This is a genomic window from Pseudomonas sp. GW822-FHT06D10, from assembly GCF_058799535.1.
Genome location: NZ_JBXALN010000008.1, coordinates 1 through 55,915, shown reverse-complemented (window position 1 = coordinate 55,915; position 55,915 = coordinate 1). Strand labels below are relative to the sequence as shown.

Genomic DNA, 55,915 nt, shown 5'->3' with positions numbered 1-55,915 from the left:
AGCACCCCTCGGGGTGCTTTTTTTGTCGCTGGTGCTTAGCGCTTCAGCGAAGCCGGCAGGTGCGGCTGGATGGCGGTCAGGACTGCCTTGAAGCATTTGGTGTTGCCGGCCACGACGTGGCCTTTTTCCAGGAAGTCGTGACCGCCGGTGAAGTCGCTCACCAGGCCGCCGGCTTCCTGGATCAGCAGGGCGCCTGCTGCCATGTCCCATTCGGACAGGCCCGATTCCCAGAAGGCGTCAAAGCGACCGGCGGCGACGTAGGCCAGGTCCAGGCTTGCTGCGCCAGCGCGACGGATGCCGGCAGTCTGGCCAACCAGGGCGCGGAACATGCCCAGGTAGTTGTCCAGGTTGTCCATCTGGTCGTCACGGAAGGGGAAGCCGGTGCCCAGCAGGGCGCCGTCCAGGCTGGTGCGGCCGCTGACCCGCAGGCGACGACCGTTCAGCTGGGCACCGCGGCCACGGCTGGCGGTGAATTCTTCCTGGCGAACCGGGTCCAGAACCACGGCGTGTTCCAGGCGGCCACGGTATTTGCAGGCGATGCTCACGGCAAAGTGCGGGATGCCGCGCAGGAAGTTGGTGGTGCCGTCCAGTGGGTCGATGATCCACAGGTAGTCTTCGCCTTCGCCGCTGCCGGCGTGCAGGCCGGTTTCTTCGCCGAGGATGGCGTGGGTCGGGTAGGCTTTGCGCAGCGCGTCGATGATCTTCTGCTCGGCAGCGCGATCAACTTCGGATACGTAGTCTTTGGCGTCTTTTTCGTCGACCTTGATGGTATCCAGGCGCTCGATGGAGCGGAAAATCAATTCACTGGCGCTGCGGGCGGCGCGCAGCGCGATATTCAGCATTGGCTGCATGGATAGGTCACCTAAGGTTGTTAAAGAAAGCCGAGCATTCTAGCAGAAAACTTTTGCAGATGAAGGTCGGCGTTCGCTTTGATTGCATTGATCCGCTGTGTGGCGCATTTCCTCAGCGGGTATTGGCCGCTCCTGTCACGGGCTCTCAATAAGGCAGCGGAATTGGCAGATGGTTATTTTTGAGGCGGTGGTGCAGCCTGTTCTGTAATATTTGCTCCCCCTTCCCGTGTCCGAGAGCGCCTCCCTTGCTGCAGAACATTCGTGTCGTCCTGGTCAATACCAGTCATCCGGGCAATATCGGCGGGGCTGCGCGTGCCATGAAGAACATGGGCTTGTCGCGGCTGGTGCTGGTGGAGCCGCGGGTATTTCCGTCCCATGAGGCGGATGCGCGGGCTTCTGGTGCCACCGATATTCTTGAAAATGCCCAGGTGGTGGCGACGCTGGAGGATGCTCTGGCGGGTTGCACCCTGGTGTTCGGCACCAGCGCTCGTGATCGGCGCATTCCCTGGCCGCTGCTGGATCCCCGCGAGTCGGGCCTCAAGGTCGTGGAGGAGGCCGGGCAGGGGGCGCAGATCGCTCTGGTGTTCGGTCGTGAAGACTCCGGCCTGACCAATGACGAACTGCAGCGATGTCATTTCCATGTGCATATCCCGTCGGATCCGGAGTTCAGCTCGTTGAACCTGGCCACGGCAGTGCAAGTGCTGACCTATGAAGTGCGCATGTCCTGGTTGGCGGCCCAGGGCCAGCCGAGCAAGGTGGAGAAGGATGAGGTGGCGTCGCCGCGCAGTGATGAGCTGGCAACCATGGATGAGCTGGAGCGGTTCTACGAGCACCTGCAGCAAACCCTGGTGGCCATCGACTTCCTCGATCCGGAGAAACCTCGACACTTGATGGCGCGCTTGCGTCGGTTGTACGGTCGCAGCTCGGTCAGCCGGGCGGAAATGAATATATTGCGAGGCATCCTCACGGAAACCCAGAAAGCGGCTCGTGGGGAGCTACAGAAGCGGAAGGATCAGTGATGTTCGAACGTCTGCGTGAAGATATCCAAAGTGTTTTCCATCGTGACCCGGCAGCGCGCAACGCCTTTGAGGTGCTGACCTGCTACCCGGGGATGCATGCGATCTGGATCCATCGCCTGTCCGGCGCCTTGTGGGGGATGGGCTGGAAGTGGCTGGCGCGGCTGGTCTCGAACTTCGGGCGCTGGCTGACCGGGATCGAGATTCATCCGGGGGCCAAGGTCGGTCGTCGCTTCTTTATTGACCATGGAATGGGCATCGTCATTGGCGAAACCGCCGAGATCGGTGATGACGTCACGCTTTACCAGGGGGTGACCCTGGGTGGCACCAGTTGGAATAAAGGCAAGCGCCACCCGACCCTGGAAGATGGTGTGGTGGTGGGGGCTGGCGCCAAGGTGCTGGGGCCGTTCACGGTCGGGGCCGGGGCCAAGGTCGGTTCCAATGCCGTGGTGACCAAGGCGGTGCCGGCCGGTGCGACCGTAGTGGGGATTCCGGGGCGGATCATCATGAAATCCAATGATGAGCAGGAAGCCAAGCGCAAGGCCATGGCGGAAAAGCTCGGCTTCGATGCCTATGGCGTCAGCGAAGACATGCCTGACCCCGTGGCGCGGGCCATTGGTCAGTTGCTTGATCACCTGCAAGCGGTCGATGGTCGTCTGGAGGGGATGTGTGGCGCGCTGAAGGATCTGGGCAGTGACTACTGCGCCAAGGACTTGCCTGCCCTGCGTGAAGAAGACTTTGCTGAAGTCAAGGGCAAGGGCGACAGCCAGGTCGGCTGATGCCCCGCAAACCGGCTTCTCCTGCAGGAGCCGGTTTGCCGGCGAAAAAGCCCCCGAGAGGCCATAAGCGACCCGCAGGTCAGTTGTTGCCATCGCGCTGTGCCATTACGTCGCAGACTTTGCTATGATTCGCGCGCTCTTTTGCGGGTAAATCCGACTAAAGTAGTTGGTCTTATAGTTGACCTGATTACTCGGGTATTGCATACTCGCCTCCATTCCGAAACTCCGTGGTACTTGTCCATGCGACTGACTACTAAAGGCCGATACGCCGTGACCGCCATGCTCGATCTGGCGTTGCACGCGCAACATGGCCCGGTCTCCCTGGCCGATATCTCCGAGCGCCAAGGCATTTCCCTGTCCTATCTCGAACAGCTTTTCGCCAAGTTGCGCCGTAGCAATCTGGTGTCCAGCGTCCGGGGTCCTGGTGGCGGCTATCAGTTGTCCCGCGACATGCAGGGGATCCAGGTGGCCCAGGTGATCGATGCGGTGAACGAATCGGTCGATGCAACCAAATGCCAGGGGCTGGGTGATTGCCATGCCGGCGACACCTGCCTGACGCACCACCTGTGGTGCGATCTGAGCCTGCAGATCCACGAATTTCTAAGCGGTATCAGCTTGGCTGACCTTGTCACTCGCCGTGAGGTGCAAGAAGTAGCCCAGCGTCAGGACCAGCGCCGTTGTAATGGCAAGGCGCCGCGCCTGGACAAGATTGAAGCGTCCGCCGTCGAATGACAGCCAAAGAGCTAGCGGCACGCCAGCCAGCCTGATTTAGGAGAGAGTCCATGAAATTGCCGATTTACCTTGATTACTCAGCGACCACCCCGGTTGATCCGCGCGTCGCGCAGAAAATGAGTGAATGCCTGCTGGTCGACGGGAACTTCGGTAACCCGGCGTCCCGCTCCCACGTGTTTGGCTGGAAAGCCGAAGAATCGGTGGAAAACGCCCGTCGCCAAGTGGCCGACCTGGTTAACGCCGACCCGCGTGAAATCGTCTGGACTTCCGGTGCTACCGAATCCGACAACCTGGCAATCAAGGGTGTCGCGCATTTCTACCACACCAAGGGCAAGCACCTGATCACCTCGAAGATCGAGCACAAGGCTGTCCTGGACACCATGCGCCAACTCGAGCGTGAAGGCTTCGAAGTGACCTACATCGAGCCGGGCGAAGACGGCCTCATCACTCCGGCCATGGTCGAAGCAGCCCTGCGTGACGACACCATCCTGGTTTCGATCATGCATGTGAACAACGAGATCGGCACCATCAACGACATCGCTGCCATCGGCGAACTGACCCGCTCCAAGGGCGTGTTGTTCCACGTCGACGGCGCCCAGTCCACCGGCAAGGTCGACATCGACCTGCAGGCCCTGAAGGTCGACCTGATGTCCTTCTCCGCCCACAAGACCTACGGCCCGAAAGGGATCGGCGCGCTGTACGTCAGCCGCAAGCCGCGGGTGCGCCTGGAAGCCACCATGCACGGCGGTGGTCACGAACGCGGCATGCGTTCCGGCACCCTGGCTACTCACCAGATCGTCGGCATGGGCGAAGCCTTCCGCGTGGCCAAGGAAGACATGGCTGCCGAGAACCTGCGCATCAAAGCCCTGAGCGACCGCTTCTACAAGCAGGTCGAGCACCTGGAAGAGCTGTACATCAACGGCAGCATGACTGCCCGCGTACCGCACAACCTGAACCTGAGCTTCAACTACGTTGAAGGCGAGTCGCTGATCATGGCCCTCAAGGACCTGGCAGTGTCTTCCGGTTCGGCCTGTACTTCGGCCTCCCTGGAGCCTTCCTACGTGCTGCGTGCCCTGGGTCGCAACGACGAGCTGGCTCACAGCTCGATCCGCTTCACCTTTGGCCGCTTCACCACCGAAGAAGAAATCGATTACGCGGCGCAGAAAGTCTGCGAAGCCGTTACCAAGCTGCGCGCTCTGTCGCCGCTGTGGGACATGTACAAAGATGGCGTCGATATCTCGAAGATCGAGTGGGCGGCGCACTGAATATAAGTCGCCGCACAGGGTTCTGTAGAGCGTACCGATAACGGCGATTTGCAGAACCCAAGAGCGACTCTCTGATGAGTGAGGATTAAGAATCATGGCTTATAGCGAAAAGGTCATCGACCACTACGAGAACCCGCGCAACGTCGGCAAGATGAACGCGGAAGATCCGGATGTCGGCACCGGCATGGTCGGCGCTCCTGCCTGCGGCGACGTGATGCGCCTGCAGATCAAGGTCAATGAGCAGGGCATCATCGAAGACGCCAAGTTCAAGACCTATGGCTGCGGTTCCGCCATTGCTTCCAGCTCCCTGGCCACTGAGTGGATGAAGGGCAAGACCCTGGATGAAGCCGAAACCATCAAGAACACCCAGCTGGCTGAAGAGCTGGCCCTGCCTCCCGTGAAGATTCACTGCTCGGTACTCGCCGAAGACGCCATCAAGGCCGCCGTACGCGACTACAAGCAGAAGAAAGGCCTGATCTGACCGATCGGCTTTCACAGATTTGGCGACAAGTAAGGAGTCACGATGGCTATCAGCATGACAGAAGCGGCTGCTCAACACGTGCGACGCTCCCTCAACGGGCGCGGCAAGGGTGATGGGATTCGTCTGGGTGTTCGCACCACGGGCTGTTCCGGCCTTGCCTACGTGCTGGAGTTCGTCGACGAGATTGGCGAGGACGATCAGGTATTCGAGAGTCATGGCGAGAAAGTGATCATCGATCCGAAAAGCCTGACCTATCTGGACGGCACCGAACTTGATTTCGTCAAGGAAGGGTTGAACGAAGGCTTCAAGTTCAACAACCCCAACGTGCGCGGTGAGTGTGGCTGCGGCGAAAGCTTCAACATCTGAGGCTTGTCGTGGGTACTCCTTGTCATTTCGCTTTATTTGAGCTGCAACCGAGCTTCCGTCTGGATCTCGAGCAGTTGGCCGCGCGCTACCGCGAGTTGGCGCGTGGGGTTCATCCAGACCGTTTTGCCGATGCTTCCGAGCGCGAGCAGCGCCTGGCCCTGGAGCAGTCGGCAAGCCTCAACGAGGCTTACCAGACCCTCAAGAGCCCGCCCAAGCGCGCCCGTTACCTGCTGGCTTTGAATGGCGGCGAGTTGCCGCTGGAAGTCACGGTGCATGATCCGGAGTTTCTTCTGCAGCAGATGCAATGGCGCGAAGAGCTCGAGGATTTGCAGGACAGCGCCGACCTGGCCGGAGTGGCGGCATTCAAGCGTCGGCTCAAGACAGCCCAGGATGAACTGAATGAAAGCTTCGCAGCCTGTTGGGATGATGCAGCGCAACGCGAGCAGGCCGAGCGCCTGATGCGGCGCATGCAGTTCCTCGACAAGCTCACCTACGAAGTGCGCCAGTTAGAAGAGCGCCTCGACGATTAACCCAGTGCCGCTCCGGTCGCACGCCTGATATACAGATAAGTCCAGATAAGCATGGCCCTACTGCAGATCGCCGAACCCGGCCAAAGTCCTCAACCGCACCAGCGTCGTCTGGCTGTGGGGATCGACTTGGGCACTACCAATTCGCTGGTCGCTGCCTTGCGCAGTGGTCTTTCCGAGCCGCTGGCCGACGCGCAGGGGCAGGTGATTCTGCCGTCCGCGGTGCGTTATCACGCCGACCGCGTCGAGGTGGGCGAGTCTGCCCGCCTGGCTGCACCTACCGACCCTTTGAATACCGTGCTTTCGGTCAAGCGCCTGATGGGGCGCGGCCTGTCTGACGTCAAGCAGCTGGGTGAGCAACTGCCCTATCGCTTCGTCGAGGGCGAGTCGCACATGCCGTTCATCGAGACCATTCAGGGGCCGAAAAGCCCGGTGGAGGTATCGGCTGAAGTGCTCAAGGTATTGCGTCAGCGTGCTGAGGCGGCCCTGGGTGGCGAGCTGGTAGGTGCGGTCATCACCGTTCCTGCCTATTTCGACGACGCCCAGCGTCAAGCCACCAAGGATGCGGCCAAGCTGGCCGGCCTGAATGTGCTGCGCCTGCTCAACGAGCCGACCGCGGCGGCTGTGGCTTATGGTCTGGATCAGCATGCCGAAGGCGTGGTGGCGATCTATGACTTGGGTGGCGGCACCTTCGATATTTCCATTCTGCGCCTGACCGGCGGCGTCTTCGAAGTCTTGGCTACCGGTGGCGATACTGCCCTGGGCGGCGATGACTTCGATCACGCCATTGCCGGCTGGATCATCGAGGGCGCGGGCCTGTCCGCCGACCTCGACCCGGGTACCCAGCGCAGTCTGTTGCAAGCCGCTTGTGCGGCCAAGGAAGCCTTGACCGGCGCCGCGTCCGTGGAAGTGGTGTATGGCGATTGGCGTGCCGCCCTGACTCGCGACGCCTTCGACGCCCTGATCGAGCCGATGGTTGCCCGCAGCCTCAAGGCCTGTCGTCGTGCTGTACGCGACTCCAATGTCGAATTGGATGAGGTGCAGGCGGTGGTCATGGTGGGCGGTTCGACTCGTGTGCCGCGTGTGCGTGAGGCGGTGGCTGAAATGTTCGGTCGCCAGCCGTTGACCGAGATCGATCCGGATCAAGTGGTGGCCATTGGGGCCGCGATCCAGGCCGATACCTTGGCCGGCAACAAGCGCGAAGGCGGCGAATTGCTGCTGCTGGACGTGATTCCGCTGTCCCTGGGGTTGGAAACCATGGGCGGGCTGATGGAGAAGGTGATTCCGCGCAACACCACCATTCCGGTTGCCCGTGCCCAGGACTTCACCACCTACAAGGATGGCCAGACGGCCATGATGGTTCATGTGCTGCAGGGCGAGCGCGAGCTGATCAGCGACTGCCGCTCCCTGGCGCGTTTCGAATTGCGCGGCATCCCACCGATGGTGGCCGGTGCGGCGAAGATCCGCGTGACCTTCCAGGTCGACGCCGATGGCCTGCTCAGCGTTTCTGCGCGAGAGCTGGGTTCGGGCGTCGAAGCCAGCATCCAGGTCAAGCCATCCTACGGTCTGACCGACGGCGAGATCGCCAAGATGCTCAAGGATTCCTTCCTGTACGCCGGCGACGACAAGGTGGCCCGAGTACTGCGCGAGCAGCAGGTTGATGCTCAGCGCCTGATCGAGGCGGTGCAAGGTGCCCTGGACGCCGATGGCGAGCGTCTGCTGGACGCCGAAGAACGCATGGTCATCGAGCTGCAGATGCAGGAATTGAGTGAATTGATGCGTGGCACCGATGGTTACGCCATCGAGCAGCAGACCAAGCGTCTGTCGCAAGTGACCGATGCCTTTGCTGCCCGACGCCTGGATTCGACGGTGAAAGCCGCGCTGGCGGGGCGCAACCTGAATGAAATCGAGGAATAACTGATGCCGCAGATCATTTTTCTGCCACACGCCGTGTTCTGTCCGGACGGCCTGGTTGTAGAGGTCGAGCCTGGCGTCTCGGTGCTCGAGGTGGCGCACGACAACCACATCGAGATCGAAAGTGCCTGTGGCGGCGTCTGTGCCTGCACCACCTGCCATTGCATCATTCGTGAAGGCTTCGACTCGCTGAACGAGGCTGACGAGCTGGAAGAAGACCTGCTGGACAAGGCCTGGGGCCTGGAAGCGCAGTCGCGCCTGTCCTGCCAGGCCATCGTCGGCGATGAAGACCTGACCGTCGAAATTCCAAAATACTCGCTCAACCATGCAGCCGAAGCGCCGCACTGATTTCAAGGAACTGGCATGAGCCTCAAGTGGGTTGATGTACTGGAAATCGCGATCCAACTGGCTGAGTCCAAGCCGGATGTGGACCCGCGTTATGTGAACTTTGTCGATCTGCACCAATGGGTTCTGGCACTGCCGGAGTTCAGCGACGATCCGGCTCGCGGAGGCGAGAAGGTTCTTGAAGCAATTCAGGCCGCCTGGATCGACGAAGCTGACTGAATCCGCGGGCTACGCAGTTAGGCAATCCCTATAAACCCGCGTATAATTCGCGGGTTTAATTTTTCGCTTTAATCACCGTTTCTGGAGTTACACCATGGCTGTTCAACGTACTTTCTCCATCATCAAGCCTGACGCTGTTGCAAAAAACGTTATCGGCAAGATCGTTTCCCGTTTTGAAGAAGCCGGCCTGCGCGTTGTAGCTTCGAAAATGAAGCAACTGTCCAAGGCTGAAGCTGAAGGCTTCTACGCTGAGCACAGCGAGCGTGGCTTCTTCGGCGAACTGGTTGCCTTCATGACTTCCGGCCCGGTTGTTGTTCAGGTTCTGGAAGGCGAAAACGCCATCGTTCGCAACCGTGAGCTGATGGGCGCTACCAACCCTAAAGAAGCTGCTGCCGGCACCATCCGTGCTGACTTCGCCGAGTCCATCGACGCCAACGCCGTTCACGGTTCGGACTCCGAAGCTGCCGCTGCTCGCGAAATCGCTTACTTCTTCGCAGCTACTGAAGTAACCGCTCGCTGAGTAAGGCTTGCGCGTGAGAGGTGAAACCATGACTGCATCGATCGGCAAAACTAACCTGTTGGGGCTTACTCAACCGGAAATGGAGAAATTCTTCGACTCAATCGGGGAGAAGCGTTTCCGTGCCGGTCAGGTAATGAAATGGATTCACCACTTTGGCGTCGATGATTTCGACGCCATGACGAATGTCGGCAAGGCCTTGCGCGAAAAGCTCAAGGCTGTTGCCGAGATTCGCGGTCCGGAAGTGGTCAGCGAGGACATCTCCAGCGACGGCACCCGTAAATGGGTGGTGCGCGTGGCGTCCGGCAGCTGCGTCGAGACCGTCTACATTCCTCAGGGCAAGCGCGGCACTCTGTGCGTTTCGTCCCAGGCGGGCTGTGCCCTGGATTGCAGTTTCTGCTCCACCGGCAAGCAAGGCTTCAATAGCAACCTCACCGCCGCCGAAGTCATCGGCCAGGTGTGGATTGCCAACAAATCCTTTGGCAGCGTCCCGGCGACCGTCGACCGTGCCATCACCAACGTGGTGATGATGGGCATGGGTGAGCCGCTGCTGAACTTCGACAACGTCATCGCTGCCATGCACCTGATGATGGACGACCTGGGCTACGGTATCTCCAAGCGCCGGGTAACCCTGTCGACCTCCGGCGTGGTGCCGATGATCGATGAGCTGGCCAAGCACATCGACGTCTCGCTGGCGTTGTCTCTGCACGCACCCAATGATGCGCTGCGCAACCAGTTGGTACCGATCAACAAGAAGTACCCGCTGAAGATGCTGCTCGAGTCTTGCCAGCGCTACATGTCGGCCCTGGGTGAGAAGCGTGTGCTGACCATCGAGTACACCCTGCTCAAAGACGTCAACGACAAGCTTGAGCACGCGGTGGAGATGATCGAGCTGCTCAAGGATGTACCGTGCAAGATCAACCTGATCCCGTTCAACCCGTTCCCGCATTCCGGGTACGAGCGTCCGAGCAACAATGCCATTCGTCGCTTCCAGGACCAGCTGCATCACGCCGGTTTCAACGTCACCGTGCGCACCACACGTGGTGAAGACATCGATGCCGCCTGCGGTCAGTTGGTCGGGCAGGTGCTGGACCGCACCCGTCGTAGCGAACGCTATATCGCCGTGCGTGAGTTGAGCGCCGACGCCGATATGCCGCAAAGCGCCGCAACCCGTACCTGAGAGAGGATCTCCATGGCCCTGCGCTTTGCGCTGCTCCTGCTTGTTGCCAGCCTGTGTGCTGGCTGTGTTCTGTCGGGTGATTCCAACCCGATGAACACCAGCAAGGGGCGCGACGAGGCGCGCGAGGCCTATGTGCAGTTGGGCCTGGGCTACTTGCAGCAGGGCATGAGCGAGCGGGCCAAGGTGCCACTGAAGAAAGCCCTGGAACTGGCCCCCGCCGATGCCGACGCCAATGCTGCCCTGGCACTGGTGTTCCAGGCCGAGATGGAACCGGCCCTGGCCGACGAGCATTTTCGCCAGGCCCTGGCGGCGCGTCCGGACAGTGCCCGGATCCTCAATAACTACGGCAGCTTTCTGTTCCAGGAAAAACGTTACAAAGAGGCTTATCAGCGCTTTGAGCAAGCCGCTGCTGATACTCTGTACCCCGAACGTTCCCGAGTGTTTGAAAACCTCGGCATGACCGCTTCAAGGCTCGGCCAGCGTGATCTGGCCCAGCTGCAGCTGGAAAAGGCCTTGCGTCTCAATCATCAACAGCCCCGTGCATTGCTGGAAATGGCTGAGTTGTCTTACGAAGACAGGCATTATGTGCCCGCGCGCGACTATTACGATCGTTTTAGCCTGCTCGGCGAGCAAAATGCACGTAGTCTATTGCTCGGCGTTCGGCTGGCAACGGTGTTCGAAGATCGCGACAAGGCCGCCAGTTACGGTCTGCAACTAAAACGACTTTATCCCGGTACGCCGGAATATCAGCAATACCTGTCGGAGCAATGATGAAAGCGGCCCATCCCGAAGTTCAAGCAGTGACTCGCGTAAACCCCGGTGAGACCCTGCGTCAGGCCCGCGAAAGCAATGGTTGGTCGCTGGCCGAAGTGGCCCACAAGCTCAACCTCACCGTGAGCTCCCTGAGCAACCTGGAAGCTGGCGCCTTCGACAAGCTGCCGGGGCACACTTTCGCCCGTGGCTATATTCGTGCCTACGCCAAATTGCTGGGCATGGATCAGGCGGTACTGGTCCAGGAGTTCGATCAATACACCGGTACCGACTCCCAGGGCAGCAGCGTCCATGCCCTGGGGCGCATCGAAGAGCCGGTGCGGGTTTCCCACACTATCTTGCGCATTGTCAGTTTGCTGCTGCTGGTGGCGGTGGTTGGTGGCGGTTTCATCTGGTGGCAGGATCAGTCCTCCCAGCGCAGCAAGGAGCCGGTCTCCCTGAGCCCCGAGCATGTCGAGGTCGAAGGCGCCGACGGCACTACCCAGATTCATCCTATCGACGAGCCCGAAGACCAGGCGGTTGCCGAGGGGCAGAGCGAAGCGCTGGACAATGCCGCTCAAAGCGAAGGCCAGGCAGCGAGCGAAACTCCTGCCGCCCCAGCCGTTTCGACCGCTCCGGCGCCGGCTGCCACTGCGTCCGTCCCTGCAGCTCCCGTGCACAACGCGCCGGCTCCGGCGCCTGTCGCACCGGCTGCCGTGGCACAAGCGCCTGTCACGCCGACCGCGCCTGCTGCTGCGGTTGCACCGGGCAGCGCAGCGGCAACTGCAGTTGCAGGCGCGGGCCAGGTACAGATCCAGTTCAGTGCCGACTGCTGGGCCCAGGTCATCGATGCCAACGGCAAGGTTCTGCTCAGCGCCCTCAAGCGCAAGGGTGAAAATGTCGATGTCAGCGGCAAGCCGCCTTTTGCCGTACGTCTGGGCTATGCCCGTGGCGCACAAATCACTTACAACGGTCAGGCGGTGGATATCGCCCCGTTCACCAGTGGCGAGACTGCTCGCCTGAAGTTAGGTCAATAAGTCATGCACGGCGAATCTCCAATCAAGCGTCGCGAATCCCGCAAGATCTGGGTCGGCTCGGTACCGGTCGGAGGCGATGCCCCGATTGCGGTGCAGAGCATGACCAACAGCGACACCAACGACGTGGCCGCAACCGTCGCCCAGATCAACCGCCTGGAAGCCGCCGGTGTCGATATCGTGCGGGTTTCGGTGCCGGACATGGACGCCGCCGAGGCGTTCGGCCGGATCAAGCAGCAGGTCAAGGTACCGCTGGTGGCCGACATCCACTTCGACTACAAGATCGCGCTGCGCGTGGCCGAACTGGGCGTCGATTGCCTGCGGATCAACCCGGGCAATATCGGTCGTGAAGACCGGGTACGCGCGGTGGTGGATGCTGCCCGTGATCGCGGGATCCCGATCCGTATCGGGGTCAACGCCGGTTCCCTGGAAAAAGACCTGCAGAAAAAATACGGCGAACCGACCCCGGCTGCATTGGTGGAGTCGGCGCTGCGTCACGTAGAACACCTGGAACGCCTGAATTTCAAGGACTTCAAGGTCAGCGTGAAAGCCTCGGACGTGTTCATGGCCGTCGAGGCCTACCGCCTGCTGGCCAAGGAAATCATCCAGCCCCTGCACCTGGGGATCACCGAAGCCGGTGGTTTGCGTTCAGGCACAGTGAAATCCGCCGTCGGCCTCGGTATGCTGCTGGCCGAAGGAATTGGCGATACCATTCGCATTTCGCTGGCGGCCGACCCGGTCGAGGAAGTGAAGGTCGGCTACGACATTCTCAAGTCCCTGCACCTGCGTTCCCGTGGCATCAACTTCATCGCCTGCCCGAGCTGCTCGCGGCAGAACTTCGATGTGGTGAAAACCATGAACGAACTGGAAGGACGGCTTGAAGACCTGCTGGTGCCGTTGGATGTTGCAGTGATCGGTTGCGTGGTCAACGGCCCGGGTGAAGCCAAAGAGGCGCACATTGGCCTGACCGGTGGTACACCGAACCTGATCTACATCGATGGCAAGCCGGCACAGAAACTGACCAATGACAATCTGGTGGACGAGCTTGAAAAGCTGATCCGGCAGAAGGCGGCCGAAAAGGTCGAGGCCGACGCAGCGCTGATCGCTCGCGGCTAACCGAACGTATTTAAGGATTTTTTGTGAGCAAGTCTCTGCAAGCCATTCGTGGCATGAATGACATCCTGCCCGAGCAGACGCCCCTGTGGCGTTATTTCGAGGGTACTGTGGCGCGCCTGCTGGATAACTACGGTTACAAGCAGATCCGCATGCCGATCGTTGAGTTCACCGAGCTGTTCAAACGCTCCATCGGTGAAGTGACCGACATCGTCGAAAAAGAGATGTACACCTTCGAAGATCGCAACGGCGACTCCCTCACCTTGCGTCCGGAAGGCACCGCTGCCTGTGTCCGTGCAGTGCTGGAGCACGGCATTACCGGCGGTGGCCAGGTGCAGAAGCTGTGGTACATCGGCCCGATGTTCCGTCACGAGCGCCCGCAGAAAGGCCGTTATCGCCAGTTCCACCAGATCGGTTGCGAGGTATTCAACCTCGACGGGCCAGACATCGATGCTGAACTGATCGTGCTGACCTGGCGCCTGTGGGGCGAGCTGGGTATCCGTGATGCGGTCAAGCTCGAACTCAACAGCCTGGGTACCGCCGAAGCGCGCGCGCGCTATCGCGACGCGCTGGTGGAGTTCCTGTCGGCGCGCATGGACAAGCTGGACGAAGACAGCCAGCGCCGCCTGAAGACCAACCCGCTGCGGGTGCTGGATACCAAGAACCCGGACACTCAAGCCGTGCTGGTGGATGCGCCCAAGCTGGCCGACTACCTGGACGAAGAGTCCCGCGTGCACTTCGAAGGCCTCAAGGCCCGCCTGGATGCTGCGGGTATCCCCTATGTGATCAACCCCAAGCTGGTGCGTGGGCTGGATTACTACAGCAAGACCGTTTTCGAATGGGTCACCGACAAGCTCGGTGCCCAGGGCACTGTCTGTGCCGGTGGCCGTTACGATGGCCTGGTGGAGCAGATGGGCGGCAAGCCTACGTCGGGCGTTGGCTTTGCCATGGGGATCGAGCGTCTGGTGCTGCTGCTGGAAACCCTGGAGCAGGTCCCGGAAGAGATCTCGCGTCAGGTCGACGTTTACCTCTGCGCCTTCGGTGAGGCCGCCGAACTGGCCGCTCTGGCGCTGAGCGAGCGTGTTCGCGATCAATTGCCGAACCTGCGTCTTCAGATCAATGCCGGTGCTGGCAGCTTCAAAAGCCAATTCAAGAAGGCCGACAAGAGCGGCGCGCTGTATGCGCTGATCCTCGGTGACGACGAATTGGCCCAGCAAGTGGTAGGTTTCAAACCCCTGCGTGGCCAGGGCGAACAACAAAGCATTGCCTGGGATGCACTCGCTGCGCACCTGGCCACCTGCGTCGTGCAGGGTTGAAGCTGTCAAACAGCCGATTTAGCGAATAAGGAGTATTGGGGTGTCGAGTACCGAAGATGAACAGCTGGCGGAATTGAAAGACTGGTGGCAGCGTAACGGCAAACCCCTGGTGACTGGCGGCCTGCTGGCCCTGGTTATCGTGTTCGGCTGGCAAGCCTGGCACAAGTATCAGAACAATCAGTCGCAAGGCGCTTCGGTGCTCTATCAGCAACTGCTGGAAACTACCCTGACGCCGGATGGCAAGCCTGATGCGGCTCGTGTTACGGACCTGGCGGGCAAGCTCAACAGCGAGTTCGGCGGTACTGCCTACGCGCAGTACGGCAACCTGTTCGTGGCCAAAGTGGCAGTAGACACCGGCAAGCTGGACGATGCAGCGGCACAGCTCAAGGCCGTGGCCGACAAGCCCGCCAACCCGACCCTGGGTGAAGTGGCGCGTCAGCGCCTGGCACAGGTACTGGCGGCGCAGAACAAGGCCGACGAGGCTCTGAAGCTGCTCGACGGCGATGCCGACAAGGCATTCCTGGCGACTCGTGAAGAACTCAAGGGCGATCTGCTGGTCCAGCTGGGCCGTGTGGACGAAGCCCATGCGGCATACCAAAAAGCCAAGGCGGCGCTCTCGGATGAAGCGGCAGTCGGTGGCCTACAAATCAAGCTGGACGACCTGGCCAAAGGGGATGCATGACGTGATCCGTTGGAAACATGCAGCATTGCTGGCTCTGGCCTTGTTGGCCGCGGGTTGCAGCAGCAACAGCAAGAAAGAACTGCCACCGGCGGAACTGGTCGACTTCAAAGAAGAAGTGGTCCTGCAGAAGCAGTGGAGCCGTTCGATCGGTGACGGTCAGGGCGAAACCTACAACATGCTGGTGCCAGCCATCGATGGTGACACCATCTATGCCGCTGACGTGACCGGCGTGGTGGTTTCCATGGATCGCATGAACGGCGACGTCAAATGGAAGAAAGATCTCGAACTGCCTGTTTCCGGCGCCGTTGGCGTGGGTTATGGGCTGGTCATGATCGGCACTCTGAAAGGCGAAGTGGTTGCCCTGGATGCCTCCAGCGGTGAAGAGAAATGGCGTGCCCGTGTGACCAGTGAAGTGCTGGCTCCGCCAGCTACCAACGGTGACGTGGTGGTGGTGCAGACTCAGGACGACCGCGTGATTGGCCTTGAAGCCAGCACCGGTCACCAGATCTGGCTCTACGACAGCACTCCAGCGGTGTTGACCCTGCGGGGCACCAGTGCGCCGTTGGCGACCAACCGTCTGGCCCTGGCCGGTCTTTCCACCGGCAAGGTGGTCGCGCTGGATATTCGCAACGGCGTGCCGGTGTGGGAGCAGCGTGTAGCCATTCCACAAGGCCGTTCCGAACTGGATCGGGTCGTGGACATCGACGGTGGCCTGCTGCTGTCCGGTGGCACCCTGTACGTTGCCAGCTACCAGGGGCGTGTGGTTGCCCTGGACCTGGAGAGCGGCCGTCCGCTGTGGCAGCGTGATGCTTCCAGCTACGCCGGTGTGGCCCAAGGATTCGGCAGCGTTTATGTCAGCCTGTCCTCGGGTACCGTGGAAGGCGTGGACGAGCGTTCGACTACCGCGCTGTGGAGCAACGACTCCCTGGCTCGCCGCCAACTGTCGGCACCGGAAGTTTTCTCCAGCTACGTGGCCGTGGGCGACCTGGAAGGTTACCTGCACCTGCTGAGCCAGGTTGACGGTCGCTTCGTCGGTCGTACGCGCATCGATAGCGACGGCCTGCGTGCTCGTCCGCTGGTGGTGGGCGACATGATTTATGTGTATGGCAACAGCGGCAAACTGGAAGCCCTGACCATCAAGTAATGGTTTGACTATGCTTGGGGTGATCCCCAAGCGAACTGCAGGAGCGAGCGTGCTCGCGATGGATGCCAGGTGACGCCAGCTTGCTGGACGAGCGCGGCGCCATGGAGTTAATCGCGAGCACGCTCGCTCCTACAGTGCTGCCCCGAGCACCAGCCGCTGCCTCGCAGCGGCTTTTGTATTTTCTGAATTAACGCAGTGGAGAGCCGCATGGTTCCCGTAATCGCCCTGGTGGGCCGACCTAACGTCGGCAAGTCCACCTTGTTCAACCGCCTGACTCGGACTCGCGACGCCATTGTCGGCGACCTGTCCGGTCTGACCCGTGATCGCCAATACGGTGAGGCCAAGTGGCAAGGGCGTACCTATATTCTGATCGACACCGGCGGTATCTCCGGTGACGAGCATGGCATGGATGAAAAGATGGCCGAGCAGTCGCTGCTGGCCATCGAAGAAGCTGATGTGGTGTTGTTCCTGGTGGACGCCAAGGCCGGGTTTACCGCGGCCGACCAGATGATCGGCGAGCACCTGCGCAAACGTAACAAGACTTCCTACGTGATCGCCAACAAGGTCGACAACATCGACCCGGACATGGCCCGCGCCGAGTTCGCGCCGCTGGGCATGGGCGATGCCATCCCGATCGCCGGTGCTCATGGCCGCGGTATCACCCAGATGCTGGAAATCGCCCTGAGCGAATTCCCCAAGGATGACGCTGACGAGCCGGAAGAAGGCGAGGAAGAGATCGTTGCCGAGGGTGAGGAAGCCAAGCGCATTCCGGGCCCGAGCGAGAAGGACGGGATCAAGATCGCCATCATCGGTCGTCCCAACGTCGGCAAGTCGACCCTGGTCAACCGCATGCTCGGTGAAGACCGGGTGATCGTCTATGACCAGCCCGGCACCACCCGCGACAGTATCTACATCCCGTTCGAGCGTAACGACGAGAAGTACACCCTGATCGACACCGCTGGTGTGCGCAAGCGCGGCAAGATCCACGAGGAAGTCGAAAAGTTCTCGGTGGTCAAGACGCTGCAGGCGATCAAGGACGCCAACGTGGTGATCTTTGTCATGGACGCCCGCGAAGGTGTGGTGGACCACGACCTGAACCTGCTGGGCTTTGCCCTGGAAGCCGGTCGGGCCCTGGTGATCGCCCTGAACAAGTGGGACGGCATGCAGCCGAGCGAGCGCGACTATGTGAAGACCGAGCTGCAACGCCGGCTGTTCTTCGTCGACTTCGCCGATATCCACTTCATCTCGGCGCTGCACGGTACCGGTGTGGGCAACCTCTACCAGTCGGTGCAGAACTCCTTCAAGTCGGCGGTAACCCGCTGGCCCACCAGCCGCCTGACGCAGATCCTCGAAGATGCCGTTGGCGAGCACGCGCCGCCCATGGTCAACAATCGCCGGATCAAACTGCGCTACGCCCACTTGGGTGGTGCCAACCCGCCGCTGATCGTGATCCACGGCAACCAGGTGGAGAAGGTGCCCAAGTCTTATGTGCGCTATCTGGAAAACACCTACCGCCGAGTCTTGAAGCTGGTAGGTACGCCGATCCGCATCGAGTTCAAGGGCGGCGAGAACCCGTACGAAGGCAACAAGAACACGCTGACCGACCGCCAGGTCAACAAGAAGCGTCGCTTGATGTCGCACCACAAGAAGGCCGACAAGAAGCGCCGCGACAAGCGCTGACCGGCTTAGGGGCTGGCTTGCCGGTGAAGCTCCGGACCTGCTTCAGAGCTTCGCTGGCAAGCCAGTTCCTACGGGATCTGTGTGGATAAGAGGGCGCCCCGGGCGCCCTTTTTCATGCCTGGCGTTTGGGCTATTCTCGGGGACCTCCGCGCCGCCGTAGTGCGGACTGCTCAGCAGGGAATCCTCATGATCATCAGTAAGTTGCCGAATGTCGGCACCACCATCTTCACGCAAATGTCCCAGCTCGCGGTGGAAACCGGAGCGCTCAACCTGTCCCAGGGCTTTCCTGATTTCGATGGCCCGCAAGCCCTGCGTGATGCGCTTGGCTGGCATGCCGCCAATGGCCATAACCAGTACGCGCCCATGACTGGCCTACCGGCACTGCGCCAGCAGGTCGCCGCGAAAATCGCCCGCAGCTATGGCGTCCAGGTCGATGCGGACGCTGAGGTGACCATCACCCCCGGTGCGACCCAGGCAATCTTCTGTGCCATCCAGGCGGTGATCCAGCGCGGTGACGAAGTCATTGTGTTCGACCCCAGTTACGACAGCTATGAGCCGTCGGTGGAGCTGGCCGGTGGGCGTTGTGTGCATGTGCCGTTGGCAGGGCAGGGCTTTGCCCTCGATTGGCAGAAACTCGGCGAAGCCCTGAGTCCGCGCACGCGGATGATCATCCTCAATTCGCCGCACAACCCCAGTGGTGCCTTGATCAGCCGGGCCGAGCTGGAGCAGTTGGCGGCGTTGATCCGTGATCGCGATATCTACCTGGTCAGTGACGAGGTCTATGAACACCTGGTGTTCGATGGCGTGCCTCATGTCAGTGTGCTGGCCCATGAGGAGCTGTATCAGCGTGCCTTTGTAGTCAGTTCGTTCGGTAAAACCTATCACGTGACCGGCTGGAAGACCGGTTATGTCGTCGCGCCGCCGGCCCTGAGCGCTGAGCTGCGCAAGGTGCATCAATATGTCAGCTTCTGCGGGGTCACGCCTTTGCAGTACGCTCTGGCGGACTTCATGGCCGACCACCCGGAACATGTCGAAGAGTTGCCGGCCTTTTACCAGGCCAAGCGTGATCTGTTCTGCGATCTGCTGAGCGCCTCGCGCTTCAGCTTCAACCGGGTGTCGGGTACCTATTTTCAATTGGTGGACTATTCGCAGATTCGTCCAGACTTGAATGATGTCGACATGGCGATATGGATGACCCGCGAACACGGCGTGGCGGCCATTCCGGTGTCGGTGTTCTATCAGCAGCCGCCCCAGGGGCAGCGCCTGGTGCGTCTGTGTTTCGCCAAGCGCGAGGAGACGTTGCGCCAAGCAGCGGAGAAACTATGCGTGATCTGAGTGCATTAGCCGATCTGAATCTGGCCCTGATCCAGACCACCCTGGCCTGGCATGACCGCCAGGCCAACTTCGAGCATTTCGAGCAGTTGCTGGAGCAGGCCCGTGGTGCAGATCTGATCATCCTGCCGGAAATGTTTACCACCGGATTCTCCATGGAATCCGCGACTCTCGCGGAAGCGGAGAATGGCCCTACCAGCAAATGGCTACGTGGCCAGGCGAAGAAGCTGAATGCGGTGATCACCGGCAGCGTGATAATCCAGGCAGCGGATGGCAGCCATCGCAATCGCTTGCTGTGGGCGCGCCCTGACGGTGAGGTCTGGCACTACGACAAGCGCCACTTGTTTCGCATGGCCGGCGAGCACAATCACTACACGCCGGGGGAACGGCAGGTACAGTTCGAGCTCAAGGGTTGGCGTATTCGCCCGCTGATCTGCTACGACCTGCGGTTTCCGGTGTGGAGCCGGGACGCCCAGGACACCGACCTGCTGCTTTACACCGCCAATTGGCCGGGTGCCCGCCGCCTGCACTGGAATCGCCTGCTGCCAGCCCGGGCCATTGAAAACCTCTGCTACGTTGCGGCGGTGAACCGGGTGGGCACCGACGGCAAGGGCTTTGCCTATACCGGAGACAGCCAGGTTCTGGACTATCAGGGCGAAACCCTGCTCAGCGCCGGGGAGGCCGATGGCGTCTTCCAGGTGTGCCTGAACGCGGGTGAACTGGCGGCTTACCGTGCGCGTTTTCCGGCGAACCTCGACGCCGATACCTTCATGTTCACTTAGGATCGCTTCGGCACGGCACACTTTTTTACAGGTTGTGAATATCAAGCTTTGAGGGTGAAGGCCGATAGCAGGATCAGTTCAGGAGGAATCAATCATGACTACCATCACTGCCACCATCGTCAATCCTTACCCCCTGTCGGCACCCAAAACTGCTTCGACTGAAGCCGAAGGCAACAGCACCAGCCCGTTGGCGCCGGTGGATGACAGCAAGGACGGTCAGGATAAGGAACTGCGGGTCAACTCTGGCGATGCCAATATCGATGCGGTAAAGGCCGGTGGTGATCCGGTCAAGGCGCTGCAGAAACAGATCGAGCAGACCCAGAAAACCCTGACCGAACAGCAGGCCCAATTGGCCAACGTGCAGAAGGGCCAGGCCAGCGACGAACAGAAAGCCCAGCAGGTGATGGAAGTCCAGGCGCAGATCGCCGTGACCAACAGCACCTTGCAGGTGCTGCAGGCGGCTTTGCTGCAAGCCATGTTCAGCGTTGATGTGCATGCCTGAAACAGTCGTTGCTGACATTTAGCTGGTGTTATCTGTTCCGGCATAAAAAAGGCCCCGGGGAGTCGAGCTCCTCGGGGCCTTTCGCTTTTGGCAGCCTTTAGGCTGCCTTGGCCTGCTGCTCGCTCAAGGAGCGGTTCAGCGCACTGAACAGCGCCTTGAAGCTGGCGGTGGTGATGTTTTCGTCGATACCGACGCCGTGCACGGCGCGCTCACCGTTGACCCGCAGTTCGATGTAGGCCGCCGCCTTGGCGTTGGTGCCGGCGCCGATCGCGTGCTCGTTGTAGTCCATGATCTCCACCGGAACCGGCAGCCCGGCCACCAGCGCTTCCAGGGCACCGTTGCCCTTGCCGCGCCAACTGAGGTTGGTCTCGCCCTGGCCCTTGCTCGAGACTTCCACTTCCACGGCGCTGTGGCCGTTCTCTTCCTGCAAGCGATGGCTGACCAGCGCGTAGGGAGTGTTGGCCTGCAAGTACTCGCTGTGCAACAGCGCGTGGATCTGCTGGGCGGTCATTTCCAGGCCCAGGCGGTCGGTTTCCCGCTGCACCACCTGGCTGAACTCGATCTGCATGCGGCGTGGCAAGCTGATGCCGTATTCCTGCTCGAGCAGGTAGGCGATACCACCCTTGCCCGACTGGCTGTTGACGCGGATCACCGCCTCATAGCTGCGACCGATATCGGCCGGGTCGATCGGCAAGTACGGCACCTCCCACAAGCCATCGGCTTTCTGCTGGGCGAAGCCCTTGCGGATCGCGTCCTGGTGCGAGCCGGAGAACGCGGTGTGGACCAGGTCGCCGACATAAGGGTGACGCGGGTGCACGGCAATCTGGTTGCACTCTTCCACGACTTTGCGCACGCCGTCGATATCGGAGAAATCCAGTTCAGGGTTCACACCCTGGGTGTAGAGGTTCAAGGCCACAGTGACCAGGTCGACGTTACCGGTACGCTCGCCGTTGCCGAACAGGCAGCCTTCGACACGGTCGGCGCCGGCCATCAGGCCCAGCTCGGTGGCGGCCACGCCCGTACCGCGGTCGTTGTGGGTGTGCAGGCTGATGAGCACGCTGTCACGACGGTTGATGTTGCGGCAGAACCACTCGATCTGGTCGGCGTAGATGTTCGGTGTGGCGACTTCAACGGTGGCCGGCAGGTTGAGGATCACCTTGTTGCTTGGCGTGGCGTTCCAGACTTCCACCACGGCGTCGCAGACTTCCTTGGCGAACTCCAGCTCGGTGGCGCTGAAGGTCTCTGGCGAGTACTCGAACTGCCACTGGGTTTCCGGTTGCTGGGCGGCGTATTTGACGAACAGCTTGGCCGCATTCACCGCGATCTCTTTCACACCGGCCTTGTCCTGGTTGAAGACAATGCGGCGGAACGAAGGGCTGGTGGCGTTGTACAGGTGGACGATGGCCTTTTTCGCTCCACGCAAGGACTCGAAGGTGCGGGCGATCAAGTCTTCACGGGCCTGGGTCAATACCTGGATGGTGGTGTCGTCCGGAATGTGGCCGCCTTCGATCAGGGTGCGCACGAAGTCGAAGTCGGTTTGCGAAGCGGCCGGGAAAGAAGCTTCGATTTCCTTCACACCCACAGCCACCAGGGTCTTCCAGAAGCGCAGCTTCTTGACGGCATCCATCGGTTCGATCAACGACTGGTTGCCATCACGCAGGTCCGAACTGCACCAGATCGGCGCGCTGGTGATGGTTTTCGACGGCCAGGTACGGTCCGGCAAGTTGATGGTCGGGAACGCGCGGTACTTGGAGGATGGGTCTTTGAGCATGGTCATGGAGAAATCCTTATTGTCCGGGCCGAAAAGAGGCGGCCTGCCGGTGAATCAAGAGTGAGGTTGACGCAGGGGGATGAGGCACCGCGATTCAGCCTGGCAGTCGTGCGCTGACGAGGCAGAGGCTCCGGTGTTGACGACGCTGAATGAGGGTGTGAGAGGTTTTCATGTGCTCAACCCTAACCACTGGGGTGAGAGATGGCAAGCAGTCGAAAAAAATTGAGAGGAATACTCGAAAACAAAGCTATATCGAGATTTTATGCTGGGTATTCTTTGAAAGAATACTAACGATTGCGCAGTCGAGTAGGGCTGCGCAATCCCTGTGGGCGTCGGCTCGCCGCTGAATCAATGCCTGATGCAGGCAAGCGGCGCTGCGCGATCAGGGCTGGAAGGCCCCGATAAAGATGGCCGGATCGACCCGCGCATCATTCAGGCTGACGTTCCAGTGCATATGCGGCCCGGTGGCGCGGCCGGTCGCCCCCACCTTGCCCACCACGGCGCCACGGGCCAGGGACTGGCCGATCTTCACGTCGATTTTCGACATGTGGCAGAACATGCTGATGAAGCCCTGGCCGTGGTCGACGAACACGGTGTTGCCGTTGAAGAAGTAGTTGCCGATCAGGATCACTTTGCCCGCCGCCGGGGTCTTGATCGGTGTGCCTGCCGGCACCGCGAAGTCCAGGCCCGCGTGAGGGTTGCGCTCTTCACCGTTGAAGAAACGGCGTACGCCGAACTTGCTCGACAGGGGGCCATTCACCGGCTTGTCCAACAGCAGGTTGCTTGGGGTGTTGGGGCTGAAGCTGCGGTAGGCGCGGATCTGTTCCGCCAACTCGCCGTCGATGCGCTTGAGGTCCGCCGGGTTCGGATTGACCTGGCGCTGGTTCTTCAGGGTGATGTGCTGCTCCGGGTATTTCTTGTTGCCGACCACGAAGTTCAGGCTGCGCCCGCCGGCGCTTACTTGTTGAGTGCCGGGCTTGACCGTCAGCGGGATGCCGACAATCGCCAGCCAGTTGTTCTGCTCCTTCACCACCAGCACCGGCTTGCCCTGGTAGCTGGCCTTGGGCGCCTGGGCGGCGCTGCCCAGGTCGACCACCGCTACGCCACCGGGCACGGGTTTGTTCAGCAGGCGGGTGATGTAGCTGTCGGCGTGAGCATTGAAGGCCAGGCACAGCAACAGCAGGGAGTAGAGAAAACGCGGCATGGATCAATCCAGTAGAGAAAGGGTGACGGGCGTCAGGTGGTTGTCTTCGACGCGTACTTGCAGCTCGCCTTCGCCCAGGCGGGCACTGAGGCGCTGGCCTGGGCGGGTCTGGCCGGCACTGCGAATGGCCTGCCCGCGATCGTCCAGCAGGATGCTGTAACCGCGCCCCAGGGTGGCCAGGGGGCTGACCACATGCAGGGTCTGCATCTGGCTGTGCAATTGCAGGCGGCGGCCCTTGAGGCCTTCGCGCATGGCCCGGGGCAGGCGTTCGGCCAGGCTGTCCAGACGCTGGCGCAGCAGTGCCAGTTGCCGCCCCGGATGCTGGGCTCCGAGGCGGGTTTCCAGGCGGATCAAGCGTTCGCGACGGGTATTCAGGCTGCGCTCGAAGGCGCGGCGCAGGCGCATGTCCAGGTCGTCCAGGCGCTGTGCCTGCTGGCGCAGGCGTTCGCCGGGATGGCGCAGGCGTCGGGCCAGGCCGTCCAGGCGCAGCCGGTCGCGCACCAGCCGGTCGCGCATGCGCATCACCAGGCGTCGATGCAGGTTGTCGACCCGGCGTTGCAGGTCACTGGAATCGGGGGCCAGCAGTTCGGCTGCTGCGGAAGGCGTGGGCGCGCGAACGTCGGCCACGAAATCACTGATGGAGACGTCGGTTTCATGGCCGACGGCGCTGACGATCGGTGTCACGCAGGCATCCACCGCACGGGCCACGGCTTCTTCGTTGAAGCACCAGAGGTCCTCCAGTGAGCCGCCGCCACGGGCCAGGATCAGCGCGTCGAAGCCCCGGGCGTCGGCCAGCTGCAGGGCCCGGACGATCTGCGCCGCAGCCTCGCGGCCCTGCACGGCGGTAGGGATCAGGGTCAGCACGACCTGCGGTGCGCGGCGCCGGAACACACTGATGATGTCGCGGATCACCGCGCCGGTGGGCGAACTGATGATGCCGATGCGTTGCGGATGGGCCGGTAGTGGCACTTTGCGTTCGGCGCTGAACAGCCCTTCGGCGCTCAGCTTGTCTTTCAGGGCATCGAAAGCCAGGCGCAGGGCGCCATCACCGGCCGGTTCCACGGTGTCGAGAATCAGCTGGTAGTCACCGCGCCCTTCGAACAGCGAGACCTTGCCCCGCACCTTGACCGCCAGGCCGTCCTTCAGCGCCTGGCGGACCCGCGCGGCGTTCTGCCGGAACAGTGCGCAGCGCACCTGGGCGCCGCTGTCCTTGAGGGTGAAGTACACATGGCCGGAAGCCGGGCGGGCGAGGTTGGAGATCTCGCCCTCCACCCAGATATTGCTGAACACGTCCTCGAGCAGCACCCGGGCGCGGCCGTTGAGCTGGGTGACGGTGAGGACCTCGCGGTCCAGGCCGAGTCGTGCGAAGGGATCTTTAATCATGGGGCGCAGTTTAAAGGCCTGTCTCTGAATGGAACAACGCAAATCAACTACAAGTGATTGCGAAAATGTTCGACGAATTGCGCCACCAGGGGCGTCGGCTCCTGTCGATAGGCGAGGGCCACGGTGCTCTGGCAATCGGCATCCGCCAGCGGCAGGAAGCGGATGCTGGCCGGGGCGATGTCCTGCATCGACTCGGGCAGCAGGGCGATGCCGAAGCCGGCCTGGATCAGTTGCAATTGGGTGGTCTTGCGCGACATCACCCGCGCCGCCCTGGGAAAAAAGCCCTGGCGCATGCACAGCTCGGCCGAGAGGTAACTCAAGCCGCCCCGCTGGGGGTGGGGGATGGAGATGAAGGCTTCCTCGCGAAGCTGGGCCAGGTCGACGCCCCCGGCCGGAGGGTCCAGCGCCAGTGGGTGCTGAGGTGGCACCGCAAGCAGCAAGGGTTCGGCGAACAGGGGCGTGATCTGTACACCTGCCCGTTGACGTAACACCGGCAGGCGCAACAGGCCGATATCCAGGTGCCCCTGCGCCAACTCTTCCAGTTGCGCCTCGGAAGACAGCTTGGCGATGTCCATCGAGGCTCCAGGGCAATGCTGCAAGTAGCTGCCGATGCCCTGGAGTAGCCGGCCGCTCATGGGCACGGTGCTGGAGTGGCTCAGGCGCAAGGTGCCCAATTGCCCCAGGCCTACCTGAGTGGCCAGCTCGCTGGCCTGGTGCAATTCGCTCAGCAGGTTGCGTGCCTTGGGGAAAAACGCTTCACCGGCCGCCGTCAGCCGCGGCAGGCGCGCGGTGCGCTCGAACAGTGGGGTCTGCAATTGGTTTTCCAGCTCCTTGATCTGCCGGCTGAGGGCTGACTGGGCGACGAACAGGCGCTCGGCAGCGGCGCTGAAGCTGCCGCATTCGGCGATTTCCACGAAATAGCGCAGTTGGCGGGTCGAAATCACGAGGCATGCCTTTTTGCGATGAGTTGGCGACTTGGACGATATTAGTCGCAAGGCTCACTGCTGGCTAAAGTCACTGCGTATTCAACTGGGAAGTCGCAGCGATGAGCGTGGTAATCGAGGGTTTGAACCAGTGGTCTTTCGGCCCGGGCAGTTGGTTGGTGATCGGCCTGGGTATCGCGCTGGCGTACATAGTGTTCGGCATTGCCGGGTTCGGTACGGCCCTGGTGGCCGGGCCGGTGTTGATCCTGTTCATGCCGCTGTCGAAGATCGTGCCGCTGCTGGTGCTCCTGGATTTTGTCGCGGCCTTTGGCAACCTTCTGCCGTCGCGCAAGGATGTGGCCAGGCCGGAGTTGCTGCGCCTGTTGCCCTGCATGGCAGTAGGTTGCACCTTGGGGGTGATCTTCCTGCTCAACCTCAAATCCGATCTATTGCTGCTATTGATGGGGCTGTTCATCAGTGCTTATGCCATCTACAGCCTGTGGGTGAAGGCGCGTCCGACCCAACTGGCGGCTGGCTGGGCGGTGCCGATGGGGATTGTCGGTGGGCTGTTTGGCGCCCTCTTCGGCAGTGGCGGCTTTCTATATGCCATCTACCTGAACAGCCGCCTGCCCAAGGACCCGGCGCGGGCGACCCAGAGCGCGCTGATCAGTTGCAGCACCGTGGTGCGCCTGAGCCTGTTCGCCCTGGCCGGGGTCTATGCCGAGTTGCCGCTGCTGCTATTGGCGCTATGCCTGTTGCCGGCGATGGCCTTGGGGTTGTGGATTGGCCGCCGGCTGACGATGAAACTGTCCCGGGAGGCTTTTGTACGCCTGGTGACCTGGCTGGTGCTGGCCAGTGGCGTTGCCTTGATCGGCCGTTACCTGAGTACTTGACCTGCTGGGGCCAGGGATTAAGCTGCGGGCCTTTGAATTCGTTCGCCGGCAGGCCGGCTCCTACAATTGATGACAGGAGCCGGCTTGCCGGCGAAAGCGTGAGTACCGTCCCCGCATGTTCCAGGCTTATCCATGAACTCCCAAAGCATCCTCGTCCCGAAAATTTCCACCCTGCCGGTGCACGAGCCCCGGGCCCGGGCGATCGTGCGCTGGCTGGTGCGCAAGAACATCGTCGAGGAAAGCCTCAGCACCTGCGGGCGCACGGGCAATCGCATGGGGCACGCCATTGCCGCCGGGGCACGGGAGGTGGTGCTGCGGCCAGAGGCGCTGCCCTTCGGCGAGCCGATCAATGGCCTGGAGATCATCACCAAACGCTGCATCTACACCCCGGCCAAGGGCTTTCTCGAAGAAGCCGGCTGTGCCGAGTGCCGGCAGGAAATCGGCGAAGCGCTGTTCGAGAGCCTGGAAGACTGGATGCCGGGGCGCACCGATAACTTCACCTGTCCCGAGTGCGGTCATGAAGATGACATCAACGGCTTTCTGTTTCTTCAGGAATGCGGTTTTTCCAACTTGGGCTTCATCTTCAACAACTGGGCCGAAGCGGGTTTTAAACAGAGCTTTATCGACGAGTTCGCCGAATGGCTGGATCAGCCGATAAGTTGGGTCAAGGTCGAGTTGTAGCGCGCGGATATCTCCATCTATCACTCCAGCGATATTAGCCAGAGTTTTACATTGAGCCCGGGTAGCTGTCTGAGTATAATGGCGCGCTTCCATTTTCCCGCCCGGGAGCCCCCGCGATGCTGCGTATCAGCCAAGAAGCCCTCACCTTCGACGACATTCTCCTAGTGCCCGGTTATTCCGAAGTACTGCCTAATGAAGTCAGTCTTAAGACCCGTTTGACCCGTGGCATCGAGCTGAATATTCCACTGGTTTCCGCCGCCATGGACACCGTCACTGAAGCCCGTCTGGCAATCGCCATGGCTCAGGAAGGCGGCATCGGCATCATCCACAAGAACATGACCATCGAGCAGCAGGCTGCCGAAGTGCGCAAGGTCAAGCGTTTCGAAGCCGGTGTGGTCAAGGACCCGATCACCATCGAGGCCGACGCCACCGTGCGTGACCTGCTCGAACTGACCAGCATGCATAACATCTCCGGTGTGCCGGTACTGCACAACGGCGACCTGGTGGGCATCGTGACTTCCCGCGACGTGCGTTTCGAAAGCCGTCTGGAAGTCAGCGTCCGTGAAGTGATGACGCCTAAAGAGCGCCTGGTCACGGTCAAGGAAGGCGCCGACAAGACCGCCGTCCGCGAGCTGCTGCACAAGCACCGCATCGAGCGTGTACTGATCGTCGACGGCGCCTTCGCCCTCAAGGGCATGATGACCGTCAACGATATCGAGAAAGCCAAGGCTTACCCTCTGGCCAGCAAGGACGACCAGGGTCGCCTGCGCGTCGGCGCTGCGGTCGGTACTGGCAAGGACACTGGCGATCGCGTTGCTGCGCTGGTCAATGCTGGTGTCGACGTGGTGGTGGTGGACACCGCCCACGGTCACTCCAAAGGCGTGATCGACCGCGTTCGATGGGTCAAGGAGAACTTCCCGCAAGTGCAGGTGATCGGCGGCAACATCGCTACTGGCGCTGCCGCCAAGGCCCTGGCCGAAGCTGGCGCCGACGCAGTCAAGGTCGGTATCGGCCCGGGCTCGATCTGCACCACCCGTATCGTTGCCGGTGTTGGCGTGCCGCAAATCAGCGCCATCGCCAATGTTGCAGCGGCGCTGGTAGGCACTGGCGTGCCGCTGATCGCCGACGGCGGTATCCGGTTCTCCGGTGACCTGTCCAAGGCCATCGTCGCCGGTGCTTCCTGCGTGATGATGGGTTCGATGTTCGCCGGTACCGAAGAGGCTCCAGGCGAGATCGAGCTGTTCCAGGGCCGCTCCTACAAGGCTTACCGGGGCATGGGTTCCCTGGGCGCCATGTCCCAGGCCCAGGGCTCTTCCGACCGCTACTTCCAGGACTCCTCCGCGGGTGCCGAGAAGCTGGTGCCGGAAGGTATCGAAGGTCGCGTGCCATACAAGGGCACCCTGACCGCGATCATCCATCAGCTGATGGGCGGCCTGCGTTCTTCCATGGGCTACACCGGTAGCGCCAACATCGAAGAAATGCGCACCAAGCCGGAGTTTGTCCGCATCACCGGTGCCGGCATGGCTGAATCCCACGTCCACGACGTGCAGATCACCAAGGAAGCGCCAAACTATCGCGTAGGTTGATAGTGATCGCCTCCAGGCCAAGGCCCGGAGGCGATTGACGAATTTAGTAACCGGGGCTGTGTTTTTCAGCCCCGTGTCGTTTCTGAAATTAGACGAGACTGACCATGGCCCTCGACATTCACGCTCACCGTATCCTGATCCTCGACTTCGGTTCCCAGTACACCCAACTGATCGCCCGCCGTGTGCGCGAGATCGGGGTCTACTGCGAACTGCATCCGTTCGACATGGACGACGAAGCGATCCGCGAATTCGCTCCCAAAGGCGTCATCCTCGCCGGCGGCCCCGAATCCGTGCACGAAGCCAACAGCCCTCGCTGCCCGCAGGCGGTGTTTGACCTGGGCGTTCCGGTCTTCGGCATCTGCTACGGCATGCAGACCATGGCCGAGCAGTTGGGCGGCAAGGTCGAAGGTTCCGAGCTGCGTGAGTTCGGCTATGCCCGGGTTGATGTAGTCGGCAAGAGCCGCCTGCTGGACGGCATCGAAGACCACGTCGACGCCGACGGCCTGTTCGGCCTAGACGTTTGGATGAGCCACGGTGACAAGGTCACCAAGATGCCGGAAGACTTCCACATCCTGGCCAGCACCCCGAGCTGCCCGATTGCCGGCATGTTCAACGACGACCTGCGCTACTACGGCGTGCAGTTCCACCCGGAAGTGACCCACACCAAGCAGGGCGGTCGCATCCTGTCGCGCTTCATCCTCGACATCTGCGGCTGTGAAGCGCTGTGGACCCCGTCGAAGATCGCCGAGGACGCCATTGCCCAGATCCGTGCCCAGGTTGGCACCGACAACGTCCTGCTGGGCCTGTCAGGCGGCGTCGACTCCTCGGTGGTCGCGGCCCTGCTGCACAAGGCCATCGGCGACCAGCTGACCTGCGTCTTCGTCGACAACGGCCTGCTGCGCCTGCACGAAGGCGAGCAAGTAATGGCCATGTTCGCCGAGAACATGGGCGTCAAGGTGATCCGCGCCAACGCCGAGGAGCAGTTCCTCAATAACCTGGCCGGCGAAGCCGACCCGGAGAAGAAGCGCAAGATCATCGGCCGTACCTTCATCGACGTGTTCGATGCCGAATCCTGCAAGCTGGAAAACATCAAGTACCTGGCCCAGGGCACCATCTACCCGGACGTGATCGAGTCGGCTGGCGCGAAAAGCGGCAAGGCCCACGTGATCAAGTCGCACCACAACGTGGGCGGCCTGCCGGAAGAAATGAACCTCAAGCTGGTCGAGCCACTGCGCGAGCTGTTCAAGGACGAAGTCCGTCGTCTGGGCCTGGAACTGGGCCTGCCGTACGACATGGTCTACCGTCACCCGTTCCCGGGTCCGGGCCTGGGTGTGCGCATCCTCGGTGAAGTGAAGAAGGAATACGCCGACCTGCTGCGTCGCGCCGATCACATCTTCATCGAAGAGCTGCGCAAGGCCGACTGGTACCACAAGGTCAGCCAGGCATTCGTGGTGTTCCAGCCGGTGAAATCCGTGGGCGTGGTAGGTGATGGCCGTCGTTACGCCTGGGTCGTGGCCCTGCGCGCCGTGGAAACCATCGACTTCATGACCGCACGTTGGGCGCACCTGCCTTACGAACTGCTGGAAACCGTCAGCGGCCGGATCATCAACGAGATCGAAGGCATCTCCCGCGTCACTTACGACGTGTCGAGCAAGCCACCGGCCACGATTGAGTGGGAATGATCGGGGCCGAGTGATCGACGCTTGATCCATTCGCGTTAGCCAATGGCGATCGGGACCTTCGGGTGTCGATCGCCATTGTCGTTTCTGGGGGATTGCCTGCGGTACACATCGGCATTTGTGTTGCAGGACCTTTAGAGGCGGCGCTTTTTCGCCTTCCGGCAATATCACGTAAGACATGCTCGGCCCCTTGTCCTGGGCTTCTCTCTACCCTTGGATCTCCCCCCGCCTGTTTTTGCTGCGGCTTGTTCGCGGCGGGGTTTGATCGGAGGGTACAAGGTTGTCGGTTGACAACCTTGTGTGACTGGCGATACTGGAGGCTATGGATGGCTCGTGCAACTCATCCCAAGAAGGACATTGAAATGGCCCTGCGCTACGCCGAATGGCAGGGCTGGCGCATCGAGGTCGGCGGTGGTCATGCCTGGGGGCGGATCTATTGTCCGTACAACAACGAAGTGTGTCGCTGTGGCGAGTTCTGCATCACCAGCGTATGGCGCACGCCGAAGAATCCGACCCAGCACGCCCGGGCGTTATGCCGGGTGATCGATAACTGCACCCTGAACCAGCTGCGTGGAGCCAAGTCGTCGGCAGCCCGCAAGGAGTAAGCACCATGGAATACCTGTTCACCCTCAACTACCTGCTGCCGCGGGAGGGCTGTGATCCGCTGCAACTGGTGGAGCGCCTCGGTGCGGCGGGTTGCACCGACGTCCTGGTGGGCAGCGGCCTGGCCGGGCGCCTGGCCCTGGAGTTCAGTCGCGAAGCCGAGAGTGCCGAGGCGGCGCTGCTCAGTGCCTTGGGGGATATCAAGCGGATCATTCCCGAAGCGCGGCTGGTGGAGGCCAGCCCGGATTTTGTCGGCCTCAGCGAGATCGCCGAGATCGTCGGCGTGTCCCGGCAGAACATGCGCAAGCTGATGCTCGGCCATGCCGATAGTTTTCCCCTGGCGATCCATGAAGGCAGCGCTTCGCTGTGGCACTTGGCGGAGGTCCTGAGCTGGCTGGACAGCAAGGGCGGCTACGCCCTCAAGCACCCGGTGATCGAGGTGGCGCGGGTGGCGCAGCAGGTGAACACCGCCAAGGAGTCGCAGCGCATCGGCCCCCTCAGCGATGAACTGGTGGCCTTGCTGGGCTGATGGGGCAGGGTGGGGCTTAGCGCCGCGCCACGTCGGAGAAGTAGAACTTGTCCAGGGTGTGCCGTGATTCGGTGTACTCGAACTGGCGCCCGTCCTGGAGAAAGGTCTGGTTGCTCACCACGATCACGTGGCTCTGGCCGTCCAGGTCGAGCAACTGCTGGTCGTCCTTGCTCCGCGGGCTGGCCTCGATGGTGCGTTGGGCGTAGCTGATGCTCAATTGCAGGGTTTGTTCGATGTAGGCATAGATCGACTGCTCGGCGATTTGCCGGTCCAGCCCCGGAATCAGATCGGCGACAAAGTGGTTGATGTCGAGAATCACCCGTTTGCCGTCAATGCGCCTGACCCGCTTGATCCGGGTGATCAGGCTGCCTTCTTCGGCTTGTAGATGGGCCCGCAGCGGGCCTTCGAGAGGAAACTGGCTGAACTCCACCACCTCGGTGCTGACGTCATCCCCCAGGCCTGGATAGGTTTCCTGGAAGCTGACGATGCCGCCCAGTTGGAACTCGATGGGATTGGGCGAGAGCACGAAGGTGCCCTTGCCGTGGATCTTCTGCGCGAAGCCGCGCTCCTGCAGCAGTTCGATGGCCTTGCGCACGGTGCCGCGGCTGGCCTGGTAGCTGTCCATCAGTTCGCTTTCCGAAGGCAGGCGGGCGCCACGCTCCAGACGTTCGGTGGTGATGCTGGCAAGCAGATCGCTGTAGATCTGGTTGTATTTGCTCATGGGATGGCTCTGTGCCGCGCTGTGCTCAAGGCAGGCACCTTAAGGGCTGCGCGGGGTATTTGTCCATGTACCTGGCAGGCCGGAGTCGGCTCGGAAAAGCACATTTCGAGCGTTGGCCCGAAGAAAAATCCAAACTCGTCTGTACGAGTTGTTGATTTAACTCGTACAGACGAGTAGTTTCCTCCTCGGCGTGCTGCCAATAACAAAAATCTCAGGTGGAAGAACGAGCATGAGCCACGACTATTCAACGATCGCCAGCGAGTTGCTGCACAGCCTCGGTGGCGCCGACAACCTCGAGCAGGCTGCCCATTGCGTGACCCGCCTGCGCCTGGCCCTGAAGGACCCGAGCCGGGTCGACAGCGCCACGCTCAATCAGATCGACCTGGTCAAGGGATCGTTCTTCACCGGCGGCCTGTTCCAGGTTGTGATCGGCCCCGGCGAAGTGGAAAAGGTCTATGCGGCGCTGCGTGAGCAGACTGGCCTTGCGGCCTCGACCATTGCCGATGTGAAGGACAAGGGCGCGCAGAAGACCCATGCCATGCAGCGTCTGGTGCGGGTGTTCTCCGATGTGTTCATGCCTATCCTGCCGGCCCTGATCATCGCCGGCCTGCTGATGGGGGTGAACAACCTGCTGGGTGCCAAGGGCATGTTCATCGAGGGCCAGACCCTGCTCGAGGCCTACCCGGGCCTGGACGGGCTGTGGAGCCTGATCAACCTGATGGCCAACACTTCCTTCGTGTTCCTGCCGGCCCTGGTGGGCTGGTCGGCGGCCAAGCGCTTCGGCGGCAGCGAGATCCTCGGCATCGTCCTGGGCCTGATGCTGGTGCACCCGGACCTGCTCAACGCCTGGAACTACGGCAAGGCCGTGGCCGGGCTGGATGGCCAGAGCCTGCCGTACTTCGACATCCTCGGCCTGTTCCAGATCGAGAAGGTCGGCTACCAGGGGCAGATCCTGCCGATCCTGCTGGCAGCCTATGTGATGAGCGTGATCGAAAAATGGCTGCGGGCCCGGGTGCCCAACGCCATTACCCTGCTGGTGGTGCCCATCACCACCATCGTGGTCACCGGGGTGCTGGCCCTGGCGATCATCGGCCCGGTGACCCGCCATCTGGGGATCCTGATCACCGAAGGCGTGGTCACCCTGTTCGACCTGGCGCCGGTGGTGGGTGGGGCGATCTTTGGCCTCCTCTATGCGCCGCTGGTGATCACCGGCATGCACCACATGTTCCTGGCGGTCGATCTGCAACTGATCTCCACCCAGGGCGGCACCTTTATCTGGCCCATGATCGTCATGTCCAACCTGGCCCAGGGCAGCGCGGCCCTGGCGGTGTTCACCATGAGCCGCAATGCTCGGGATCGCAGCATGGCTTCGACCTCGGCGATCTCGGCCTATTTCGGCATCACCGAGCCGGCGATGTTCGGCGTCAACCTGCGCTACAAGTTTCCGTTCTATGCCGCGCTGATCGGTTCGGCCCTGGGCAGCATCTTCCTCTCGCTGAACAAGGTCCAGGCCTCGGCCATCGGCGTCGGTGGGCTGCCGGGGTTCATCTCGATCATTCCGCAATACATCCCGATGTTCGTGATCGGCATGGTCGTCGCCCTGGTGGTGCCTTTCGTCCTGACCTGCGGCCTGAGCCTGAAGATCATCCGTCCCGGCTACCGAGTGGCCTGACCGGCCCTGCAGGAGCCGGCTCGCTGGCGAATGCCCTCGCACTTTCCAAAGGATTCCCCCATGCAAGACTGGCAGCGTTCGGTGATCTACCAGATCTACCCGAAAAGTTTTCACAGCCACCAAGGGCAGGCCACCGGCGACTTGCTGGGAGTGGTAGACAAGCTTGACTACCTGCACTGGCTGGGGGTCGATTGCCTGTGGCTGACCCCGTTCCTGCGTTCGCCGCAACGCGACAATGGCTATGACATCAGCGACTACTACGCCATCGACCCCAGCTACGGCAGCATGGCCGACTGCCAATTGCTGATCGAGGAGGCCGGCAAGCGCGGGATCAAGCTGATGCTGGACATCGTGGTCAACCACACTTCCATCGAGCACGCCTGGTTCCAGCAGGCCCGCAGTAGCCTGGACAACCCCTACCGGGACTTCTACATCTGGCGCGATGAGCCCAACAACTGGGAGTCCAAGTTCGGCGGCTCGGCCTGGGAATACGAAGCGCAGACCGGCCAGTACTACCTGCACCTGTTCGACCACACTCAGGCCGACCTCAACTGGGACAACCCACGGGTGCGCGCCGAAGTCTTCAAGATGATGCGCTTCTGGCGGGATAAGGGCGTCGGCGGCTTTCGCCTCGACGTGATCAACCTCATTTCCAAGCCTGCGGACTTCCCCGAGGACCAGAGCGATGGCCGGCGCTTCTATACCGATGGCCCGAACGTTCATGAGTACTTGCAGGAAATGCATCGGGAAGTGTTCGCCGGCCATGACCTGGTGAATGTCGGCGAGATGTCGTCCACCCGCCTGGAACACTGCATCCGCTACTCGAACCCGGAGTCGAAGGAGCTGTCCATGACCTTCAACTTCCATCACCTGAAGGTGGATTACCCCAATCAGCAGAAGTGGGTGCGGGCCGATTTCGACTTCCTTGAACTCAAGCGCATCCTGTCCGACTGGCAATGCGGCATGCAGGCCGGCGGCGGCTGGAATGCGCTGTTCTGGTGTAACCACGACCAGCCCCGGGTGGTATCGCGCTTTGGCGACGACGGCGAACACCGCGTGGTGTCGGCGAAGATGCTGGCCACCGCATTGCACCTGCTGCAGGGCACGCCCTTTATCTATCAGGGCGAAGAGCTGGGCATGACCAATCCGCACTTCGAGCGGATCGAGCAGTACCGCGACGTCGAGACCCTGAATATCTACCGCCTCAAGCGCGAGGCCGGTGAAGAGCCGCAGGCCATCATGGCGGCGATCCAGCAGAAGTCCCGGGACAACGGGCGCACGCCAATGCAGTGGAATGCCGGGGCCAATGCCGGTTTCAGCAGCGGCACCCCCTGGATCGAGGTTGCGGCCAACGCTGGCCAGATCAATGTCCAGGCACAGCTCGACGACCCGCAATCAGTGCTGCACCACTATCGCCAATTGATCGCGTTGCGCCGTGAGCAGGGTTTGATCCAGCACGGCGTCTATCGCCAATTGCTGCCCGAGCATATGCAGGTCTGGGCCTACGTGCGGGAAGGGCAGGGCGAGCGACTGCTGGTGGTGAACAACTTCTACGGTTCGCCGTGTGAGGTTGAATTGCCGCAGGAGGTCATCGACCCGGGCATGCAGCAGCGTCTGCTGATCAGCAACTACCCGGGGGATGGCGCCCGCAGCCGGCATTTGCTGCTGCGGCCCTATGAGTCCTTCGTCCTGCACCTGACCGACTGCTGACAATCCTCGCAGAAGCTGCCGGGCGGTTTGCGTCTGCCGTGAATGCGCTGTTGCAGATACAGCGCAGGGCTTCGTTCGTCGGCAAGCCGGCTTCTGCGGATCGAAATATCACAATAAAAATAATGGGGTGGCTTATGAAAACAACAATAAATCGCGGCCTGGCGGCGTCCTGCCTGTGCCTGGCAATGCCCTTTCCGGCCCAGGCCCTGGAGTTCGCCGGCTACCTGCGCAGCGGCCTTGGCACTTCGGTCAACAGCGGCCCGCAATCCTGCTTTCAGCTACCCGGCGCGCCCTCCAAGTACCGCCTGGGCAACGAGTGCGAGCAGTACGCCGAGCTTGAGCTGCGCCAGGACCTGTACACCCTGGAGGACGGTTCGGTACTCAGCGTCGACGGCATGGCCTCGCTCTACAACCGCTACGACCGCAACCTGACCTTCCAGGGCGAGAACGGCTCGGCGCGCATGCCGCAGATGTACGCCCAGTGGTCGAACCTGCCCAGCCTCAATGGCGGCTCACTGTGGGCCGGGCGCCGTTACTACAAGCGTAACGACATCCATATTTCCGACTTCTACTACTGGAACCAGAGCGCCACCGGCGGCGGGGTCGAGGACGTGCGCATCGGCGATTTGAAATACAGCTACGCCTTTTCCCGCAAGGACAACCTCTACCAGAAGCAAGCCGTGAGCCGTCACGACTTCAACGTTGCCGGCTTCCAGACCAACCCCGGCGGCGAGCTGGAGCTGGGCCTGAGTTACCTGGAAAAGCCCGATCGCCGTGGTGCCCACAATGGCTGGGCGATCACCACCCAGCATGTGCAGAAAGACTTTTTCGGCGGCAAGAACAAACTGGCCCTGCAATACGGTGAGGGGCCCGGTACCGGCCTGGGCTACACCGGCAATCCCTACCTGGATGACGGCAACAAGAGCTATCGCCTGGTGGAGTTCTTCGATTGGCAGGTCACCCCGCGCTTCGGCGGCCAGGTAGAGGCGGTCTATCAGAAGGACATTCGCCCCGACGGCCAGGACCAGAACTGGATCTCCCTGGGTGTGCGCCCGGCCTATGCCATCACCGAACAGTTCAAGCTGGTGACCGAGTTTGGTCATGATCAGGTGGAGGCGCCCGGTGGCACCCGCAAACTCAGCAAGTTCACCTTCGCGCCCACCTGGTCGCCCAAGGGGCCGGAGTTCTGGGCGCGGCCCGAGGTGCGCCTGTATTACACCTATGCCAGTTGGAACGAGGCCGCCAAACGCGCGGCCAACGAACTGGCGGCTGGCTCCGCGCTGTCCGACAGTGGTGTCTTCGGCACCGCCCGGCACGGGGCGAACGTCGGTTTGCAGGTCGAGTACTGGTGGAAATAAGCGATGCTGTCGGGGCTCGCGCTCCATCGGCACTTCAAGGAATCATTAGCAGGTGACGTCATGGCCATAACCCAACCCTTGCAATTGCTCGCGCCCCTGTCCGGGGTGCTGCTGCCCCTGGAGCAGGTGCCCGACCCGGTGTTTTCCAGCCGGGTGATCGGCGACGGCGTGTGTATCGACCCGACTTCCCAGACCCTCTGCGCACCTCTGTCCGGGGTGATCAGCAACCTGCAGCACAGCGGCCATGCGGTGAGCATCACTGGTGAACAGGGGCAGCAGGTGCTGATGCACATCGGGCTGGACACGGTGAATCTCGCGGGCAAGGGCTTCACCTGTCTGGTCGAGGAGGGTCAGCAGGTCTCGGCAGGCCAGCCGCTGATCGAGTTCGATGCTGATTATCTGGCCCGGCACGCTCGCAGCCTGTTGACCCTGATGCTGGTGGTCAGTGGCGAGGCGGTGACGGGGCTGGTGTCCGACAGCCTGCTGGTGGAGCTGGGACAGCCGGTGTTGCAGATCGAGCCGGCCTGCGCAGAGGAAGGTGCCAAGGCCGAGGGCGCTGAAGCAGAGGCGCTGTTTTCCAAACCGCTGATCCTGGGCAACCCCCAGGGGCTGCATGCTCGTCCGGCGGCGTTGCTGGCCCAGGCCGCCAAGGGCTTTGCCGCGAATATCTGCCTACACCGGCGCCAGGACTCGGCCAATGCCAAGTCCCTGGTGTCGATCATGGCGTTGCAGACGGTGCAGGGCGATGTCTTGCAGGTCAGTGCTGCGGGTGCGGATGCCGAGCAGGCGATCCAGGTTCTGGTGGAGCTGCTGGCCTCGGGTTGTGGCGAGAAAGTCAGTGCTGCGGCGCCGAGTCCTGAGCCAGTAGCGGCGCGGGATGAGTCGCTGGAGACGGTTCTGCGGGGTGTCTGTGCGTCACCGGGTTCGGCGGTCGGCCAGGTGGTCCATGTGGCTGAGCAGCGCTTGCAGATAAGCGAGTGGGCGGCAAACCCGCAGCAGGAGCGCGAAGTCCTTGAGCGGGCCTTGCGAGAGGCGGTGCGGGGCCTGCAACAGCTGCGGGACAATGCCCCGGGTGAAGCACAGCAGGAAATCTTCCGTGCCCACCAGGAACTCCTCGACGACCCGAGCCTGTTGCAGCAGGCCCAAGCCCTGATCGTCGCCGGCAAGAGCGCCGCCTTTGCCTGGAACAGTGCCATCGAGGTTACCGCCGAGCTGTTCAAGGGCCTGGGCAGTACGCTGCTGGCTGAGCGCGCGGTGGATCTGGCGGATGTCGGCCAACGGGTGCTCAAGCTGATTCTCGGGGTGCAAGAGCATGCCGTGAGCTTGCCGGACCAGGCCATTCTGATTGCCGAGCAACTGACCCCCTCGCAGACCGCCAGCCTGGACACGGCCAAGGTGCTGGGGTTTGCCACTGTCGGCGGCGGTGCCACCAGCCACGTGGCGATTCTCGCCCGAGCCCTGGGCCTGCCGGCGATCTGTGGGCTGTCGCCCCGGGTCCTGTCCCTGGCCAACGGCACCCGGGTGCTGCTGGATGCCGATCGTGGCGAACTGCATACGGACCCTGACCCGCAACGCTTGCAGCAACTGGAGGCCCTGCGTCAGCAGCAACGCCTGCGCCAGCGTCAGGACCTGGCCCAGGCGGCGCAACCGGCGGTGACCCGTGATGGTCATCATCTGGAGGTCACGGCCAACATTGCCTCTCTGGCGGAGGCCGAGCAGGCCATGAGCCTGGGAGGCGAGGGCGTCGGCCTGTTGCGTTCGGAGTTCCTCTACCAGGACCGCAGCCACGCCCCCAGTCTGGAGGAGCAGGCCGAAACCTATCGGGCCATCGCCCAGGCCCTGGGCCCTGAGCGCAATCTGGTGGTGCGCACCCTGGACGTGGGCGGCGACAAGCCCCTGGCCTATGTGCCCATGGACAGTGAAGCCAACCCTTTTCTCGGCCTGCGGGGCATCCGCCTGTGCCTGGAGCGTCCCGAACTGCTGCGGGAGCAGTTCCGGGCGATTCTCGCCAGCGCCGGGCAGGCACGCCTGCACATCATGTTGCCCATGGTCAGCCAGCTGGCGGAGCTGCGTCAGGCGCGGCAGCTACTGGATGACGAGGTTCGGGCCCTGGGCCTGGCGGAAAGGCCCAAGTTGGGCATCATGATCGAAGTGCCTTCGGCGGCCCTGATGGCAGACCGCTTTGCTCCGGAGGTGGATTTCTTCTCCATCGGCACTAACGACCTGACCCAGTACACCCTGGCCATGGACCGTGATCATCCGCGCCTGGCCAGTCAGGCCGACAGCTTCCACCCGTCGGTGCTGCGCCTGATCGCGCGAACGGTGCAGGCCGCCCATGCCCACGGCAAGTGGGTCGGAGTCTGTGGTGCACTGGCGTCCGAAACCCTGGCAGTGCCGCTGTTGCTGGGCCTGGGGGTGGACGAACTGTCGGTGAGCGTGCCGTTGATTCCGGCCATCAAGGCCCGGGTACGCGAGCTGGATTTGAGCGAATGCCAGGCGCTGGCAGCTCGGATCATCGATCTGGAGGACGCGGTTCAGGTACGTGAATACCTGCACAAGCAGCAAGTCGCAGCCGATTCACTGGTTCTGGAGAACTGAAAATGTTCGAGAAATTGCAACGCGCGTTCTGGAAAGCCCTGACTCCAGACTTGATCCCTGATCAGCCGAAGGCCCCCAGGGCCAACGGCAATGTTCTGAATGACGCAATGCTGGCGGCGCTGGGTGGCAGCGCCAACATCAAGAGCCAGCAACCCCTGGCCCTGACCCGCCTGCGCCTTGAGCTGCATGATCCGCAACTGCTGGACAGCAGCGCCCTGCGCGTGGCGGGGGTACCGGCGGTGATGCCCCTGGCCGGTGGCGTGGTGCACCTGCTGCTGGGATTGCAGGGCTGAGGGGGCTGTTCGCCGGCCAGCCGGCTCCTGCAAGAGCAACGGGCTTGTCAGCGAGCAGACTCTCGAAAACACCCATCGTTTCCCCGTCTCGCCTGCGTCCCGTCGCCGCGCCGGCCTTACTGTTTCTCAACTGCGGGTGTATCGTATTCGCCTTTTGCGGGCCTGGGCCCGCGGCTGATACGTGAGGTAGTTGAGTCCATGTCCTTTACCCGTCGACAAATACTCGGTGGTCTGGCCGGTCTGGTAGTGGTGGGCGTGGGGGCGGGCGGCGCATCGCGTTATTGGCTGGGAAAGATGGCTGACGCCGAGGCGGGGCACGATTACGAGCTGATCGCCGCGCCACTGGACGTGGAGCTGGTGCCTGGGCACAAGACCGAGGCCTGGGCCTTCGGCCCTTCGGCGCCGGGTACCGAACTGCGGGTGCGGCAGGGCGAATGGCTGCGGGTACGCTTCATCAACCACCTGCCGGTGGCCACCACCATCCACTGGCACGGCATCCGCCTGCCCCTGGAAATGGACGGCGTGCCTTACGTCTCGCAACTGCCGGTGCTGCCCGGCGAATACTTCGATTACAAGTTCCGCGTACCGGATGCCGGCAGCTACTGGTATCACCCCCATGTGAACAGCAGTGAAGAACTGGGTCGCGGCCTGGTGGGCCCGCTGATCATCGAAGAACGCGAACCCACCGGCTTCAAGTACGAGCGCACCCTGAGCCTGAAAAGCTGGCACGTGGATGAAGAGGGCGCGTTCATGCCCTTCAGCATCCCTCGGGAGGCGGCGCGCGGTGGTACGGCCGGGCGCCTGTCCACCATCAACGGTGTGTCCCAGGCGGTGATCGACCTGCCGGCCGGGCAGATCACCCGGGTGCGACTGCTGAACCTGGACAACACCCTGACCTACCGCATCAACATCCCGGATGTCGAAGCGCAGATCTACGCCCTGGACGGCAATCCCATCGAGCCGCGCCCCTTGGGCAAGGAATACTGGCTGGGCCCGGGCATGCGCATCTGCCTGGCGATCAAGGCGCCGGCGGCCGGTGTGGAGTTGTCCCTGCGCAACGGACCGGTGCGCCTGGGCACTTTGCGCTCGGTGGCCAACAACGACGCGCCCACCCAGTGGCCCGCCGCCTTGCCGGCCAACCCCGTGGCCGAGCCGGATCTCGACAACGCCGAGAAGCTCAACTTCAATTTCGAATGGGTTGGCTCGGTCTCGGTGAACGTGGACAATGGCAAGCCGCCAAGCCTGTGGCAGATCAATGGCCAGGCCTGGGACATCACCGACAAGACCTGCGCCGACCGCCCGATTGCCACCCTGAAAAAGGGCAAGAGCTACATTTTCGAATTGAAGAACATGACCCAGTACCAGCACCCGATCCACTTGCACGGCATGAGCTTCAAGGTCATCGCCTCGAACCGCAAGAAGATCACCCCCTACTTCACCGACACCTACCTGCTGGGCAAGAACGAGCGTGCCCGGGTCGCCCTGGTGGCGGATAACCCGGGGGTCTGGATGTTCCACTGCCACGTGATCGACCACATGGAAACCGGCCTTATGGCCGCCATCGAGGTGGTGTGATGCGCCAGATACGCCCGGCGCCGATCATCGACCGCAGCCGCGACCAGGACTTCATGCGTGAAGCCCTTGCCCTGGCGGCCCAAGGCGCCGCCCTGGGGGAAGTGCCGGTGGGTGCGGTGCTGGTACTGGATGGCGAGATCATCGGCCGTGGCTACAACTGCCCCATCAGCGGCAGCGATCCCAGCGCCCACGCCGAGATGGTGGCGATCCGCGAAGCGGCCCAGGCGGTGAGCAACTATCGCCTGCCCGGCAGCACCCTGTACGTGACCCTTGAACCTTGCAGCATGTGCGCCGGGCTGATCGTCCATTCGCGCATTGCCCGGGTGGTGTACGGCGCACTGGAACCCAAGGCCGGCATTGTGCAGAGCCAGGGGCAGTTCTTCACCCAAGGGTTTCTCAACCATCGGGTGCTGTACGAGGGCGGGGTGCTGGCCGAGGAGTGCAGCACGGTGCTGAGCGAATTCTTCAAGGCGCGTCGAGCGCGCTGATCGCAAACCGGTTCGCGGCCTACACAAAACCGTAGGAGCCGGCTTGCCGGCGAAGAGGCTCTTGAACCTTGCGCCGCTCTGGCGGGCGCCTTCGCTGGCAAGCGGAACGCCGCCCGGCCAGCTCCTGCGGGGGAAGGCGGGGTTATTTCTTGGCGACTATCACCGCACGCATCGGCGCCGGCAGGCCTTCGATGGTCTTGCTGTGGTCGGTGGGGTCCAGGAAGTCGCTCAGGGACTGATACTTCATCCACTCGGTCCCGCGCTGCTCCTCGACGCTGGTCACGCTGACATCCACGCACCGCACGTCGCTGAACCCGGCGCGCCGCAGCCACAGTTCCAGGGCCGGTACAGACGGCAGGAACCACACGTTGCGCATCTGCGCGTAGCGGTCTTCCGGCACCAGCACCTGGTGCTGATCGCCTTCCACCACCAGGGTTTCCAACACCAGTTCACCGCCCTTGACCAGGCAGTCCTTGAGCGCCAGCAGGTGCTCGATGGGCGAACGGCGGTGGTAGAACACCCCCATGGAAAATACGGTGTCGAAGCCTTCCAGATTGGCCGGCAGGTCTTCGAAGGGGAACGGCAGGTGCCACACCGAAGGCTCCGACAAGTAACGCTGCACCGCCTGGAACTGGCAGAAGAACAGCCAGTTGGGGTCGACGCCGATCACGCTGTGGGCGCCGGCGCCAAGCATGCGCCACATGTAGTAGCCATTGCCGCAGCCGACATCGAGGATGCGCTTGCCCTCAAGGTCCAGGTGCGGAGCGACCCGCGACCACTTCCAGTCCGAACGCCATTCGGTGTCCACGTGCACGCCGAACAGGTCGAACGGGCCCTTGCGCCACGGCGACAGGCCCATCAGTGCTGTGCGCATCTGCGCCCGAGTGGCGTCGTCGCAGTCGGTGTCCAGGCGCAGGCCATTGATCAGGTCGATTTCGCTGGGCTGGATCTTCGGCAATGCATCCAGGGCGCTTTGCCAGCGCTCCAGGTCGCCATGGCCTTTTTCCATCTTGGCGTCGAGCTGGGCTTGCAGCCCATTGGCCCAGGTGGCCAGGGGCGTACCCGCCAGACGGCGAGCGAGGGGGGACAGATCAATCATGGCAGGGCAATCAACGAGGCAAAGTTAAGGCATTGGAACCACGGCACGACTTTCGAGAACCCGGCAGCCAGCAGGCGTTCGCGGTGTTCTTCGAGACTGTCGGGCTTCATGACGTTTTCGATGGCGCTGCGCTTCTGGGCAATTTCCAGTTCGCTGTAGCCGTTGGCGCGTTTGAAGGCGATGTGCAGGTCGGTGAGCAGCGCATGTTCCTCGGTGTCGTTGAAGCGCAGCTTCTCCGAGAGGATCAGCGCGCCGCCGGGCAGCAGCGACTGGCGGATGCGCCCGAGCAGGGCCAGGCGCTGCTCGGGGGCGATGAACTGCAGGGTGAAGTTCAAGGCCACCACCGAGGCCGGCTGGAACTCCAGGGCCAGGATATCGCCTTCGATCACCTGCACCGGCAGCAGCTCCTGGAACATCGAGTCCTGGCCGTTGAGGTATTCCCGGCAGCGCTCGACCATGGCCGCCGAATTGTCCACGGCGATGACCCGGCAACCGTCGGTGCGCACATGGCGGCGCAAGGCCTGGGTCACCGCGCCCAGGGATGAGCCCAGGTCGTAGAGCACGCTGTTGGGCTGGGCGAACTGCGCCGCCAGCACCCCGAGGTTCTCGACAATGGTCGGGTAACCCGGCACCGAGCGCTTGATCATGTCCGGGAACACCCGCACCACATCCTCGTTGAAGGCGAAGTCGGGCACCTGGGCCAGTGGCTGGGCGAAAAGGCGGTCGGGTTCTTTGCTCACGGCGGTTCCGGCGATGGAGATAAAAAGAGGGCGGCATTGTAGCCGCTGCCGCAGGCTGCGATAAGGCCCGCAGGGCCTTCAGGGGCGCAGGGCGACGCAAGGTGTGGTCCTTTCGCCGGCAAGCCGGCTCCTACGGAGAGTAGGGACCGGCCTGCCGGCGCAGGCGGCTCAGCGCGGCTTCTGGCTAAACGCCGAAGCGGCAATGCCCCACTGGCCCAGCCAGTAGAAAATGATGATCAGGTAGGGCGCGGCGTCGAAGGCCAGCACGAAGCGGCTGATGCCGATCAGGCTGTCGGAGAAGGCAAAGCTCAGGGCGCCCAGCGCTGCCAGTACCGCGGACCGCGTGGGCACCGCTGAGCCGAGGCGTGCCAGGGCGCGCCAGAGCATGGCGCTGATGGTCAGGGCGTAGACGATCACCGGCACCAGCAACGGCCCCAGGCCGTGGGAGATCAGGATGCTCAACAGCACCGCGCCAATGGCCAGTGCCACCAGCAAGGGCAGCAGCGCCGGGCGCCGGCAGTCACTGAGGTAGGCCTTGAGGTAGGCCAGGTGCGCCACCAGGAAGGCTCCGAGACCGAACACGAACAGGTCCGTGGGCCAGGCCAGCAGGACATCCCCCAGCACCGAGAACAGCAGGCCGATGATGATCCAGCGCCGGTAGTCCCCGGGCGGTGCATCGTGCAGCCAGCCCAACAGGGCCAGCACCGGCAGTGGCTTGACCAGCAGGCAGAGCAGGGTGGCATGCACGCTGACGCCGTAGAGGAAGGTGGCGGCGCCCATCAGCGCCAGTATCAGCCAGCCCATGTCAGTTCACCGTGATCGAGCAGTCGAAGGCCTTCACCGGGGCCTCTTCCGGTGCCCAGGGTTGCTGGTAGGTCAGCAGCAGCCGGCCCTGGCCGCTGGCGAAGGCCTGGAAACGCCAGGTCGACTGCCCGCCACTGCCCACCAGGCCGGTGTCTTCGGGGTTGCTGTAGACCTCGGGGCTGACCTTGCGCAGGATGCCGCCGGCCGAATCCTGGATCGCCCAGCGATAACCGGTGGTGGGGTTGCTTGGCAGGGTGAGGATCAGGTTCTGCCCATTGTGCAGTTGCAGCGGGCATTCACTCTGGTTTTCAACGGTGACGTTCTGCTTGGGCTGGCTGGCGCAAGCGGTCAGCAGGGCGAGGCTGAGCAGGGCAAGAAGGCGGGGTGTGGGCATGGGTCAGGAAGCTCCGATCATTCATGACGAACGGCGAGCATAACTGAAGATGATGGGCGGTGTGGGGAGGGGAATAAAGGTTGGCGGTTATGGCCTGTTCGCCGGCAAGCCGGCTCCTGCGAGGGGGGCCCTGCAGGAGCCGGCTTGCCGGCGAAAGGGGTTAGAACAACACTTTGGCCACGTCGGCAAAACGCTTGGCAAAATGCACGGTGATGCCTTCCTTGAGGTAGTCCGGCAGTTCTTCGAAATGCCCGCGGTTGGGCTCCGGCAAGATCAGCTCGTGGATCTTCTGGCGCCGCGCGGCGATGACTTTCTCGCGCACCCCGCCAATCGGCAGCACGTGGCCGGTGAGGGTCAGCTCGCCGGTCATGGCCACGCCTTTCTTCGGCGGCTGGTTGCGCGCCAGGGACAGCAGGGCGCTGGCCATGGTCACCCCGGCACTGGGGCCGTCCTTGGGGGTGGCGCCTTCGGGAACGTGCAGGTGGACGAAGGCTTCGTCGAAGAACTTGCTGTCGCCGCCGAATTGCTTGAGGTGCGAGCTGACGTAGCTGTAGGCGATCTCCGCCGATTCCTTCATCACATCCCCCAGTTGCCCGGTGAGCTTGAAGCCGCGGTTGTGGGTGTGAATGCGCGTGGCCTCGATAGGCAGGGTGGCGCCGCCCATGCTGGTCCAGGCCAGGCCGGTGATGACCCCGGTGCCGCTCAGGACCTGCTCGTTACGGAACACCGGCATGCCCAGGGAAGCCTCCAGGTCCTTGGGCGCGATCTTGATCGTGGCGTCCGGCTCGTCCAGCAGCTTGACCACGGCCTTGCGTACCAGCTTGCCCAGTTGTTTCTCCAGCTGGCGCACCCCGGCTTCCCGGGCGTAGCCATCGATCACCGTGCGCAGGGCGCTGTCGCTGATGCTCAGGCTGGTCTTGGCGACACCGGCCTTTTCCAGCTGCTTGGGCCACAGGTGGCGTTTGGCGATGGCCAGTTTTTCTTCGGTGATGTAGCCGGACAGGCGAATCACTTCCATACGGTCCAGCAGCGGGCCGGGAATCGAATCCAGGGTGTTGGCAGTGCACACGAACAGGACCTTGGACAGGTCCATGCGCAGGTCCAGGTAATGATCGAGGAAGTCGACGTTCTGCTCCGGGTCCAGGGTCTCCAGGAGGGCCGAGGCCGGGTCGCCCTGGTAGCTCTGGCCCATCTTGTCGATCTCGTCGAGCATGATCACCGGGTTCATCACCTCCACTTCCTTGAGGGCCTGCACCAGCTTGCCCGGCTGGGCGCCGATGTAGGTGCGGCGGTGGCCCTTGATCTCGGCTTCATCACGCATGCCGCCGACGCTGAAGCGGTAGAACGGCCGCCCCAGGGATTCGGCGATGGATTTGCCGACGCTGGTCTTGCCGACACCGGGTGGGCCTACCAGCAGCACGATGGAGCCGCTGATCTCGCCCTTGTAGGCGCCCACCGCGAGGAATTCGAGGATCCGGTTCTTGATGTCGTCGAGCCCGGCGTGGTGCTTGTCCAGCACCTTGCGCGCGTGCTTGAGGTCGAGCTTGTCGTCGCCGAAGACGCCCCAGGGCACGGCCGTGGCCCATTCCAGGTAGTTGCGGGTAACCGCATATTCCGGCGAACCGGTCTCCAGGATCGACAGCTTGTTCATTTCCTCATCGATGCGTTTCTGCGCCTGGGGCGGCAGCACTTTGCCAGTCAGGCGCTGTTCGAACTGCTCCAGGTCGGCGCTGCGGTCATCCTTGGTCAACCCCAGCTCCTGCTGGATCACCTTGAGCTGCTCCTTGAGGAAGAACTCGCGCTGGTGCTCGCCGATCTTGCGGTTGACCTCGGCGGAAATCTCTTTCTGCAGGCGCGCCACTTCGACTTCCTTGCGCAGCATCGGCAGGACTTTTTCCATGCGCTTGAGCATGGGCACGCAGTCCAGCACTTCCTGCAGTTCGTTGCCGGTGGCGGAGGTCAGGGCGGCGGCGAAGTCGGTCAGGGGCGACGGGTCGTTGGGGCTGAAGCGGTTGAGGTAGTTCTTCAGCTCTTCGCTGTACAGCGGGTTGAGCGGCAGCAGCTCCTTGATCGCATTGATCAGCGCCATGCCGTAGGCCTTGACCTCGTCGGTGGGCTCGCTGGGCTGATGGGGGTACTCGACCTCCACCAGGTAGGGCGGACGATGGTGCTTGAGCCAGGTGCGGATGCGCACCCGGGTCAGGCCCTGGGCAACGAACTGCAGCTTGCCGTTTTCACGGCTGGCGTGATGGACCTTGACCAGGGTGCCGTACTCCGGCAGCGCGGAGGTATCGAAGTGTCGCGGGTCCTCCTGCGGGGTGTCCATGAAAAACAGGGCAAGGGAGTGATGCTCGGATTTGCTCACCAGTTCCAGGGTTTCGGCCCAGGGCTCTTCATTGACGATGACCGGCAATACTTGCGCAGGAAAGAAGGGACGATTGTGAATCGGGATGATGTAGACCTTGTCCGGCAGATTCTGTCCGGGCAGGGCCAGGCCGGTGCCATGGGCAGCCTGGTGTTCGGTGTTTTCCGGATCGACGTAGTCACGTGGATCTTCGGGAAATTCTTGCTGGTCGCTCATGGAGGCTCCTGCGCGATGGACTATGCAGCTTAGATGGGGCAGGTCGCCGCGGGTTTCAATGGGGGACTGGTTTCAGCGTTTTTCCGAAGCGGTGGGAAATGCCGCTGCATCGCCCCTTGCCCTGGCAGAGAAGCGTTGCATAGCCGCGGTCTAGGCTGTTCTTGCTGCATGCCTGGGGGTTTTTGCGAAGGGATTCAAGCTCACTTGAAGGGGCTGCTTGACATGGGTTGTCAATAAAATGACTGCGATGTCACCTGTTTTATTGCGTGATCTTGTGTAGTTTGAGGATTAATCTGATTGCCCGGAGTGCCGGAATGAAGCTGGCATTTATTTGACGCGCGCATTCAGCTTCTCAGAGGGATGGGTATGAAGAAGGGATTTTTCAGCTTCCGGCAGGGGTTATCCGCGTCGGCCTTTTCAAGGCCCGCCGGGGACTTGGAGCGACTGAGAGCAGCCTTATGAAGTGGCGCCGAACCTTTCAGGCAAGGATTGTCGGGGTGCTGGCGCTATTGCTGTTGGTATTGATTGCCGCGGTGTATTTCGCGGTCAAGACCGCCACCACCCAAGCGGTGGAGCGCCAGGCGCAATTGCAACTGAAGATCGGCACCCGGGTATTCGAACGGCTGCTGGACTTGCGCGGTCGCAACCTGCAGTACGGTGTCGACTGGCTGGTGGTGGATTCCGAGTTTCGCCGGGCGGTGCTCAGCGGCAAGCCGGTGGATATCCTTGCCGCCCTGGCCCAGCATAGCGGCGGCATCCGCTCCAGCGAGATGTTCGTGCTCAGCCCCGAGGGCCGGGTCATCGCCAGCACCCTGCCGGTGATCGCCCGGGACCAGCACTTTCCCTACGACCAGGCCCTGCGCCGGGCCATGCGGCACAACACCCACATGCTCTTCGTCGCAATCAAGGGCCGGCCCTATCTGCTGGTCCAGGGGGAAGTGCTGGAGTCGCTACCCATCGCCCGAGTAGTGATGGGCTTTCCCATGGATGAGCTGTTTGCCCAGGAACTGCGCTCCATGAGCAACCTGGAAGTGTCGTTTCTGACGGTCGATGGTCAGCATCCCGGCGAGCTGTTCAGCACCCAGCCGGAGTTCTTCTGGTCGCCCATCATCAATGTCCTGGCCGACTCCCTGTGGCAATCCCTGCCGCAGTTGAGCGAGACCCATGGCCAGCGTTTCCTCAACCAGGCCTTGCAACTGGCCAATACCGGGGATGCCGGCGATCCGCGGGTCATGGCCTTGCTGCAAAGTCCCCTGGAGCAGGCGTTGCAGGCCTTTGCCCCGCTGGACCGGGAGTTCATGTGGATCGCCATGGTGGCGCTGGTGGTCTCCCTGGTCTGCGCCCTGCTGATGGCGCGGCGGGTATCGCGGCCCCTGGAAGACCTGGCCCAGGCGGCAAGACGCATCGGTGCCGGTAACTATCAGGCCCCGGTAACCATCAAGCGCAGCGACGAGTTCGGGGTGCTGGCAGATGCCTTCAACGCCATGCAGAGCGCCATTGCCACCCGCGAACGGCAACTGGCCCACAACGCTCTGCATGATCCGCTGACCGGGCTGCCGAACCGGGCCCTGGCCATCGAACGCCTGACCAAAGCCATTGCCGCCCGGCGCAATGTGGTGCTGCTCTACCTGGGCATCGACAACTATCGGGCGATCAACGAAGGCTTTGGCACAGAAGGCCTGGACCAGATGATGGGCGAGCTCAGCCGGCGCCTGCGGGAAGTATTGTCCCAGGGCGATACGGCGGCCCGGATCACCGCCAGTGAATTCCTCCTGTTGCTGGAGGACACCGAACTGGACGGGGCCATGGCCATGGCTGACCGGCTGCATGACCTGCTCAGCCGGCCGCAACTGATCCAGGGCGATGAGGTGCGCCGGCAGATCTGCATGGGAATGGCGGTGTACCCCGCCGACGGCAAGTCCGCCGAGGAACTGATCAGCCGCGCCGCCATCGCCCGCCATGATGCTTCGCTCAAGCCCGGTTACTTGCAGGTCTACCAGCAGGACCGAGACCTGGCTCACCAGCGGCAGATCAGCTTGATCCGCGACCTGCGCCGGGCGGCCGCCGAAGGTGAGCTGTTCCTGTTGTACCAGCCCAAGCTCGATCTGCGCCGGGACTACCTGCACCAGGCCGAAGCCCTGCTGCGCTGGCAGCACCCGGTGTTCGGCGTGGTCTCGCCGGCGGAATTCATTCCCCTGGCCGAGCGCACCGGCAGCATGCACAGCCTCACCGCCTGGGTCATCGAAGCCTGTATCCGCCAGTTGGCGGAGTGGAACCGCCGGGCCCTGCCCGTACGCCTGTCACTGAACATATCGGCCAGCGACCTGGAGGACGACGGCCTGGAGGTACGGGTCAGCGATTACCTTGAGGGCTATCAGGTGGCAGCCGAACAGTTGGTGTTCGAGATCACCGAGAGCGCCATCATGCGCGACCCGGAGCAGGCCCTGGCCGTGCTGCAACGCTTGCGCGGCTGCGGCATCAGCCTGTCGGTGGACGATTTCGGTACCGGTTATTCATCCCTGGCGCAGTTGCAGCGCCTGCCGGTGCAGGAGCTGAAGATCGACCAGTCGTTCATCCGCAATCTGGATGAAACCAGCGGCGATGCGGTGATCGTGCGTTCCACCATTGAAATGAGCCACAAGCTGGGGCTCAAGGTGGTGGCCGAAGGCGTGGAATATGAGCATTGCCTGAAATTGCTGGAAAGCTGGGGCTGCGACACGGTGCAGGGCTATCTGATCAGCCGACCGTTGCCGACCGAGGCCTTTGAGCGCTGGCTGGTGAACTCCCGGGTGTCGAGCTGATAGCTGGATGGCCGAATGGCCATCCAGGGGGCGCGCTCAGGGGGCGGCGGACTCGGCCTTGGTCAACAGGCTTTGCAGCTCCGGCTCTATGCCTTCCTCACTGAGGTTGTCCATGATTTCCAGGATGCAGGGCGCATAGCGGGGCTCGATGGCCGCTTCCGACCAGTCCAGTTCATAGATCGCCATGACCCTCACGTCCAGGTAGGGCGAATCCACCAGCAGGCGTTTCAGCAGCTCGATGGCTGGCGGGCTGCGCAACTCTCCCAGGGACACCGCGCAGCGGTGCTGCCAGTACTCGGGGCGCGACAGCAGGGTTTCGCCGAGGCGTTGCCATTGCGACGGGGTAAAGGCGTGGAGGACTCCCTTGGCCACCTGCTCGGTGGTGTATTCGTTCCAGTTGGCGGCTTCCGAGTCACCGAACCAGTGGTGTAACCGTTCAAACAACTCATCACGTTTATCCGTGCTCATGATGTCTTTCTCCTGCGAGGGCGGTCGCGCCAGCACGCTGTTCCTGGCGTGCCGCCCAATGCCATGGCGTTTATACCGGCGTGCCAGAACCGATGCTGCCTCATTTGCGCAGGTCTTCCCAGCATTAACGGCGCGCGCTGACCAACAGTGTCTTGGCATTCTGGTGCAGGCCGCCCGATAGCGCGGCCCCGATTGTCCCGGTTTACCAGGTGCCGGCGAACTTCACCGCCGCCGCGGCGCGCGACGGCACCTTGAGGGTATGCAGCAGGGAAGACACGTGGATGCGCACGGTGAACGGCGAGATATCCAGCTCTCGGGCGATTTCCTTGTTGGTCTTGCCCTGGGCGATCAGGCGCAGGACTTCCTGTTGCCGGGTGGTCAGCTGGCTCACTTCGGCGCAGGCGTCCAGGGGCAGCAGCAGGCCGGAAGGCGCGTACTTGACCACCACTTCGCCTTCGCGGATGGCCTGTATCGCCTGGCCGATCTCGTCCGGGCTGATGCTCTTGCCGATGAAACCGTCGGCCCCGGCGGCCATGACTTCGGCGATCAGGTCCTGGTTGTCGACCATCGACACCACGATGATCGAGGTGCGCGGCAATTGCTGGCGCAGGCCGGCAATCATGCTGACCGAGGTCAGGCCGGGAAAGCGCAGGTCGAGAATCAGCGAGTCCGGCTCCTCGCCGCTCTCGGCCAGGGCCATTACCGCAGCCAGGTCGCCGGCCTCTTCGAGCACGGCATCGGGCAGCAAGCGCTGGATGGTGCGCAGCATGCCTTCGCGAAACAACGGGTGGTCGTCGGCGACGATAATCCGGCATGTCATGTTTGAAACTCCTTGAAACATCCAGTCCTGTGGGCATGCTAACTTGGCGCACGGTGTTGTAACTGCCCGCTGGTCGTGTCCTATGGGCCAGTTTGCCGAACGGCAAAAGACCACGGCAGCGCATATTGCACAAGGAGGTGATTGCATGAAAGTTGAGAAAGACAGTGAACTCGATCAGGCCACCCTGCGGATTATCGTCGCCGGATGCGCCCTGGTCTGGTTTGGCGTGATCGGCTTCCTGCCGGGGCAGGATGTGGATCCCTACGTGCCGGTGATGATCTACATTTCCCTGTTCATGCTGGGGTCGATCGTGCTGCGCATGGCCATTGCCCGTTGGCCCGGGCACTACCCGGCGCGGCGCATCCTGGGCATGGTCTATGACTACACCGGCACCTGTTACGGCTTGGTGGTAGGCGGCGAGGGGGCGCTGCCGATCTATGCGGTGATGGTCTGGGTCAACCTGGGCAATGGCATGCGTTTCGGCTCGCGCTACCTGGCCATCGCCACCGTGCTGGCGCTGTTCGCGCTGTTCATGGTCTACCTGCTGACCCCCTATTGGCAGGCCCAGCCCTACATGGTGCTGATGCTGATGATTACCAGCACGGTGATCCCGGTGTACGCTCACATCCTGCTCAAGCGCACCCGCCTGGCTTCGGAAGAGGCGATTGCCGCCAACCTGGAAAAATCCCGTTTCCTGGCCCAGGCCAGCCATGACCTGCGCCAGCCGATCCACTCCATCGGCCTGTTCACCGCCTGCCTGCGCGAAGCCAGCCTGGGGGTGGATGAGCGGCGCCTGGTGGACAACATCGATCGTTCGCTGCTCAACGTCTCGCAGTTGTTCCGCTCGATCCTCGACCTCTACACCCTGGACAACGGGCGGGTGCAGCCCAAGTACGAAACCGTCCACCTGGGCGAACTGCTGCGCGACCTGGTGCGCCAGAATTCCGAGGCGGCGCGCTGGGCGGGTGTCGAACTGCGGCTGCGGCCTTGCGCCCATTGGGTGCGGGTCGACCCGGGGCTGTTGGCGACCATGGTGCAGAACGTGCTGTCCAATTGCTTCAAGTACGCCGCGGAACGGCCGGTGCTGATTGGCGTACGCCGGCGTGGCCAAGGCCTGGCCATTGTCATCTATGACCAGGGCCGGGGGATTGCCGAGGAGCATCTGCCGAAGATCTTCGATGAGTTCTACCGGGTTCGCCAGGTACGGGACAAGGACGTCGAAGGCGTCGGCCTGGGCCTGTCCATCGTCAAGCGCCTGGGGCAGATGACTGACCTGCAGGTGACGATTCGTTCGCGGGTCGACCACGGCACCACGGTCAGCCTGCACGGCCTGTCACTGGCCGCGCCACAGCGTTTGCACGGTCGTGACGAGGCGTTGCAGAGCGGCTTGCTGACCGGGCTGCGGGTCTGTCTGGTGGAGGATGACCGTAACGTGCTGCTGGCCACTTCGGCGCTGCTGGAGCGCTGGGGCTGCGTGGTCCAGGCCGAATCGAGCGGGGAGAACCTACTGACCGATTGCGACATTATCGTCGCCGACTATGACCTGGGCACCCGGGCCTCGGGTATCGAATGCATCGACAGCATCCGCCAGCAGCGGGGCTGGGAAGTGCCGGCGCTGATTATCACCGGGCACGACATCGAGAAAATCCACGCCGCCCTGCACGACCGCAACATCGCCATCCTGTCCAAGCCGGTGCGGCCGGTGGAACTGCGCAGCACCTTGCGAGCCCTGCGCGAGGCACCGCTGGTGCCTGCCCACAGGGCTGCGGCGCCAGAGACGGTTACCAGGTCCGGCACGGGATAAGCAGGGGGTAGTTGGTCATGGTCAGCTTCTTGTTCTCGCCGCTGGCCAGTTCGACGAAGTCATCCAGCATGCCCGAGTACGAAGAGATCGAACTGCGCTCGGTGTAGTAGTGAGTGGTCACCGGCCCGTAGTTGGTGTTGCTCTGGCCGGTGCCCACGTACTCGTTCCAGCGGCTGGTGCCGTACACCATATCGTGGCCCTGGACGAAGTAGCGGCCCGGTTGCAGCCCCGTGAACTGGAAGATGCCGTTGCCGTCGGTGCGGGTCACCCGGTGCACGGCCAGGGCCTCGGGGACCATGCTCACCGGGGCGCCTTCGGGTTGGGACGCGCGCAACTTGTGCCAGGCCTGCAGGTGCGGGGTGGCCGGGTAGAGATAGATCTCGACGTCGCGGCTGTCTTCGATACCGTCATTGCCGACGATACAGAACTTGCCGGTGAGCGTTGCGGTGCCGGGTTGCAGCGCGGCGCGCGCGGCCTGGGTGTCGAAGGGCTCGTCGGGGTACTGCACGGTGGGAATCTTGACTGGCGGGTATTCGTCTAGGGTTCGCCCTTGGCGCGGCGCGCAGGCAATCAGGGTACAGGCGAGCAGGGCCAGGCCTGTCACCATGAAGAGACGGGGTTTCATCAACTCAGGACCTTTTCAGGAGGGAGCGGTGCTCGCCCGACGCTGTCCCGCTGCTACACCGGGGCAGCCCGTCGCGGCGAACCTGGTTGGCCAGGGGCTAGCGGTTTATTGTTTGCTGCACTCGGCCGGCAGCGCTACCGCTCCACCCATGGTGGCGAAGGCGACCATGCCGCCGCTGGGCAGTACGCAATTGTATTCGCCGGCACTGGTGCTGGCGGTGAAGTAGGTCTGGGACGCGTCGCTGCGTACGTTGGAAACCGTGGAAACCGGCTTGCCAAGGGTGATCTGGGCGCGGTTCTTGAGGTCGTCGTTGCTCGGTTTGGCGATGGCGCAACCGCCCAGGGCGAGTGCCAGGAGGCTGAGCAGGGCAACGGGGCGGAGGCTGGACTGGAGTTTCATGATGAATCTTCCTTGGTGTTGTTGTGTTTTCAACGGCGCAGCCGCTCCCGACACGGCAGGCTGGCAGCGGTGGGGAGATCAGATGGTTGCCCGGCACTATAGCCCTGGGTTGGGGGAGGGTCGATTAGCACAAATGGGCTAATGTCTCTTTGCAATTACGGGACTGCTGGGCAGGCGAGCACGGCCGCTTGAGAGGGCCGGCGAGGCGCTGCCGGTCCTGGAGCCGGGGTCAGGTCAGCAGTTGTTCCTGCAGGCGTCGGCCCAGTACGTCCAGCAGGTCGCAGCCATCGCGCAGGGGGATGACGCACAGCTGGGCGAAGTCCTGGAGCAGGGCCGGGTTGCTCTGCAGGTTGTCGTGGCTGGCGATGTTCTCCAGCAACTGGGTGGCCGCGCGGATGCGGTGCGCGGCGGCTTCGTGGAGAGCGTCCAGCGGGGCCTGGGTGTCCACCAGCAGGGCGGGGATGTTGTAGTCGTTGCTGGTGAGGGGCATGTATTGCTCCACGTTTTTATCCACTGTGTTGGTGGGTGGATCAGGTGTGATTTTCTTCATTGGTCTGCTTCCTAACGTATGAGTCGGAGTCGCCAAAAATCACTTCCACGTAATTAGGTGGCGGCTGTACGCAGGTGTGGAAGACCGGGACGTTAGGCACCCGGCGCACTCAAGAGTGCCCCGCGCACAGCCACCATGAAGTGCAGGCTACAAACATGCCTGACCGTTGCTGGTGCTTTGCGCGCCTAACGATATAGGGGCTTCCACACCCCTGTCACTGAATTTGCAATGACTCTCAGACCTTAATGGCATCGCCTTGGAGGGACAAGGTGATGCAATCGGACGCGAGTTGTAGGAATTTTCGGTGACCGCGATTTGAGGGGCAGGGTATGCCGAGGGCTCCCACCGATCAGTCGCCACATGAGCATTCGCAACTTTCCTTCCAGCACCCTCAGCACCCGGATGGCGGTGAGATAAAGGAGGTCATGGAACGGGCTGATCGGTCGGTATTTCAGACATTTCCTACAAACGTGACGAGTTGCAACTTGCTACGTTACTGCGTGTCCGCAGCGTGGCCTCGGCCCCGCAGCGCTTCGGTTAATGGACTTAGCCGCAACATGTCAAGGAGCGACTCATGTTCAACCCTGCCGATCAAACCCACTTCAGCCTGGACATCCAAGGCATCCAGCACGACTT

53 protein-coding genes are annotated in these 55,915 nt (G+C 62.4%); 37 read left to right on the top strand and 16 right to left on the bottom strand.

The features are described from left to right. Nucleotides 1-35: 35 nt before the first annotated feature. Nucleotides 36-851 (bottom strand): type III secretion system regulator SuhB, encoded by an 816-nt coding sequence (suhB, locus tag AC1RL5_RS24660; protein WP_011063220.1) that lies wholly within the window; start codon nt 849-851, stop codon nt 36-38. A 245-nt stretch (nt 852-1,096) separates the two neighbouring features. On the opposite strand from suhB, the gene trmJ reads away from it, so the two are divergent. The 22 genes from trmJ to AC1RL5_RS24550 all read left to right on the top strand — a co-directional run bounded on the left by trmJ (nt 1,097) and on the right by AC1RL5_RS24550 (nt 20,527). After that, entirely contained in the window at nt 1,097-1,870 is a 774-nt protein-coding gene (gene trmJ / locus AC1RL5_RS24655; protein WP_019094261.1) for a tRNA (cytosine(32)/uridine(32)-2'-O)-methyltransferase TrmJ, read from the top strand. After that, a complete protein-coding gene (gene cysE, locus AC1RL5_RS24650) occupies nt 1,870-2,646 on the top strand; it encodes a serine O-acetyltransferase (RefSeq protein WP_011063218.1) in 777 nt (258 codons plus the stop codon). Before trmJ ends, cysE begins: the two co-directional genes overlap by 1 nt. A 240-nt stretch (nt 2,647-2,886) precedes the next feature. Then, nucleotides 2,887-3,378 carry a Fe-S cluster assembly transcriptional regulator IscR gene (iscR, locus tag AC1RL5_RS24645; protein WP_011063217.1) on the top strand — a complete coding sequence of 164 codons (492 nt, stop codon included), beginning with the start codon at nt 2,887-2,889 and terminating at the stop codon, nt 3,376-3,378. 50 nt (nt 3,379-3,428) lie between these two features. Beyond that, nucleotides 3,429-4,643 carry an IscS subfamily cysteine desulfurase gene (locus AC1RL5_RS24640; RefSeq protein ID WP_015636881.1) on the top strand — a complete coding sequence of 405 codons (1,215 nt, stop codon included), beginning with the start codon at nt 3,429-3,431 and terminating at the stop codon, nt 4,641-4,643. A gap of 94 nt (nt 4,644-4,737) precedes the next feature. Then, nucleotides 4,738-5,124, top strand: a complete 387-nt coding sequence (gene iscU / locus AC1RL5_RS24635; RefSeq protein ID WP_007929523.1) for a Fe-S cluster assembly scaffold IscU — start codon at nt 4,738-4,740, stop codon at nt 5,122-5,124. A gap of 42 nt (nt 5,125-5,166) precedes the next feature. Then, the gene (gene iscA, locus AC1RL5_RS24630) at nt 5,167-5,490 is read left to right on the top strand and encodes an iron-sulfur cluster assembly protein IscA (RefSeq protein WP_007929524.1); all 324 of its coding nucleotides are present in this window, start codon (nt 5,167-5,169) and stop codon (nt 5,488-5,490) included. Nucleotides 5,491-5,498: 8 nt separating this feature from the next. Next, complete coding sequence (hscB, locus tag AC1RL5_RS24625) at nt 5,499-6,020, top strand: co-chaperone HscB (protein WP_011063215.1); 522 nt, start codon at nt 5,499-5,501, stop codon at nt 6,018-6,020. 51 nt (nt 6,021-6,071) lie between these two features. Beyond that, entirely contained in the window at nt 6,072-7,934 is a 1,863-nt protein-coding gene (gene hscA, locus AC1RL5_RS24620) for a Fe-S protein assembly chaperone HscA (protein ID WP_492589844.1), read from the top strand. 3 nt (nt 7,935-7,937) lie between these two features. Beyond that, nucleotides 7,938-8,279: an ISC system 2Fe-2S type ferredoxin gene (gene fdx, locus AC1RL5_RS24615; RefSeq protein ID WP_011063213.1), complete on the top strand. Its 342-nt coding sequence runs from the start codon at nt 7,938-7,940 to the stop codon at nt 8,277-8,279. Between the two features lie 15 nt (nt 8,280-8,294). Next, on the top strand, nt 8,295-8,495 hold the full coding sequence (iscX, locus tag AC1RL5_RS24610) for a Fe-S cluster assembly protein IscX (RefSeq protein ID WP_011063212.1): 201 nt from the start codon (nt 8,295-8,297) through the stop codon (nt 8,493-8,495). Nucleotides 8,496-8,589: 94 nt separating this feature from the next. Further along, nucleotides 8,590-9,015, top strand: a complete 426-nt coding sequence (gene ndk, locus AC1RL5_RS24605) for a nucleoside-diphosphate kinase (RefSeq protein WP_011063211.1) — start codon at nt 8,590-8,592, stop codon at nt 9,013-9,015. Between the two features lie 28 nt (nt 9,016-9,043). Next, entirely contained in the window at nt 9,044-10,192 is a 1,149-nt protein-coding gene (rlmN, locus tag AC1RL5_RS24600; RefSeq protein WP_011063210.1) for a dual-specificity RNA methyltransferase RlmN, read from the top strand. Between the two features lie 12 nt (nt 10,193-10,204). Continuing rightward, nucleotides 10,205-10,963 carry a type IV pilus biogenesis/stability protein PilW gene (pilW, locus tag AC1RL5_RS24595; protein WP_011063209.1) on the top strand — a complete coding sequence of 253 codons (759 nt, stop codon included), beginning with the start codon at nt 10,205-10,207 and terminating at the stop codon, nt 10,961-10,963. Continuing rightward, nucleotides 10,963-11,979 carry a RodZ domain-containing protein gene (locus AC1RL5_RS24590; RefSeq protein ID WP_492589842.1) on the top strand — a complete coding sequence of 339 codons (1,017 nt, stop codon included), beginning with the start codon at nt 10,963-10,965 and terminating at the stop codon, nt 11,977-11,979. The genes pilW and AC1RL5_RS24590 overlap by 1 nt, the downstream gene beginning before the upstream one ends. Nucleotides 11,980-11,982: 3 nt before the next feature. Beyond that, complete coding sequence (gene ispG / locus AC1RL5_RS24585) at nt 11,983-13,092, top strand: flavodoxin-dependent (E)-4-hydroxy-3-methylbut-2-enyl-diphosphate synthase (protein ID WP_011063207.1); 1,110 nt, start codon at nt 11,983-11,985, stop codon at nt 13,090-13,092. A 23-nt stretch (nt 13,093-13,115) separates the two neighbouring features. Then, complete coding sequence (hisS, locus tag AC1RL5_RS24580) at nt 13,116-14,405, top strand: histidine--tRNA ligase (protein WP_011063206.1); 1,290 nt, start codon at nt 13,116-13,118, stop codon at nt 14,403-14,405. A 40-nt stretch (nt 14,406-14,445) separates the two neighbouring features. Then, a complete protein-coding gene (locus tag AC1RL5_RS24575; protein WP_011063205.1) occupies nt 14,446-15,087 on the top strand; it encodes a tetratricopeptide repeat protein in 642 nt (213 codons plus the stop codon). Then, complete coding sequence (gene bamB, locus AC1RL5_RS24570; RefSeq protein ID WP_011063204.1) at nt 15,080-16,231, top strand: outer membrane protein assembly factor BamB; 1,152 nt, start codon at nt 15,080-15,082, stop codon at nt 16,229-16,231. The genes AC1RL5_RS24575 and bamB overlap by 8 nt, the downstream gene beginning before the upstream one ends. A 207-nt stretch (nt 16,232-16,438) precedes the next feature. Continuing rightward, nucleotides 16,439-17,911 carry a ribosome biogenesis GTPase Der gene (der, locus tag AC1RL5_RS24565; RefSeq protein WP_011063203.1) on the top strand — a complete coding sequence of 491 codons (1,473 nt, stop codon included), beginning with the start codon at nt 16,439-16,441 and terminating at the stop codon, nt 17,909-17,911. 186 nt (nt 17,912-18,097) lie between these two features. After that, a complete protein-coding gene (locus tag AC1RL5_RS24560) occupies nt 18,098-19,246 on the top strand; it encodes a pyridoxal phosphate-dependent aminotransferase (protein WP_093408339.1) in 1,149 nt (382 codons plus the stop codon). Further along, nucleotides 19,234-20,025, top strand: coding sequence for an amidohydrolase (locus AC1RL5_RS24555; RefSeq protein WP_492589840.1), 792 nt, complete (start codon nt 19,234-19,236; stop codon nt 20,023-20,025). The genes AC1RL5_RS24560 and AC1RL5_RS24555 overlap by 13 nt, the downstream gene beginning before the upstream one ends. A gap of 94 nt (nt 20,026-20,119) precedes the next feature. Continuing rightward, on the top strand, nt 20,120-20,527 hold the full coding sequence (locus AC1RL5_RS24550) for a hypothetical protein (RefSeq protein WP_072450874.1): 408 nt from the start codon (nt 20,120-20,122) through the stop codon (nt 20,525-20,527). Between the two features lie 97 nt (nt 20,528-20,624). Here AC1RL5_RS24550 and leuA read toward each other — a convergent pair whose 3' ends face one another. From leuA to AC1RL5_RS24530, 4 genes are all read right to left on the bottom strand, one after another. Beyond that, nucleotides 20,625-22,304 carry a 2-isopropylmalate synthase gene (gene leuA / locus AC1RL5_RS24545; RefSeq protein WP_011063199.1) on the bottom strand — a complete coding sequence of 560 codons (1,680 nt, stop codon included), beginning with the start codon at nt 22,302-22,304 and terminating at the stop codon, nt 20,625-20,627. Between the two features lie 376 nt (nt 22,305-22,680). After that, the gene (locus tag AC1RL5_RS24540; RefSeq protein WP_072450873.1) at nt 22,681-23,502 is read right to left on the bottom strand and encodes a peptidoglycan DD-metalloendopeptidase family protein; all 822 of its coding nucleotides are present in this window, start codon (nt 23,500-23,502) and stop codon (nt 22,681-22,683) included. A 3-nt stretch (nt 23,503-23,505) separates the two neighbouring features. After that, nucleotides 23,506-24,885 (bottom strand): exodeoxyribonuclease VII large subunit, encoded by a 1,380-nt coding sequence (gene xseA, locus AC1RL5_RS24535; protein WP_492589838.1) that lies wholly within the window; start codon nt 24,883-24,885, stop codon nt 23,506-23,508. A 47-nt stretch (nt 24,886-24,932) separates the two neighbouring features. Continuing rightward, complete coding sequence (locus AC1RL5_RS24530) at nt 24,933-25,829, bottom strand: LysR family transcriptional regulator (protein WP_072450872.1); 897 nt, start codon at nt 25,827-25,829, stop codon at nt 24,933-24,935. Nucleotides 25,830-25,930: 101 nt separating this feature from the next. Here AC1RL5_RS24530 and AC1RL5_RS24525 point away from each other — a divergent pair, with 101 nt between their 5' ends. From AC1RL5_RS24525 to AC1RL5_RS24500, 6 genes are all read left to right on the top strand, one after another. After that, complete coding sequence (locus AC1RL5_RS24525; protein WP_011063195.1) at nt 25,931-26,701, top strand: sulfite exporter TauE/SafE family protein; 771 nt, start codon at nt 25,931-25,933, stop codon at nt 26,699-26,701. Between the two features lie 132 nt (nt 26,702-26,833). Then, nucleotides 26,834-27,382, top strand: coding sequence for a sugar ABC transporter ATPase (locus AC1RL5_RS24520; RefSeq protein WP_072450871.1), 549 nt, complete (start codon nt 26,834-26,836; stop codon nt 27,380-27,382). A 116-nt stretch (nt 27,383-27,498) separates the two neighbouring features. Next, the gene (guaB, locus tag AC1RL5_RS24515) at nt 27,499-28,968 is read left to right on the top strand and encodes an IMP dehydrogenase (protein ID WP_072450870.1); all 1,470 of its coding nucleotides are present in this window, start codon (nt 27,499-27,501) and stop codon (nt 28,966-28,968) included. Between the two features lie 104 nt (nt 28,969-29,072). After that, entirely contained in the window at nt 29,073-30,650 is a 1,578-nt protein-coding gene (gene guaA / locus AC1RL5_RS24510; protein ID WP_011063192.1) for a glutamine-hydrolyzing GMP synthase, read from the top strand. 323 nt (nt 30,651-30,973) lie between these two features. Further along, nucleotides 30,974-31,252, top strand: coding sequence for a hypothetical protein (locus AC1RL5_RS24505; protein ID WP_492589836.1), 279 nt, complete (start codon nt 30,974-30,976; stop codon nt 31,250-31,252). A gap of 5 nt (nt 31,253-31,257) precedes the next feature. Then, nucleotides 31,258-31,779, top strand: a complete 522-nt coding sequence (locus AC1RL5_RS24500) for a helix-turn-helix transcriptional regulator (RefSeq protein WP_072450869.1) — start codon at nt 31,258-31,260, stop codon at nt 31,777-31,779. A 16-nt stretch (nt 31,780-31,795) separates the two neighbouring features. Here the strand turns inward: AC1RL5_RS24500 and treR are convergent, their stop codons facing one another. Next, nucleotides 31,796-32,500 carry a trehalose operon repressor gene (treR, locus tag AC1RL5_RS24495; protein ID WP_011063188.1) on the bottom strand — a complete coding sequence of 235 codons (705 nt, stop codon included), beginning with the start codon at nt 32,498-32,500 and terminating at the stop codon, nt 31,796-31,798. 229 nt (nt 32,501-32,729) lie between these two features. On the opposite strand from treR, the gene treP reads away from it, so the two are divergent. The 7 genes from treP to tadA all read left to right on the top strand — a co-directional run bounded on the left by treP (nt 32,730) and on the right by tadA (nt 42,194). After that, nucleotides 32,730-34,172: a PTS system trehalose-specific EIIBC component gene (treP, locus tag AC1RL5_RS24490; RefSeq protein ID WP_011063187.1), complete on the top strand. Its 1,443-nt coding sequence runs from the start codon at nt 32,730-32,732 to the stop codon at nt 34,170-34,172. Nucleotides 34,173-34,232: 60 nt separating this feature from the next. Next, complete coding sequence (gene treC, locus AC1RL5_RS24485; protein WP_207239620.1) at nt 34,233-35,882, top strand: alpha,alpha-phosphotrehalase; 1,650 nt, start codon at nt 34,233-34,235, stop codon at nt 35,880-35,882. Between the two features lie 134 nt (nt 35,883-36,016). Beyond that, on the top strand, nt 36,017-37,240 hold the full coding sequence (locus tag AC1RL5_RS24480; protein ID WP_072450866.1) for a maltoporin: 1,224 nt from the start codon (nt 36,017-36,019) through the stop codon (nt 37,238-37,240). A 60-nt stretch (nt 37,241-37,300) separates the two neighbouring features. Continuing rightward, nucleotides 37,301-39,838, top strand: coding sequence for a phosphoenolpyruvate--protein phosphotransferase (ptsP, locus tag AC1RL5_RS24475; RefSeq protein WP_145712314.1), 2,538 nt, complete (start codon nt 37,301-37,303; stop codon nt 39,836-39,838). 2 nt (nt 39,839-39,840) lie between these two features. After that, nucleotides 39,841-40,131, top strand: coding sequence for a PTS sugar transporter subunit IIB (locus AC1RL5_RS24470; protein ID WP_011063183.1), 291 nt, complete (start codon nt 39,841-39,843; stop codon nt 40,129-40,131). Nucleotides 40,132-40,329: 198 nt separating this feature from the next. After that, nucleotides 40,330-41,706, top strand: coding sequence for a multicopper oxidase family protein (locus tag AC1RL5_RS24465; protein ID WP_015636864.1), 1,377 nt, complete (start codon nt 40,330-40,332; stop codon nt 41,704-41,706). Continuing rightward, the gene (gene tadA / locus AC1RL5_RS24460) at nt 41,706-42,194 is read left to right on the top strand and encodes a tRNA adenosine(34) deaminase TadA (RefSeq protein WP_492589834.1); all 489 of its coding nucleotides are present in this window, start codon (nt 41,706-41,708) and stop codon (nt 42,192-42,194) included. The genes AC1RL5_RS24465 and tadA overlap by 1 nt, the downstream gene beginning before the upstream one ends. Nucleotides 42,195-42,336: 142 nt before the next feature. Here the strand turns inward: tadA and cmoB are convergent, their stop codons facing one another. From cmoB to lon, 5 genes are all read right to left on the bottom strand, one after another. Continuing rightward, on the bottom strand, nt 42,337-43,293 hold the full coding sequence (gene cmoB, locus AC1RL5_RS24455; protein WP_072450862.1) for a tRNA 5-methoxyuridine(34)/uridine 5-oxyacetic acid(34) synthase CmoB: 957 nt from the start codon (nt 43,291-43,293) through the stop codon (nt 42,337-42,339). After that, complete coding sequence (gene cmoA, locus AC1RL5_RS24450; RefSeq protein ID WP_346633979.1) at nt 43,290-44,033, bottom strand: carboxy-S-adenosyl-L-methionine synthase CmoA; 744 nt, start codon at nt 44,031-44,033, stop codon at nt 43,290-43,292. Before cmoA ends, cmoB begins: the two co-directional genes overlap by 4 nt. A 168-nt stretch (nt 44,034-44,201) precedes the next feature. After that, nucleotides 44,202-44,837, bottom strand: a complete 636-nt coding sequence (locus AC1RL5_RS24445) for a lysoplasmalogenase (RefSeq protein WP_011063178.1) — start codon at nt 44,835-44,837, stop codon at nt 44,202-44,204. 1 nt (nt 44,838) lies between these two features. Next, nucleotides 44,839-45,231 (bottom strand): protease inhibitor I42 family protein, encoded by a 393-nt coding sequence (locus tag AC1RL5_RS24440; RefSeq protein ID WP_011063177.1) that lies wholly within the window; start codon nt 45,229-45,231, stop codon nt 44,839-44,841. Between the two features lie 160 nt (nt 45,232-45,391). Further along, nucleotides 45,392-47,812, bottom strand: coding sequence for an endopeptidase La (gene lon / locus AC1RL5_RS24435; protein WP_011063176.1), 2,421 nt, complete (start codon nt 47,810-47,812; stop codon nt 45,392-45,394). Nucleotides 47,813-48,270: 458 nt separating this feature from the next. Here lon and AC1RL5_RS24430 point away from each other — a divergent pair, with 458 nt between their 5' ends. Beyond that, nucleotides 48,271-50,613 (top strand): putative bifunctional diguanylate cyclase/phosphodiesterase, encoded by a 2,343-nt coding sequence (locus tag AC1RL5_RS24430; protein WP_072450861.1) that lies wholly within the window; start codon nt 48,271-48,273, stop codon nt 50,611-50,613. A gap of 36 nt (nt 50,614-50,649) precedes the next feature. Here AC1RL5_RS24430 and AC1RL5_RS24425 read toward each other — a convergent pair whose 3' ends face one another. Together AC1RL5_RS24425 and AC1RL5_RS24420 are read right to left on the bottom strand one after the other, a co-directional pair. Continuing rightward, entirely contained in the window at nt 50,650-51,081 is a 432-nt protein-coding gene (locus AC1RL5_RS24425; protein ID WP_072450860.1) for a hypothetical protein, read from the bottom strand. A gap of 202 nt (nt 51,082-51,283) precedes the next feature. Continuing rightward, on the bottom strand, nt 51,284-51,901 hold the full coding sequence (locus AC1RL5_RS24420; RefSeq protein WP_072450859.1) for a LuxR C-terminal-related transcriptional regulator: 618 nt from the start codon (nt 51,899-51,901) through the stop codon (nt 51,284-51,286). A gap of 145 nt (nt 51,902-52,046) precedes the next feature. Between AC1RL5_RS24420 and AC1RL5_RS24415 the strand changes: the two genes are divergently transcribed. Then, nucleotides 52,047-53,705, top strand: coding sequence for an ATP-binding response regulator (locus tag AC1RL5_RS24415; protein WP_053153562.1), 1,659 nt, complete (start codon nt 52,047-52,049; stop codon nt 53,703-53,705). On the opposite strand, the gene AC1RL5_RS24410 is transcribed toward AC1RL5_RS24415, so the two are convergent. The 3 genes from AC1RL5_RS24410 to AC1RL5_RS24400 all read right to left on the bottom strand — a co-directional run bounded on the left by AC1RL5_RS24410 (nt 53,683) and on the right by AC1RL5_RS24400 (nt 55,279). Next, nucleotides 53,683-54,330, bottom strand: coding sequence for a carboxypeptidase-like regulatory domain-containing protein (locus AC1RL5_RS24410; RefSeq protein ID WP_072450858.1), 648 nt, complete (start codon nt 54,328-54,330; stop codon nt 53,683-53,685). The genes AC1RL5_RS24415 and AC1RL5_RS24410 overlap by 23 nt on opposite strands. 105 nt (nt 54,331-54,435) lie before the next feature. Next, nucleotides 54,436-54,729, bottom strand: a complete 294-nt coding sequence (locus tag AC1RL5_RS24405) for a hypothetical protein (protein WP_015636856.1) — start codon at nt 54,727-54,729, stop codon at nt 54,436-54,438. Between the two features lie 229 nt (nt 54,730-54,958). After that, on the bottom strand, nt 54,959-55,279 hold the full coding sequence (locus tag AC1RL5_RS24400; protein WP_103407152.1) for a hypothetical protein: 321 nt from the start codon (nt 55,277-55,279) through the stop codon (nt 54,959-54,961). Between the last annotated feature and the right edge of the window lie 636 nt (nt 55,280-55,915).

Excerpts from the sequence above, each read along its gene's own strand:
- suhB (WP_011063220.1), bottom strand. The coding sequence starts at position 851 with ATGCAGCCAATGCTGAATATCGCGCTGCGCGCCGCCCGCAGCGCCAGT.
- cysE (WP_011063218.1), top strand. The coding sequence starts at position 1,870 with ATGTTCGAACGTCTGCGTGAAGATATCCAAAGTGTTTTCCATCGTGAC.
- iscR (WP_011063217.1), top strand. The coding sequence starts at position 2,887 with ATGCGACTGACTACTAAAGGCCGATACGCCGTGACCGCCATGCTCGAT.
- AC1RL5_RS24640 (WP_015636881.1), top strand. The coding sequence starts at position 3,429 with ATGAAATTGCCGATTTACCTTGATTACTCAGCGACCACCCCGGTTGAT.
- iscU (WP_007929523.1), top strand. The coding sequence starts at position 4,738 with ATGGCTTATAGCGAAAAGGTCATCGACCACTACGAGAACCCGCGCAAC.
- iscA (WP_007929524.1), top strand. The coding sequence starts at position 5,167 with ATGGCTATCAGCATGACAGAAGCGGCTGCTCAACACGTGCGACGCTCC.
- hscA (WP_492589844.1), top strand. The coding sequence starts at position 6,072 with ATGGCCCTACTGCAGATCGCCGAACCCGGCCAAAGTCCTCAACCGCAC.
- fdx (WP_011063213.1), top strand. The coding sequence starts at position 7,938 with ATGCCGCAGATCATTTTTCTGCCACACGCCGTGTTCTGTCCGGACGGC.
- iscX (WP_011063212.1), top strand. The coding sequence starts at position 8,295 with ATGAGCCTCAAGTGGGTTGATGTACTGGAAATCGCGATCCAACTGGCT.
- ndk (WP_011063211.1), top strand. The coding sequence starts at position 8,590 with ATGGCTGTTCAACGTACTTTCTCCATCATCAAGCCTGACGCTGTTGCA.
- rlmN (WP_011063210.1), top strand. The coding sequence starts at position 9,044 with ATGACTGCATCGATCGGCAAAACTAACCTGTTGGGGCTTACTCAACCG.
- pilW (WP_011063209.1), top strand. The coding sequence starts at position 10,205 with ATGGCCCTGCGCTTTGCGCTGCTCCTGCTTGTTGCCAGCCTGTGTGCT.
- AC1RL5_RS24590 (WP_492589842.1), top strand. The coding sequence starts at position 10,963 with ATGAAAGCGGCCCATCCCGAAGTTCAAGCAGTGACTCGCGTAAACCCC.
- ispG (WP_011063207.1), top strand. The coding sequence starts at position 11,983 with ATGCACGGCGAATCTCCAATCAAGCGTCGCGAATCCCGCAAGATCTGG.
- bamB (WP_011063204.1), top strand. The coding sequence starts at position 15,080 with ATGCATGACGTGATCCGTTGGAAACATGCAGCATTGCTGGCTCTGGCC.
- der (WP_011063203.1), top strand. The coding sequence starts at position 16,439 with ATGGTTCCCGTAATCGCCCTGGTGGGCCGACCTAACGTCGGCAAGTCC.
- AC1RL5_RS24560 (WP_093408339.1), top strand. The coding sequence starts at position 18,098 with ATGATCATCAGTAAGTTGCCGAATGTCGGCACCACCATCTTCACGCAA.
- AC1RL5_RS24555 (WP_492589840.1), top strand. The coding sequence starts at position 19,234 with ATGCGTGATCTGAGTGCATTAGCCGATCTGAATCTGGCCCTGATCCAG.
- AC1RL5_RS24550 (WP_072450874.1), top strand. The coding sequence starts at position 20,120 with ATGACTACCATCACTGCCACCATCGTCAATCCTTACCCCCTGTCGGCA.
- leuA (WP_011063199.1), bottom strand. The coding sequence starts at position 22,304 with ATGACCATGCTCAAAGACCCATCCTCCAAGTACCGCGCGTTCCCGACC.
- AC1RL5_RS24540 (WP_072450873.1), bottom strand. The coding sequence starts at position 23,502 with ATGCCGCGTTTTCTCTACTCCCTGCTGTTGCTGTGCCTGGCCTTCAAT.
- xseA (WP_492589838.1), bottom strand. The coding sequence starts at position 24,885 with ATGATTAAAGATCCCTTCGCACGACTCGGCCTGGACCGCGAGGTCCTC.
- AC1RL5_RS24525 (WP_011063195.1), top strand. The coding sequence starts at position 25,931 with ATGAGCGTGGTAATCGAGGGTTTGAACCAGTGGTCTTTCGGCCCGGGC.
- AC1RL5_RS24520 (WP_072450871.1), top strand. The coding sequence starts at position 26,834 with ATGAACTCCCAAAGCATCCTCGTCCCGAAAATTTCCACCCTGCCGGTG.
- guaB (WP_072450870.1), top strand. The coding sequence starts at position 27,499 with ATGCTGCGTATCAGCCAAGAAGCCCTCACCTTCGACGACATTCTCCTA.
- guaA (WP_011063192.1), top strand. The coding sequence starts at position 29,073 with ATGGCCCTCGACATTCACGCTCACCGTATCCTGATCCTCGACTTCGGT.
- AC1RL5_RS24505 (WP_492589836.1), top strand. The coding sequence starts at position 30,974 with ATGGCTCGTGCAACTCATCCCAAGAAGGACATTGAAATGGCCCTGCGC.
- AC1RL5_RS24500 (WP_072450869.1), top strand. The coding sequence starts at position 31,258 with ATGGAATACCTGTTCACCCTCAACTACCTGCTGCCGCGGGAGGGCTGT.
- treR (WP_011063188.1), bottom strand. The coding sequence starts at position 32,500 with ATGAGCAAATACAACCAGATCTACAGCGATCTGCTTGCCAGCATCACC.
- treP (WP_011063187.1), top strand. The coding sequence starts at position 32,730 with ATGAGCCACGACTATTCAACGATCGCCAGCGAGTTGCTGCACAGCCTC.
- treC (WP_207239620.1), top strand. The coding sequence starts at position 34,233 with ATGCAAGACTGGCAGCGTTCGGTGATCTACCAGATCTACCCGAAAAGT.
- AC1RL5_RS24480 (WP_072450866.1), top strand. The coding sequence starts at position 36,017 with ATGAAAACAACAATAAATCGCGGCCTGGCGGCGTCCTGCCTGTGCCTG.
- ptsP (WP_145712314.1), top strand. The coding sequence starts at position 37,301 with ATGGCCATAACCCAACCCTTGCAATTGCTCGCGCCCCTGTCCGGGGTG.
- AC1RL5_RS24470 (WP_011063183.1), top strand. The coding sequence starts at position 39,841 with ATGTTCGAGAAATTGCAACGCGCGTTCTGGAAAGCCCTGACTCCAGAC.
- AC1RL5_RS24465 (WP_015636864.1), top strand. The coding sequence starts at position 40,330 with ATGTCCTTTACCCGTCGACAAATACTCGGTGGTCTGGCCGGTCTGGTA.
- tadA (WP_492589834.1), top strand. The coding sequence starts at position 41,706 with ATGCGCCAGATACGCCCGGCGCCGATCATCGACCGCAGCCGCGACCAG.
- cmoB (WP_072450862.1), bottom strand. The coding sequence starts at position 43,293 with ATGATTGATCTGTCCCCCCTCGCTCGCCGTCTGGCGGGTACGCCCCTG.
- AC1RL5_RS24445 (WP_011063178.1), bottom strand. The coding sequence starts at position 44,837 with ATGGGCTGGCTGATACTGGCGCTGATGGGCGCCGCCACCTTCCTCTAC.
- AC1RL5_RS24440 (WP_011063177.1), bottom strand. The coding sequence starts at position 45,231 with ATGCCCACACCCCGCCTTCTTGCCCTGCTCAGCCTCGCCCTGCTGACC.
- lon (WP_011063176.1), bottom strand. The coding sequence starts at position 47,812 with ATGAGCGACCAGCAAGAATTTCCCGAAGATCCACGTGACTACGTCGAT.
- AC1RL5_RS24430 (WP_072450861.1), top strand. The coding sequence starts at position 48,271 with ATGAAGTGGCGCCGAACCTTTCAGGCAAGGATTGTCGGGGTGCTGGCG.
- AC1RL5_RS24425 (WP_072450860.1), bottom strand. The coding sequence starts at position 51,081 with ATGAGCACGGATAAACGTGATGAGTTGTTTGAACGGTTACACCACTGG.
- AC1RL5_RS24420 (WP_072450859.1), bottom strand. The coding sequence starts at position 51,901 with ATGACATGCCGGATTATCGTCGCCGACGACCACCCGTTGTTTCGCGAA.
- AC1RL5_RS24415 (WP_053153562.1), top strand. The coding sequence starts at position 52,047 with ATGAAAGTTGAGAAAGACAGTGAACTCGATCAGGCCACCCTGCGGATT.
- AC1RL5_RS24410 (WP_072450858.1), bottom strand. The coding sequence starts at position 54,330 with ATGAAACCCCGTCTCTTCATGGTGACAGGCCTGGCCCTGCTCGCCTGT.
- AC1RL5_RS24405 (WP_015636856.1), bottom strand. The coding sequence starts at position 54,729 with ATGAAACTCCAGTCCAGCCTCCGCCCCGTTGCCCTGCTCAGCCTCCTG.
- AC1RL5_RS24400 (WP_103407152.1), bottom strand. The coding sequence starts at position 55,279 with ATGAAGAAAATCACACCTGATCCACCCACCAACACAGTGGATAAAAAC.